The sequence below is a fragment of the Vibrio sp. SCP2 genome (assembly GCF_059295395.1).
Genome location: NZ_JCAFVV010000002.1, coordinates 519,045 through 576,715, shown reverse-complemented (window position 1 = coordinate 576,715; position 57,671 = coordinate 519,045). Strand labels below are relative to the sequence as shown.

The following is a 57,671-nucleotide window of genomic DNA, read 5'->3' as shown; positions in this document are numbered from 1 at the left end:
TTACTTGATTTACTTAATACAGAGAATGAGCTATTCGAAGCGAGAAAGGATTATTTAGATGCTCATTACGCTGAACAATACGCTAAGTACCGCGTAATGAACGCAACCGGCAATCTGCTTGACGCTTTGCTAGTAGACACACCTGAAGAGTGGACTGAGCGAGTGGAGTATTAATATGAAAGTTAAACAGTTTATCCCATTTACCCTTATGGCTTTCATCCCCATTAGCGCAGTGATTGCCGAAGACGAGTACGATTACATCAACACGCCTGTGGCGAACCAAATATCGGATCTTACTGATGACGACAGAGATGGCGTTGTCAATGCGCGTGATATCTGTCCCGGCACACCATCTGGCGCGCAAGTGGATAATGATGGCTGTGGTGCGGCTCTTTTTGAAGAGGAAGAACGCCAGCTTCGAATCTTATTTGCCAACGATTCTTATGAAATAAACCCTATATTTTCAGATCAAATTCAGACCATGGCTGAGTTTTTGGAGCGCTATAAGTCGGCCTCAATTCAAATTCAAGGCTACGCGAGTAAAATCGGTACCCCTGAGTACAACTTAGAGCTGTCAAAGAAACGCGCGCATGCAGTTGAAGACGAACTACTTTCCTATGGAACAGAACCTAGCAGAGTTACCATCGTTGGGTATGGAGAAACAAGACTTGAATCGGAGGGTGAAGATGAAACTTCACATGCATTAAACCGCCGTGTAACTGCAACGGTAGTAGGTTTGAAAGAAGAGGTGATCGAAGAGTGGACTATCTTTACCGTTATCGAAAAATAACTTATCCACTCGTTACAAAAAAGCGCCCATTGAAAGGCGCTTTCTAATTTCTGTTGTTTGGTCTTTAGTGCTGAGATTTGACCTGTGCGTTACTCTCAACACTTACGCTCTTCTTTGGCAGCGAAATATGCAGTAGGAAGTAACCCAACAGAGCAGCTGTCGTCGAGCCCATCAAGATACCCAATCGAGCATAAGTATCAAACTCTGCGTTCACTTGACCGAAAGCCAGTGACGAGATGAAGATAGACATCGTAAAGCCGATACCACACAGGACTGATACTGCAAAGATATGACGGAAAGTAATACCTTCAGGTAGTTTAGCCACACCTGATTTCACAGCAAGCCAACTAAATGAGTAGATACCAAGCGGTTTACCAACCAATAGACCAAGCGCGATACCAAGAGGCAGCATTGAAGTTAAGCCGTCCATCGACACGCCTTCTAACGAAATACCTGCGTTAGCGAATGCGAACAGTGGAAGAATACCAAACGCAACGTACGGGTGAAGTGCGTGCTCCATATGCTTAAGTGGTGAATGCTCGCCTTTATTGCCCTTCAAAGGAATTGCAAAGCCGATCACCACGCCTGCTAGTGTTGCGTGAACACCGGACTTCAATACCGCAAACCACAAGATAGCACCAACTATTATATATGGAGTGAGTTTGGTCACCTTCTTAGCGTTGAGCATAAACAGTGCCGCGGTCATTGCAAAGCCAACAGCCAATGCAGTGGTAGATAAGTCACCTGTGTAGAACAGGGCGATAATCACAACAACACCTAGGTCATCAATAATCGCCAGAGCAAGCAAGAATACTTTCAGGCTCACTGGTACACGTTTACCGAGCAGAGCCATAATACCCAATGCAAAGGCAATGTCAGTTGCCGCAGGAATTGCCCAACCTTGAACCGCTTGTGCATCACCGTAGTTGAACATCAGGTAAACCAACGCTGGCGCAACCATACCGCCTACAGCAGCAATGGCAGGGAAGATAGCGGTTTCCTTTGATTTTAGAGCGCCTTCAAGTAGCTCACGCTTAACTTCAAGACCAATCAATAAGAAGAAGACTGCCATCAAACCATCGTTGATCCAGTGTGAAACCGACATACCTAACACGTATGTGTGAAGAAACCCTTGGTATGCATCGTTAAGAGAAGTGTTTGCGATTGTCATAGCGATTGCAGCAGCAATAACTAGTAGAATGCCTCCGGCAGACTCTAATTTGAAAAAATCGCGAATAATATCACTCATGATATTGTCCTTATATTTATTATGTTAATAAGCGATTAACAATGAATACAGTTGAGTTTATAGAGTTGGTTACATCAGGAAAAATCGATTGTTTAGATTATATCTTTCGGTTTTTCCGATACACACTTTTTAATGTTCACTTCATTTCTCTGTTTCATTATAGGCAAAGTATCGGAAATTCCACATAAAATACAAAAAGCCACTTCTCATCAGATAAGAAGTGGCTTTTATATCACGGGCTTGACTGTATCTTTAATTCAATACCCAGTCAGTTGCATAAAACCTTGAGCATTGTGACTACCTGACGTCGTTATTGGCCCTTCCCAATAAGGAAGTACAAATGGCAACCACAAATTGGTGTTCATCACCTGAGTTTCGAGGCTAACCGAGAGATGAGGAACATTGATCATCCAGCTCGTTGGAATGATTTTTCCATTTGCTAGTACTTCTTCTTTCAGCGGCAACACTTCGATATCTTCATTGTATAAAGTCACGACTTTCCCATCGTTGGTCGCTAGAGTACCAAACACATAAGGCAATTGACTGTCATGGCGGTAACGGTTTATTGAGAGTGTTGTTTCATCATCCAAGTGGAAGACAAACCAGTCCCAACCTTGTTGATCTTCAGCAAGTAGCCCACTGCCCCACTCTTTGCTCATCCAACCCGTACCCTTAACATCAATCACCTTATCAGGTGCGAGCTCTAACTGGCCTTCAACGGCTAGAAACGGGGCTGTTAAGTTATGGGATGCAATTGGCAGTAGATCATGTTTAACCACATAACCACGCTCACGAGGAATAACAAATGGACCACGTGTAGTCGTCTTTAAACGTACTTTAAACGTGTCTGTCTGCGCGTCCAACAATCCTGGAAATGGCGTACGACCTAGAGAGCGCCAGAACCAGTTGTCTATCCAAAGGCGAAATGGCTTAGACGTCATTCCAGCCTGTCCAATTCCACCACGAGCGACACGTTGCTCTCGCCAGACTTTGTCTTTATTAGAGACGACAACATGGGATATAAACAGCTGGGGGCTCAACCAGCCCGACATGTTGCTATCATTAGAGGCTATTCTGAAGTAGCTCCACTGGACACCATATTTTTCGCCGTATTGATCCTCAACATTAGCAAAGAAGTGCCACCAGCCATGTTGGTATTCATTGTGGAAGGCAAAATCTCGAGGAATAACAACAGGGTTATCCGGTAGAACAGGCTCAAACACCTGAGTCGGTTTAGACACTAGAACAGAACTTACCTCATTCGTTCTAACGGCAATATTGTTACTTGCGCTGTGTTCATACAGAGCTACCAAAGCAAACGCACTTAAGATGAGCGTAATAGCGAAAACCCCAAGTATTCTCTTACTTCTACTGCTCATCTATAACGAATCTCTTAGTGATTTCATCGGCGTATTGCGCACCATTCTTAACACTGGAATAGCGCCCGCAACCATCAATGAAAGCATGGCTAAAGCACCAGAATGTAGATACTCCGTCGGAATAAACTGAACCTCTAAAGTCCAACCAAAAGATTGTTTTATGACGATATCAACCACCAGGTTGGCCAGGGCTAATCCCAAAGGCATGGCTATGAGAATCGCTATCGCACCAAATACGAACAGCTGCAAACTGCCCATCAAAATCAACTCTCTTCCAGACATACCTAGGCAGCGCAACAAAGAGATATGCTTTTGACGCGAGACCTCACCCGCAACAGTGGCAAAGAAAATACCAAACACGGCAATCACAAGCGTAATGTTACCTAGGGTGTCCGCAATCGAGAAGGTCCGATCAAAGACTCTCATTGCCTGACTGTGGATATGGCTGTTATCAAAAATCCGTTCGGCATCAAGCCTGAAGATGGTTTCTAGTCGCCGTTTGAGGCCAATCGGATTCACACCATCATTTAAGACAGCCCCGAGAGCAACGGAACCACTCCCGGCAAAGGCATAAAGCCAGTTACGATGTGATAACAAGACTTGATTGTACGGATTGCCATAGTCGTAATAGACGCCGACGACTTGCCAACCAGAACCGAGCTTACCAGTTAAGTCGATATAGTCTCCGGGACGAATTCCAAGCTTAAGAGCCATGGATTCACTGATCATAACCCCTTTTGAATGATGCAAATGATACCAATAATTAGGAATACCCAGTTTAACCGTCAGGGCATCAAGCTCCCCTTCTGATGCACCTGTGCTGACAACTTGCAACGCACCTTTGTCGGTTGAGATATCTTTTTCCCAGCGCCACCATACTGAGTCCACTTCCGGCTGTTTGGTCAGCCAAGTGCTCATGCGTGCCGCTGCACTATTGTTTGGGTAAATGTATAAATCCGCCGCTAGTCGTTGGGTTAACCATTTATCCGTTGTATCTCGGAAACTGCCGACCATGGTTTCTACACCAATATTGGCAGCCATTGCCAACATAAACGCCATCGTAGCTACACCACGGTAACTCATGCTCGCCGCCGCGTCAGCAAAGAACCAACGTACCTTCACCCAACGCAAAGTGTACGACAAGCTTTCAAAGACTTTCCAGATAATATAAGGCGTAAAGAGCGCGACACTTAGCAGCATTAACGCAATAATTGCAAAACCTGTCTCTTGAGTTTGCGGAGCTTGGTAAAGAGCAATCGCTGCAACACAACACGCACAAGCAATAAGCGCTTGAATAGTGAATTCAGCACCAGCAAATCGAACAAGGGATAATCTAGTCGTCAATCGACTTGGTTGAGACCGTAGCAAACGAACCAAAGGCCAAGCACAAGCCACTATTGCTCCGGCTAACGAAAGATAAAAGCTGTATAGGCTAGAACGCCAGTCCCATGCGATCGACAATCCAATATTGGTGTCATACAAATCGCCTAAGCTCGCAGATACCGTTGGAATAAGCTGATTAGCCAGTAACATACCTAAGATGTTGCCACATAGCCAACCGACAAAAACTAAGGCAAAGAGTTCGAGTAGCAACGCCTGAGCTAACTGCCAACCCGACACCCCCATCTGTCTTAAATTCCCAACCAGAGGCTGACGTTGAGTCAAGGTCATCGACATGGCTTGATAGAAGATAAATAGCCCAACTAGAAATGCTAACATCCCCATCGCACTCAAGTTCAAATGGAACGCTTCGGTCAATGACTCAAGCTCAGCGCGAGAGCTTCGAGTGAGCACCATTCCATTAGGCAGAACAGACTTAAGTTTAGCGATCTTCTCTTCTGGCATATCCGCACAAGCGATCACCGAAATTCCTGAACTACGTTCGATCATCCTAAGTAAAGACATATCTGCAACGATACGCGTACCGTTCAATCGCCTTTCGGTATCAATACTAATCGGCCCCAGAGCGCTACCATCGTTTAACCGAATAAAGTCGCCATTATTCCATTTCATATGCAGTGCGAGATCAGCGCTAACAAGCACAGGATATGGCGGCTTCATTAGCGCAAGAGAAGATATATCATCGAGCAAAGAGCCCGATTCAAACTCGATCATCGCAACCGGATCGATTCCAACCAACATTAAGTCGGTTCCATTTGCCGTCCTTATGCGTAGGCTTTCAAATGGCGCGCACTGGTGGAACCCATCACGACGAAGTTGAACATAGAAGCCTTGAGGGATCTTATTTGCTGCGTGCTTAGGACGAATTCGGTAAGGGAGAGGATTAGAGAATAATTTTTCGCCATGTTCATAGCTCTGACGAGCATGGCTATTGATTGAACTAACACCAACAAGAAGAGAAACACCTAAAGTAAGACCAAGCCAAACTAGGATTATTTGAAAAGGATAACGTCTGTAATGACCAAGTAGCGCTTTAACTACGGGCCATAACATGAAGCTGTCCTCCTTGTAGCCTTATCTTCCCTTCCATATGTTCAGCAACACGTTCACTGTGCGTTACTAAAAGCAGGGTACAATCGAGCTGTTTGGTCAATGTGGTCAGAAGACGCATCACCGCTTCGGCGTTGCGTTCATCTAAGCTACCTGTTGGTTCGTCTGCCAATAGGATCTTTGGTTCCATATAAAGCGCACGAGCAATGGCTGCCCTTTGCTGCTGACCACCGGACACCTCCTCTGGATAGCGCCCCAATAGAGGCATCAAATCAAGTGCAGAGAGAATTTGTCGCCAAAGCCCAGAATCTTCAGGTAGACCTTTGAGCTGTCGACAAAAGCGAATGTTGTCGGCAATATTCAGAGTAGGAAGCAGGTTAAACTGCTGAAAGATAAGGCCAATATTGTTTCGACGATAGGCAGTTCGTTTGGTTTCCGCGACTTCATGCATTGAGAACTTAGGGAAAGTAACCTCACCCGAATCTACGGTGTCTAAACCGGCAATCAAGTTAAGTAAAGTACTCTTTCCAGAGCCACTCTCCCCCATTAAAGCTATCTGTTCTCCTTGCTTTAATGACAACTCAGCACCTTGTAAAACGGGGTGAAACTCACCACCATCTACATAGCCCTTACATAGGTCTGTTAGTTGTAACATCTATACTCTCGAAAACCTTAAAAATAGGAATGTGAATCTACACTAAATCGTCGAATCAAGAAAGTATTTTGGATACTAGATCACAAGATATGCATCGAAACACTATTAACTTACGTTCAAAGTCTAATTTTCGATCAAATTCCTAATCCATTTGCGTGTCTGCATGCGATAGAGAGAAGCAAACCATTTGATGACCTCTTCAGTCAAAAACAGCAAATAGATCCATTCCGGTTTCCATCCGAGACCAATCGCAGCGAAAGCGGCTAGAGGAATACCAATCAACCACTGCGCGACAAGGTCTTGATATAAACAGAATTTAACGTCGCCACCCGCTCGAAGCACACCTACAATAGTCATCATAGGAAGGGAGCGGAGAATAATCCCGACGCTCATCACCAGCATGAACTTCTCGGACAGGGCTCGTGTTTCTGGTGTAAGTGCGCTAAACGCATCTAAAACCAAACCTTGAACCAGATAAAGCACAACAGCTACGACAACACCGACAAGGACGCTAAGTATCGTTACCCCAATCGCTTGATAGTAAACTTCATCGTATTTCTTTGCCCCGATTTGGTTACCGACGAGTACTGCTGCGGCGTTTGACATCCCAATCAACAGAGCCAGCGCAATCGACTCCACCGGAGACATCACTGACAATGCAGCCAAACCTTGTACGCCCGACTGTCCCATAATCGCATGGTAAGCGAACAAGCCACCAGCCCAAGCAAGAAAGTTAAATGTGGTTGGCAGCGATAGCTTCAAAAACTTGATGACGCGAGTCCATTCCAACACATTGCGAATATCGTTCAGACTAAAGGCAAGCAGGTGTTTTTTGGCATACAAGTAGCCAAACAAGGTCGCGACTTCTATTGCACCACTTAACACCGTCGCAATCGCTGCCCCTTTAATGCCCATGGCTGGGACACCCAACTTACCGAAAATAAATACCCAGTTAAGAAAGATGTTGGAGAGAATCCCGATACCGCTGAAGAAGGTACTAAGACCCGGTTTGTGCATCGCTCTCAGGCCAACTGCCATACTCGCGACGCACGCTACTGCAAACATGCTGACTGAGGTGATCACTAAGTATTCAGCACCTAACTGAATAACTTCAGGATCGTTGGTGGCTAAGCCCATCACCTGCGTTGGAAACAAGATAAACAGCAAAGCGGTAATCGCGGCAAAAACCATGCATACCAACCAAGTCAACGCGGTACTTTCCCTAACCCCTTTGCGATCACTCGCCCCCCAATACTGAGCGGTAAGCAGAGCCCCGCCTGTTGTGACTCCGACCAACATAATGGTGGTGACAAAAGTGGCACGAGCCGCAACTCCAACCGCCGCAATTTCAGCTTCACCAAGCTGACCCAACATCAAAACATCGACCAAGCTTCGGCTCGAAAACATGATACTTTGTAAAGTGATTGGCAAAGCAATCGCGATCAAGCGTCTAATAAAATCGCCACGGGTATGGGTTAAAACTTGGGAAAGAGTTATCAATCGCGCACCTCAAAATGCAACAGTATGAAAAGAGAGAAAAAATGAGTCGACTATTATATGATCAGTCGGAATATGAAACCATAAAAACCACAGGGGTTCGGGATGAAAAATGTGCTGGTTTTGGGTGCCTCTGGATACGTAGGTTCACAACTCCTATCTCAGCTATGTGATCGCGGCTATCATGTTACTGCGGCCGCTAGGCAAATAGACTACCTTAAAGCCCGTGTTGAGCCTCATCCAAACCTAACGCTACGCTATCTCGACCTTGCTGACGAGGCTGCGACTAAAGAGTTAATCCCTCATTTCGACCTAATCTATTTTCTGGTCCACGGCATGGCGCATGGGCACGATTTCTTGGACTATGAAGTGTCTTTAGCCGAGAATTTTAAAAATGCTCTAACCCAGAGCGCTGTTAAGCATGTAATTTACCTAAGTGCGATTCAGCCGCAAACTGGGGATTCTAACCACCTCAAAGCGCGGCGAATGACAGGAGATATTATTCGCAAGTCAGGCGTACCGATCACTGAACTTCGAGCCGGAGTGATCATCGGCCCGGGTTCGGCTGCGTTTGAGATCATGCGTGACTTTGTGTACAACATGCCGATTCTCATTACACCAAAGTGGGTTGAATCCAAGGCTAACCCCATCGCACTAGAAAACCTCAATTACTATTTATTATCTGTTGCCGAAGAATCACCGACACAGCATCAGCTCTATGAAGTGGGCGGGCCCGATACGCTCAGTTATCGCCAACAGTTTAAAGTCATCGCGAATACAATCAATAAGCCTATCTCCATTTGGCCTACTTCCCTACTCACACCTAAGATGGCTTCTCAATGGCTTGGCGTAGTAACTTCCGTTCCCTCAAGTATTGGAGCGGCGTTACTGTCGGGACTAGAGCATGACTTCATCGCTGATAGCCAAGCAATCAATAGCACATATCCCCAAACCCTTGTCTCATTCAACGAGATGGTTGCAAACAGTATTGAGCAAGAAGGTAAATTTGTTCGAAGTAATGTTTGGGGCTTTGACCCTGCGGCTCTCTCTCGCTGGCAACCGGGTTATGGTTATTACCCAAAGCAGACTGGCGCCGAAATAGAAACAGAGCTTTCGTCTACTCAATTATGGCAACTCGTTAAGCAGATCGGCAGTAGAAAAGAGGGCTACTTCTTCGCCAACACTCTTTGGCGTACCCGAGAGTGGCTCGATATCTTCTTTGGTGGCGGAAAACCAATTAGACGTTCGCCTCCCGGACCTGAATTACAGGTTGGTGACCATATCGATTCGTGGAAAGTAATTCGCTGCGAAGAAAATCACTTCATCTCATTGCTGTTTGGTATGAAGGGCCCCGGTTTAGGTCGATTAGAGTTTTTGATTGAGGATTTGGGAGAGAAAAGAAAACTAACAGTCACCGCGTGGTGGCACCCGCAAGGCTTCAGAGGTCTTTTGTACTGGTTTGCGATGATGCCAGCCCACCTTTTCATCTTTAAAGGTATGGTCAAAGCTATCGTTAAAAAAGCAAAAGAGCTTCCATAATAGAAGCTCTTGTCGATTCATTTTCTTAGCTAATTTACACCGTTAAACTGAGTGGAATCTCAGCTAATCGGTCACCTCGGTTGGCTGGAAAGACTAAGTATTCACCGTGATATTTCACGTTGGATTTATAGTCCGTTACCTTATGAACCATAAAGCCAGCCGCAGACGCTTTCTCTACAAAATCAGCATGGTGACCACGCACAAACCAACTCATCGGTTTGATCATATCTTCACCATCAAAGCTACTTTCACACTGCTCGGTACACATGGCAAGAGAGTTTGGCCCCTCGGTAAAGATTTGTACTTTGCCGCAACCGACCAGCTCTTCAGACGTCGTAACTTCCCAGCCCTGCTCTTCCATCATGTCGATGAAATTATTGATCTCGTGATCTTTAAGAATTCGGTCTTCTTGGCCTTGAGGGAAAAACTGAGCATAGAACTTAGAAATACGCTGAAACGTCTGCATTAAGCCCGCATTGTTGCCCTTTGAGCGACCCGTCTTCTGCCAACGGATTAAATCGTCCGCCACAACACGTGGAAACTGTTGTGACTTGATGGCTTTAGTAATCCAACGAACCAAATAAAGGTTGTTTGCTGTTGGCCCATTAGTGAGTTTGCCAGCTTTGTGCTCATTGGTAATCTCTTCTAGAGCCTTATTCACTAATTTTTGTATTTCTACCGTATATTCAGACATTACGCCTTTCTTCCAAATATCCAATAACAAGCCGCAGAGATGACTGAACATGCACTCATCACTGTAATCATCGGCCATGTTACACCGCCCGGCATCATTGCCACGACAGCACCAATAACTGAACCTGTACCAAAACGCAGAGTTCCTGCCAACGAAGACGCCGTGCCCGCCATCGTTGGGTAGCCACTTAACAACAGTCCCATTGAGTTACTACCAATTGTCGATAATGTACCAATAAACATCACAACAAAAATGACCGTTCCCCATAGGCCCGCATCTAACAGCCAAGTAACAAATAAACCAATACCCGCAATGAGTTGAACAATCAGTCCAAAGCGCAACATGGTATGTGAGCCGAGCTTTTTAACCAGTCGCCCGTTGATGCTTGTCATTATGATCATCGCGACAATGTTCAAACCAAACAGATAACCGAACTGCTCAGGTCTCACACCATAAATATCAATGTAGACGAAGGAACCCGCCGTTAAAAAGGCAAACATCCCGGCAAACGAAAATGCTCCAGAAAAAATCAGCCCCATCGCCACTGGGGTTTTCGCCAATTTGATATAATTACGTAACGTATTACGAATTCGAAATGGCTGCTTGTTCTCAGCACTTAACGTTTCTGGAATCTTCCACAGCACTAAGCAAATAACGACGACAGAGAATGCTGCCAGAATCCAGAAAATCGCACGCCAGCCAAACCACACCGCAACGTATCCACCAATCATTGGTGCAATAAGTGGCGCGATGGTAATGACTAATGTGACGAACGACATCGCACGGGCAAAGTCTTCGCGGTCAAACATGTCACGAACAACGGCTTGAATAATCACCGCAGCGGCAGCGCCTGCAAAGCCTTGCGCCGTTCGGACCCAAGTTAACGCTTCAATACCCGCAGTTGTGGCACTCACTACAGCGGCCAGACCAAAGAAGAGCACGCCCAGAATTAAAACCGGACGACGACCATAACTATCGGCTAATGGCCCATGAATCAACTGACCTAACGCAAATCCAGCGGTATAAGCAGTTAACGTAATTTGCACCGCCCCTTCAGCAACACCAAGATCTCTGGCGATCGTTGGCATCGCAGGCAGGTACATATCAATCGCTAATGGGGTTAATGCACCAATGGCGCCCAAAACAAGGAATAACAGAAAACTGATTTGTGGGGCCTTGGTTTGATCTAAGGTTCTCTCAGACATAAATCTCCTACTCGGTTGCGAATCAGATGCAGCTTCCGTGCTGCAACCAAACAGAATAAATGAACACTAAAGTGTCGTAGACTGCTTACCTTATGCGGTTAACAGACCTGAAGTGAATCGATCTATATTCAATCAATTCTGTCCAAAAGACTAGTTCCTAGATGGAAATAAAGTATTTCCTCAATAAAGAATTAATTCCAAACAGAGTCAATTTCTTCTTGAGTTAGATAGCGGTATTCACCCGGTTCTAAGGTTTCGCATAGCTCGATTTCACCAATGCGTTCACGGTGAAGATGCTCAACTTTATTGCCAAGTGCAGCAAACATACGCTTCACTTGGTGGTACTTACCTTCGGTGATGGTCAGTAACACTTCTTTCTCATCTTCATCTACCACTTCTAACTTCGCAGGCAGGGTCAAACCTTTTTCATTTCTTAATTGAATACCTTCGGCAAACTTCTCTGCATAATCCGCTTGGAGCGGATCAACCAACCACACGCGGTAAGTTTTCTCGCACTTGTGCTTAGGCGAAGTGATTCGGTGAGACCATTGACCATCATCAGTAATCAAGACAAGACCAGTAGTATCAACATCAAGGCGACCAGCAAAATGTAAGTCTTCCATTTTGACTTCATCTAACAACATAAATGCTGTCTGGTTGAAACCATCTTCATGCGAACAAACAAAACCATCTGGCTTAAAAAGCATAATGTAGCGAGGGCCCGGCTTTTGAACCTCTCGGCCTTGCCATTCTACCGTGCACTCTTCAGTCACCTTAGTTGCGCCACTTTTCTGCACCACGTCATTGACGGTGACATCACCACTTTTAATGATTTTTGTTGCTTCTTTACGTGTTGCCCCAAGTGCATCACATAGATATTTATCTAAACGCATGAATACCTCATCTTTGCTAGGTGGGGTATTATAGTGCGACTAGACTAAATAGTTGAGCTATTTCACACATTTTATGTATACACTCCGTCCCTATCAGGCTGACTCCGTCAAAGCGGTCATTCATTATTTTCGAAAACACTCGTCACCCGCTGTATTGGTACTCCCCACAGGCGCAGGTAAAAGCTTAGTTATTGCTGAGCTGGCTCGTTTAGCTAAAGGGCGTGTATTGGTGCTTGCTCATGTAAAGGAACTCGTCGAGCAAAACCATCAAAAATACGAAGGATACGGACTCAAAGGCTCGATTTTTTCAGCGGGCTTAGGTCGTAAAGAAACCGATCAGCAAGTCGTTTTTGCTTCAGTGCAATCTGTCGTGCGCAACCTCGATCAGTTTAAAAACCAATTTTCCCTTCTGGTTATCGATGAATGTCACCGTGTGCCCGACGACAAAAACACTAGCTACCAAAAAGTCATCAACCATTTACGCGAGCAAAATGCGGGCATAAAGGTGCTTGGGCTCACTGCCACCCCTTACCGTTTAGGCATGGGCTGGATTTACCAATACCACACACGGGGATTAGTTCGCAGTGAGGAACCACGCTTCTTCCGCGACTGCATATTTGAGCTGCCTATTCGCTACTTACTGGATGAAAAATTTCTTACTCCAGCACGCATGATGGATGCGCCCGTACTGAGCTATGACTTTTCTCAGCTCAAGCCCGCGAATACTGGTCGCTACAAAGAGTCGGAAATGGATATGGTAATTGATAAGGCGAAACGTGCAACACCGCAAATCGTCGAGCAAATCATTCATATGTCTACCGGTAAGCAAGGTATTATGATTTTTGCTGCGACTGTCCGCCATGCTCAAGAAATTTTCGGACTGCTACCGGAAGGACAAACAGCCATCGTTATCGGCGATACGCCAACACCAGAACGTGATGCCATCATTCAAGACTTTAAAGAGCGTAAAATTAAATACCTCGTCAACGTGTCAGTACTGACGACGGGCTTTGACGCACCACACGTTGATTTAATTGCCATATTACGACCAACCGAGTCGATTAGCCTTTATCAGCAAATTGTTGGGCGTGGATTGCGTCTCTCTCCGGGTAAAGAGGAATGTTTAGTTCTGGATTACGCGGGTAATAGCTACGATCTCTATCAGCCTGAAGTGGGTGATGCCAAACCCGATTCAGACAGCGAAATCATCACCATTCCCTGCCCTGCTTGCGGCTTCAATAACAACTTCTGGGGCAAGCTAGACAGTAACGGCTTTCTAATCGAACATTTTGGCCGCAAGTGCCAAGGGTTCTTTGAAGATGAAGAGACTGGTGAACGTGAACACTGTGACTACCGTTTCAGAGCTAAGTATTGCAGAGAGTGTGGAGCCGACAACGATATCGCCGCTAGAATCTGCCATGAATGCGATGCCACTTTAGTTGACCCAGACAAGAAGCTTAAGGAGGCGTTAAACCTTAAAGATGCTCTTGTCTTTGAGTGCCTAGAAATGGCTTTAAGCGTTCACAAAGATGACAAAGGAAAAAGCAGCTTAAAAGTCTCTTATATTGGAGATAATCAGGCTCAAGTGAGTGAATTCTGGTCATTAACGACGAAGAATCAGAAACAGCGCTTCAAGGATCAGTTTGTTCGCCCTCACCTTGCAGACAAGCATAGGCCTTTTGAAGACGCTTCACCGACTAAAGTGGTGAACAATCAACACAGATTCCGCCCACCTCAATTTGTTATTGCAAGAAAATCCGGGCGATTCTGGAAAATGCGAGATAAGATTTTTGCTGACGAGTTAACTAACTAAGTGCTAATTCATTTGGTGTTCATCTATCAACACGTATACTGACTCACAGTAATTTCAAGAAGGTAAGATTATGTTGAAGCGTCCGTTAGTAAGTCTGACAGCCATATTGGCGTGCGTCTTTGTTTCGTTTCCAACACTGGCTAAGAAGCACCATGACGAGGATGGACACGCGCTAGTACAAGACGTACATAAACCTGGCGCGCGAATTGAATTCGAAGAAGACCAAGATGAGGTCTACGACGCTGTACAAAAGGGCTATGTTCGGCCATTTTCTGAAATGTTTGCAGCGGTCGAACGTGACTTAAACGGTCGAATCATTCATGTCGAGCTCGAAGAAGATGATGATATTTGGATCTATGAACTCAAATTGAACCACAATAACAATATCATCAAAGTTGAATACAACGCCGAAACCCTTGAAATGCTGCAAATTAAAGGCAGAAACATTAAAGAAGCACTAAAAAAATAGAAGACTAAAGCTTATGAAAATTCTTGTAGTGGAAGATGAACCGCGTCTTGGTGAACAAATTGTCGACATTCTAGAGCAAACTGGTTGGGTTCCTGAACTGTCTCAAGACGGTATTGATGCCCTATACCGAGCGACTTCAGAAGAGTGGGATGCGATCGTGCTCGACCTGGGTCTCCCTAAACTTGATGGTCTAACGGTACTCAAAGGCATTCGAGACGAGAACATTAACACACCAGTCGTGATTCTGAGCGCTCGTGACACCTTAACTCAACGAGTAGAAGGCTTAAACGCAGGTGCAGACGACTACCTAACCAAACCATTTGAAATGGTCGAGTTAATTGCCCGTATCCGAGCTCAACTTCGACGCGCTTCTGGTAATGCTTCTCCTGTTATGCAAGTCGGTAATTTAAGTCTTGATACCCGCACTTCAAAAGTGATGTGGCAAGGCCAAGCAATAAGCCTGACAGCGTTGGAGTACAAGGTCGTTGCTTACTTTATGCATAACCCCGAGAAGGTCATTTCGCGTACAGAATTAGTCGAGCATATTTACAAACAGGATTTTGACCGTGATTCAAATACTATCGAAGTGTTTATTGGTCGAATTCGCAAAAAGATTGCACCAAAAGTCATCAAAACCGTGAGAGGCTTGGGGTACCAGCTTAATGCCGAATAATAAACGCTCACTGCTTAAAAGACTGAGTTTAAAAAGCCGCTTAGTTCTAGCGGCTGTAGTTTGGCTAACGGCTATGGTAATAGCGGTTGGCGTGAGTGTTCCTAACCAAGTCTTCAACTATATGGCTGACGACGCAAAGTCTCAGTTATCCATTTATATGGACGAGATTTCCGCAGCGATAGAAGCCGATGAATCAGGCAACATCACTCTCGCCTCCAACCTTTCCGACCCACGCTTTAACCGCCCGTACAGCGGGTTATATTGGTCAGCGAAAACCGAGACAGACTTGCTTCGCTCACGCTCTTTGTGGGATCAACGCATTGAAAGCAAAAAGAACGGTAAAGAATATGTTGGCGCTCGCGACGAGAAGCTCATCTACATAAAAACCAAGCTCTATTACCCAGATTACGATGGACCGATTGAAGTTCTGATTGGTATCGATGAACAACCCATCGAGGACACAGTGCGCGATTTAATGAGTCAGCTATGGATTATTCTCGCCCTACTCTACTTCGGCGTTTTGGCTGTTATCATGTTGCAAGTTCAGTGGTCGCTAAGTCCACTCAACAAGATGCAAAAAGAGCTGAACCAGCTTCGCTCCGGAGATAAAACAAGCCTAGATGAAGAGTATCCAAAAGAGGTGGCTCCGGTCGTTTCCGATCTCAATGCACTGGTTTTCCACTACCAAGAATTACTCGAGCGCGCTCGCCATCATGCAGGCAACCTTTCTCACGCGCTAAAAACCCCCTTGTCAGTGCTAAGAAATGAAATTGGTTCGCTCGACAAAGAGACACGAGATTATCTCTTGCCTCCGGTTCATCAAATCCAAAGCCAAATTGATTACCACTTAGGTCGAGCACGAATGGCTGGCTCTAAGAATATTCTCTCTGTTCGTGCTAATCCCGCAGAGCGCGTTGATGCAATTTCGATGGCGTTTGACAAAGTATATGCCGAGCGAGGTGTTGCTTTGATTAATGAACTCGACTCAGAAATCGAAGTTGCCGTCGATCCAACCGATCTAGACGAGATGGTGGGTAACTTGCTAGAGAATGCCTACAAGTGGTCTTGCAATATTATTCGTGTCCACTCAGCGGAAAATGAACCGGGCACCATTGAGATCATTATCGAAGATGACGGTCCTGGCATTGACGATGAAGATATTCAGCAAGCGCTTAAGCGTGGTGTAAGATTAGACGAAACTACGCCAGGAACTGGCCTTGGACTGAATATCGTTAACGAAATGGCACACAGTTATCGCGGTAAGCTTGCGCTATCAAGAAGCTCGATGGGTGGATTAAAAGCCGTCCTTGCGTTTAATACATCGAACTAAGCCAATCTTAATCAGACGACAATGAAAGCGACGCAATCTGCGTCGCTTTTTAGTTGTTGAGAATGATTTAGAGTGATTCAGTACTGACTAAGCTTATCGAATCCGATAATAGACTGACGAATAAAAACCATGTCAGCTCTGTTAGCAAATGAAAAATGCCCCTTTTACCTTGTCGGCTCTATCATCCATTTTAAGCCTACTGCTGTTGCCTTCCCCCTCTTTTGCACAAGACGAGGAGAGCTCTGCAACTCAAGAGTCGCCTTTCACCGCGCAAACCAAACTTGGCTTTATCTATACAGAAAACACCAGTTCTTCTCTCTCAGTGAATTCTGCTTTGTACCTAAATTATCAGCAAGAGTCTTGGCTACATAAGGCGTCATTTGAAAGCTACTATACTGACGCCGACAATGCCGATGATGGGGCAAATCGCTATACGGTCAATGCGGGATCAACCTATGACTTTGCAGAGAAAACCTTCGTCCGTGGTGCAGGCCGATTTGAAAATGACTTGTACGGTACTTACCGTAAGCAGTGGATATTAATGACCGGTATTGGTGTCTATTTGGTTAACAATGACATCGTAAAAACCTCCATCTCTCTTGGTCCAGGTTATCGAATCACGCAAAGACAGCCTTTCGATTCTGAATACCCAGACCAAATGAATTATGAAGTGATTGCTTCTTCTACTCTCGATAGCGCTATTGTTTTCTCGGAAAGGCTTTCAATGGGTGCAACCTTTGATGTGGCACACGGTGAAGAGAACACCCATTACAACACTAAGGCATACATCAAGAATACCTTAATGGCGAACCTGTCCTTAGTATTCGACGTTGAGTACATCTACAATACAACCGTTGCAGAAGACCAATCACCGGATGAAATCTACAGTACGATGAGCTTAAGCTATGATTTTTAACGCCGACTTAAGCCCTATACAAAAACAGCGCCACTAGGGCGCTGCTCTCTCTTTGCTATGTTTATGACTCCAAATGTAAAGCCACTTTTTTGCCAACCAATATCGAACCTTTATCACCAATATCAATAAGGTTCATTAGGCCATCAAACGCCCCTGGTCTCACGAATAGTTGCTCAATCACCCCACCTTTTGCCCCTTCTAGGTCAAGTGGGGTATGCGTATTGTGCATGAACAGTATCCCGTCTGAATCCATGCTGTATTGCCCTTTCCCTGAAAAGCCCACTTGGCTTTGCGGCAACATCGCAAACACGCCATAAGTGTTATTTTCGTTTAAAGTCAGTTCAAGCCGCATTGGTAAAGAGGTTGAAAAGACAGTAGATGGTTCTTCAATATGGATGTGCGCTACAGTACTACTGGTAAAGTGCCTGTTCGGCTGATCGCCCGTGTTAAAAGCAATACCAGCGCCCCCCCCTAAACCTAGTATCGCTGCGCCAAGAATAATTTCTTTATTCACAATTCACTACCCCACTCTGGTTACTAAAACTGACAGAGCGACCTTGCTCATCAAGCATTAAACTCAATTCGTCAAACTGATACACCGTTGGATTTTGGTAATAGATTCTTTCACCATTGTTTGTTGGTTCATACCAGCACTGGCTATAGTTCTTGGCCGTATACTGGCTAGAGATCAGCAACTCTTTAGCTAGCATCGTCCCAAAGAAGCCAATCACAATCGCAGCAGCAAACACCGAGGCGGCTTTATAGCTGATTGACGAACCCACTTTAGGTGGGGAAAGCTTGCGTTGCCTATCAGTCTGCGGTGTATTCTTCTGTTCGGTTGCCAATGGTTCATTCTGAGAAACCTTAACTTCAGAGAGGCACGTTATCTTTTTAACTGTGCCGATAAATTCATAGCCCACACCACGCTCTGTTCGGATGATTTCACCAGAGCGATCTTCTAAGCCGCGACGACAACTGGATATGGAGTGCAGCAAACTGCTGCTCTCCACGACAATGCCACGTTTATGCCATACCTCTTCCATAAGCTCATGTTTACTCAATACTTTTCCTTTATGAGAGAACATGTAGGTCAACAATGAAATCTCATTGATACCAATTGGATGACGGATCTGGCTCTTAAGGCTTTGAATATAGCCGCCAGTGTCGTCAAGTATGTGAGTTCCGTTGATTAGCAGCATAGTCTTTACCCCTCTGTAGCTAGCTCAAAGCGTTTCGATTTTTCAGTCACTTTAGCGAACGCAACATACGCCATAGGAACGATGAATAACGAGAAGAAAGTCCCCACCGTTAAGCCACCAACCAAGACTAAACCAATGTTGGTGCGTCCTAAAGAACCTGGGCCATCCGCCAGTGCAAGTGGCAATGAACCAATAATCATCGTAAGTGAAGTCATTAGAATTGGGCGTAAGCGAGATTTCGCACTCATCAGAGCCGATGTCATCGCACTGTAGCCCTCTTTGCGCTTAATGTTGGCAAACTCGACAATCAAAATACCGTGCTTAGTGACTAGACCTACCAAGGTCAACAATCCAATCTTTGAATACAGGTTTAAGCTATGATCAAACACACTTAATGTCAGTACTGCACCAACCAAACATAGCGGTACGGTAATTAAGATGATTAGCGGATCGACAAAGCTTTCAAACTGCGCAGCCAGAATCAAGAAGATGAACACCAGTGCCAAGCCAAATAGGATCTGCATTCCTGCTTCAGATTCATTGAGCTCTTTAACCACACCGTTGTATTCGTAGTTTTGGCCCACTTTCAGCAGTTTTGGTAACTCGGCATCTATGTAAGCCTGAATATCACTTGCACTGAAACCTGGCATTAGATCAGCTGTAATTTCTGCTGCATCCTTACCACCATAAGTCTTAATGTTTGACTCAGCAGTCACTGGCTCAATCGAAACAAACTGAGACAATGGCAACCTTTGGCCCGAGTCAGAGCTTACGTACAGCTTATCTAGAACTTTGAAATCACCTAATGCCTGACGGTTTACCTGCACCTGAATTGGGTATGTAAAACCATCTTCTGCTTGCAAATCTGCTGCTTTCACTGAACCAAGGAATGTAGAAATAGCGCTAGTAACATTGCCGTAGTCTACTCCTGACAACACAATTGCATTGCGATCAATGGAGAGGTCAAAACGTAGCTGATCTCGGTGTGTCGAGTTGTCTACATTCGAAAGACCTTCATAGTTTTCTAGCAGCTCTACTACTTTCTCTGCTGTATCAGATAACGCATCTAAATCACGGTTAACTGTGGTCAATTCAAGAACGAGATTGCTTGCTACATCTAGGTTATCCGCAGAGCGCACAGAGAAAGAAGTTGAATAGGCTGAAACCGTTTCACCCGCTTTAGCCATCATCTCTTGAATAATCTCATCAGCACTTTGGTCACGCTCTTCCCAAGATTTAAGTAGAACATGGTTGGTTGGCGCTGACTCGATATAAGCTAGGTTTGCTTCAATCGCATCACTGTCTTTGAACACGTTGTTAATCTGTTGGGCATTTTCCAGATCATAGAGACGACCTGCGCCCGCTGGACCATGAGACGAGACTTCAATAAAGCCTGTATCTTCCGTCGGCAAAAGAACCTTTGGCATAAACCATACTGCAACACCTGATAAAACAATTAGAGCAGCCGTTCCACCCAGCACCATACGCGGACGTTTGAACCAAGCATTGAGATACAGCATGTACTTTTCAGTCATCGCATCTAACTTGGTTTCAACCCACTGGAACCACTTAGGTGACGTTGTCACTGATTTAAGCATGTACGCGCTCATCATCAGAGATAACGTCAGCGCAACAAACCCTGAGATAATCACAGATGCTGCAAGCGTGTAAGCAAACTGCCTGAACAGATCTGCGGTTAAGCCAGACATTAAACCAATTGGAAGATATACAACCGCGAGTGTTAACGTCATTGCGATAACTGGGAATACGATCTCTTTACAGCTCTTCAGCGCTGCTTGAAACGGGGATAATCCCTCTTCAATGTGACGGTAACAGTTTTCTACAACGACAATCGCATCGTCGACAACTAACCCGATCGCAAGGATGATCGCGAGAATGGTTAATACATTAATGCTGAAACCAAGCATTGCCATAACCGCAAATACACCGATCACACATACTGGAATGGTAATCAGGGGAATCGCCGCTACACGCAGCGAGCCAAGGAAGAGCACGACAATTGCTGAAACCAGCACAATGGCCTCAACTAAAGTCATAAAACCTTGATCGATCGCTTCTTCGATAAAGTCGGCCTGATTGTAGACCATCTTCATCTCAATACCTTCCGGTATCTGCATTGTTTCCATTGCCGCTTTAACACGGTTAGCCACCGTCACTGGGTTTTCAGTTTTAAGCGGCAATACTTGCAGAGACATCGCCATATCGCCATCGACGTTAAGCATACTTGGCTCTAGGCTTTCTTCACCCATTTGAATGTCTGCAATGTCGCTAACACGAATGATCTTTCCGTTATCGACGCGCAGTACAAGGTCGCGAACATCTTCAATGGTAGTGACTTGGTTGACTGGGTTAATGGAGAAGTCACGCACTTCGCCTTTAATCGTACCAGCAGTAAAAGTTGCGTTATAGGTGCTTAGCGTTCCAACCACATCGGATGCACTGACATTCAATGCTGCCATGCGCTCAGGCTGCAACCACACTCGAATAGCGCGGCTCGAACCACCATAAGGCCCCCATACTCCACCAACACCTAGAACATTCTTGAACTGTGGCGAGATTTGCTGATTGATGAAGTCAAACATCTCTTGTTTGTCCATCGAGCCATTATTGACGAACGTAATGATGTTACTTGGCATTGAAGTATCAGATGAATCATCTGTTACCGTTGGTTTGCCTGTCATCGCAGGTGGAAAGTCAGAGATACCATCCACTTTGCTACGCAGATTGTTCATCAAACTCGCATATTCAACGTCACTAATGCCGTCTTCAAATTGAATCTTTAACGAACAACTTCCCTCTTGGCAGTCGGTTGTCATGGTTTTGATTTTGTCTAACCCCGTAACGGCAGTAATGAGCTCTTCCGCTACGTTTTGCGACATGAACTCAGCGCTCGCTCCTGTGATTGAAGCGCTCACCGTTGCAGAGGCCGTTTGACGCTCAGGAAAGTACTGAATAGCCAGTTTCTGGTAAGAGACGATACCAAGTAACACAATCGCGATACTTAGCACCGAAGCCAGTACCGGATGCTTGATACATATTTCAGGCAGCTTCATTCGTTACCTCCGTCGACTTGTCCGCTTTAGGCTCGGCAATTTTGCTTGCTTCTTTGTTAGGCTTTTCAGCAACTGGCTTTACCTGCTGTTCTTTCTTCTCAGGCTGAGCCGGTAAGGTTCTCGCTGGCAAGGTCACGGGAGACTTGGTTTGCTGAATAGCTACTTGAACGTCTTGATGTAAGTTTTGACGACCAGTGACAACAACACGCTCTCCAGGATTTAATCCAGAGACGATCACAACGTAGCCGTCATTGGTGTTTTGCCCTAGCTCAACTGAACGCTTGGTTGCTTTGTTGTTTTCGATTACCCAAACAAATCGCTGATCACCTGACGTATCCACTGCAGTTTGAGAGACCACGACATCATCTGACGCATCTCCGACACTTTGTGAAACCTTTGCAAACATTCCCGGTACCAGTTTGTTATCACTGTTATCTAAATGGGCATGGACCTCGACTCGACCTGAGTTCTCGTCAACTAATGGAGCTATATAATCAACCGTACCGGTAAACTCTGTTTCACCATAAGCATCCACTTTTACCGACACTTGCTGACCTAGTTGCGCTTTGCCGACTTCTGCCTGAGAGATTGAGTAGTGCACTTCAACCGGATCAAGCTTGATAAGGCTAACCAAAGCTGTTGCAGCTTCAACGCGGCTGCCTACTGAATGGGTAAAGTTAGTGAGTTGCCCGTCAAATGGTGCAACAAGTTGGTAGTTTTGTAGGTCAGTTTTCTTTTGACTGAAATCCGCTTTTGCCAAACTTGCTTGCTGCTTTAGCTCTTCAACATCTTGAGCTGACATTGAGTCTGGTTGTTTCTTTAATAACGCTAATACACGAGCAAGTTTTGATTCAGCGAGCGCCAACGAGCTTTCTGCTTTGTCTAATTCAGCTTTCGCTTGCGAGTCATCAAGTTGAGCAATGAGCTCCCCTTTCTTAACAACATCGCCGTCATTGAAATTGAGTTGCTTTAATTTTTCGCCAGCACTAAATGTTAATGCGGCGGAGTCTGTCGCTTTCAGCTTACCGACTTCTTCAATAGTTGAAGCGGTCATTTGTTGTTTTGCGATCTCGACGGTAACAGGGACACTTTCCATAGTCTCTGCAAAAGCAGTTGAACCGATAATAGTGGTTCCAATACAGAAAATAGACAGGGATAAAGTCTTAGTATTTTTCATAGTGCGACTCTGATTGATGGAAGTTGTCGCTTGTTATACCTAAGATTTTTCTGACAAAGTTATCGTTTTGTCAGCCAGAGAATGATTAATCCTTAACGAACCTTAATAAATATCAAATTATTGTTTTTAAACGATTTAAATACAAAAAAGCCGCAGTAACTTGCAAAGTACTACGGCGATTTAAAAGTGATTGATAACGTTATTCAGCGCGCTTTGAAAACAAGTATGAGTACCTAGGAGCCACCAAAATCATCTGTTCCTGCGAATAGGGAATCATTTTAAGCTCTTCTAACGAATGCATACCACGCTGTGAAAACATCGTTTCCAATAGAGAGACTTTTTGCGAAGAAGGCAGGACTTGTTCAGATGTAGTTGGCATTAGTGAAAGCCCATAGCGGGTAAAGTGGTATTCTCCCGCCGAGTTAAAGCCGACATCTCCCTCCGTCAAAAAGAACATCTCGTACTGACCAGAACGTTTGAGATTGATTGCCGATTTCATCTTAATGATGTGAGTATTGTCGTCCGATTTAACCAGTAGACTGGTCTCACTTTGCAACGCTTGAGCGATAGTTGGCGAGTTTACTACGCCAGCCAACACGCCAATAATTAACCCCGAAGCAATACTACCCGCTAGAATTTTCTTATTCACAATCCACCTCCACTTCAGAAGGAATAAAGCTGATTGAATTCCCTTCTTGATCGACCAATATGGTTTGGTTTTCAGAAGTAAAAGCGCGAACGTTGTTCATCACTAGTGACTTATCACTACCAGGTTGAGGGATAACGCAGCCAACATATCGGCTCTCTTGATAATCAGCCTCTACCCATGGTGTACTCAACCAACTATAAGCCGTAAAACCGACTGCTGCGCTAAGTGTAAAGGCAATTAGGTAAGCAGTATTATTGCGTTTAAGCTGCTTTGGTTCGCTGGGGCTCAACTCTCGGGTAATAATCGGAGAATCGATTTCTTGCGGTTGGTAGCTTTCTACATGGCCATTAAACTGATAGCCGACACCGCGGACTGTGGTAATGATTTCACCACCGCGGTCTTCTAGTGCTTTACGACAAGTCGATACCGCATGGAGTAAGCTGCTTTCCTCTACCACCACGCCTTTCTTGTACCAGACTTCATCGAGAAGCTGAGCCTTTGAGAGTGGCTTATGAGGGTGCTCAATCATAAACTGCAATAGAGCGACTTCGTTACTGCCAAGCGCGACTTTAATACCACTGTCTCGCTCTTCTAACGTCCCCGTTAAAGCGTTAAGAATGTATTTATTGTTTATCAACAACATAGGTAATAATCTGAATTCTTTATATTATTACCTTAACCATATCTTAAAATTCATAAAATGGAAGAGCCCAGCGTAATGCTGGGCTCTGAGTTCAAAATTCTATACTCACCAAGGCTCATCTGGCTGGTAGGCAATAATTATATTTCTGACCGAGAAGCTAGCTCACTCTTAATAACCAGTACTCGACCATCGGTATAGTAGTCATGTTCCCCGTCTAAAATGGTTGGGGGGTGATACGCGGCCATATCTATGGATACATCGTCTGTCGTACTTATGACTTGTTCAGCAAGCTTGTCTCGCTCAAGGTCGACATTAGGGTCAATGCTGTGCAGAATCGTAACAATACCAGAATATGGTGTTATCTGAAGACCATCATCGTAGCTTAGCGCCCCTACCCATAGGTTTTGGTTTGTGTTTGAATCCACTCCAGCCTGCCACCAGCGGATATGACTGCGTTTTAATAAATTGCCCGGTAGCTGAAATGCTAACTCTTGCGGCACACCATTCCAGAACAGATCAGAAACTGGCGGAGTGTTCAGCTTAAGCAGTTCAACGTAGTCACTTATCTCTAAATCATTTCTAGAGAAGGTTTTGTTCTCAATCCAACCTAACTCGGCCATTAAGGTCCGCGGGTCTTCACCAACATACGCAACGTTAATAACCTGAGCATCAAATACGGCTGATTTCCCCGGATACGCCTTGAGAGGCAGCTCACCTATTGTGACAAACTCATTCCCAGCTTTCTGTTCAGACACACTCACTTTATTCGCAAAATCGTCGGAATAGAAAAAGAAATGGGCGTAGTTAGCGTACAACACCGATGCCAACAAGAACGCAGTGAACTTGGTAAACATTAAACGCCAACGCAGTTTTCTACCGATAAGATAGAAGCCGATACTCGCTCCAACAGCGATTAAGATAGCCTTGTGTTCAACTAAAAAAACTTTAGCTTCGTTGAGTATTGGGAAGTGATCTATTCCATAACCAAGTAAATAGCCCCAAGCAACAAACTGACCGACCCCGAGAAACAAACCAATGGTGGAATACAGGCTAAATCGTGCCCAACTGATTTTTTGCGAGCCTGCAATAAACGGCACAACCCAAGCGATGGGCCCAAGCAAACGCGCAAACGCTAGCACATAGTTACCTTTTTTAGCCATCAAGTGTCGACATCTTGCAATTGGGCGGCGTGTTTTGGATTGCCAGCGAATCAGTTTTCTCTGGGCGGGATTACCTAGCCTTCGACCGATAAAGTAGCTCACTTGATCACCGATAAAACCACCGAGTAAAACCGCAATCACTCCGGTAATAATGCCTTGCTGGAGTTGATACCCTGCAGCGAGCAAGAACGGCTCGCCCGGTACAAACAAGTTGGGGCCAATCAACGCATCTAGCAAGGCCCCGACAAATAAGCTGAATCCTTCAAACATATTGGGTTACTCGGTTATTGCTGCTCTTTGTAGTGACCGAACTTGTATTCCATTTCGTTATTTCGCATTTCGCCAAAAAAGAAACGTCGCACATTTGCTTTCAGATAGGTCGCTCCCATTTTGAAAGCGCCTTCTTCTTCTAAACGTCTAGGGTCAAAACCAAACGTCAACGGCAAGAAACGGAATCGCCATGTTTTGCTCGCGCGTTTCACATAGTCGCAATCTTCACAAAGTACGATTTGTTCATCGAAGCCGTTCAACTGTTGATGTACGCGCTTGGATGAGAAAATGCACGCACCGACTGCGGTAGGAAAGACAAACTGAGTGACGAATAAACCCAAGTTGAACATGCCGTAGCCAAGCTTATGTACCAGTGCGAGATCTTTTGCACCCATGTATACGCCCGCCACTTCAAGTTGCTTTTCTTCTAACTGGCTTAATGCGTTTGCAAGAAAGTTTGGCGATAATTGAACATCGGCATCAAGGAATAGTAGACGCTCGTGCTTCGCTAGGTTTGCTCCGGTATTGCGGCCTAAGCTGACACCTCTTGTTTCCATTTTGTGGATAGTAAGGGCTGGCAGTGATGCCTCATACGCGGCGGCAACATCACGCGTTGCGTCATCACTGTTTGAATCGACAAGGATCACTTCAAACTCTTTGTGAGTCTGCTTACTAAGATCTTCCATTAATCGACCGATGCGCTTCTCTTCGTTTAGCGTAATAACTACAATACTTATTGGTCCCATAGTGTGTTCCTCTCTCAATGAATAACGTTGTTTTGTTAACTTGAGATACAGAATAAGGTCGTAAGGCTTAACCAATAGTGAGGTTTCTATTCAGATTCGGTTCATACGATTTGAGCACAATTTGAACCTTGATTTTGACTTGGCTGAATCAATCTTAACCGGTTGATTATAATTGCTCTTAAAATCGCTGATTTAGATGATTTTGAGTTGCTAGAAAAACGATTGAGTGATAGTATCCGCGCTCGCTTGAAGAGTTACTACCAATTTCTTTTCAGCGTTTAGCACACTTAACAAGGTCGCATTGTTGGTGTGAACATGAATATCTTAATTTTTGAGAGTAATACTATGAAATTTGAAGCAGTAGTACGTACTGAACTAGGTAAAGGTGCGAGCCGCCGCCTACGTCACGCTGGTAAATTCCCTGCAGTTGTATACGGCGGTGAAGAAGCAGCAGTATCTATCGTTCTTAACCACGATGACGTTGTTAACCAAATGGACAAGCCTGAGTTCTACGAAGGTATCGTTCTAGTGATCGACGGCGCTGAAGTTAAAGTTAAGCCACAAGACGTTCAACGTCACGCTTACAAGCCAAAAGTTGAGCACATGGACTTCATCCGCATCTAATTCCCTACCAAGGAATTAATTCGGATTAAATCCAGCCTTTTGCATAAAGATTATCGGCCTTACCATCCGAGACATCTAAAAATTCGAAACCCCGATGCTACCAACATCGGGGTTTCACCGTTTTTGAGCCTTCAAAACCCCGCTTACTCCGACCCTCTGGCTTGTTGTTGCAAATACTCTATAAACGCAGGTATCTTTTTGGCGACATGTTTTCTAGACGCGTAGAATGCATACAACACAAGGTCTTCAGGTTCGTATTCTAGCTCGACTATTTCAAGCGCTCCTGACTCGATCTCGCTCGTGCAAGACTCTTCTGCGAGTATCGCGAAACCCAATCCAGATAACGCCCCTGCTTTAGCGAGATTGCCACTATTTACCTTAAATGATGATTGTACTTTTTGCGTTAACAAGTCACCGTCACCCTTTTTGAAAGTCCATGGTGTTCCGTTAAGTGCCGATAAGCTGCTGATACATGGCACATGTTTTAAGTCCGTGATGTGATAAGGCCTCGTGCAAGTTTGTAACAGCTTGGGCGAAGCAACAACAACACTTGACCAGCGTTCAATCTCTTTTGCTATCCAGTTGCTGTCTGTTAGCTTTCCTCGATTGAAAGTTAACACAACATCAAAACCATCAAGTAAGTCTTCTTTTGGGCTGACGCTCGTGTCGCAGCATAGTGAAATAGCCGAATGCTCTGCACAAAACGATGCCACCACCTGAGATAAAATTGGCGAATCTGGCATTAAGACTCTCAGCTCACCCACAATATCATTGGACGTTTGCATGACCTCGATTAAAGCATCGTTCAACTTCTCCAAGAGTGGTTGAGTTCGTAGGTAGAGAGCTTCTCCCGCTTCGGTAGGAAAAATTCGACGTGTCGTTCTGTCAAACAAACGAGTGGCGAGCTTTTCCTCAAGCAAAGCAATATGGCGGCTGACATTTGATGTTGGTAAGTCCAAAAACTCAGCAGCTTTTTTGAAACTATTGCTCTCATATACACAGTGAAAGCTCTTTAGCCATTTCTGATCAATATCCCCAAACACCATTAATCCCAATTTGTTGGATTTACCATCCCAAATAAGCCACTTTATTACCATATTTGGGCTTATACAATACGAGTTTGATTAATACTTAATAAGATGGGTTATGAACTGGTTAGATAAGCTGCTCGATAAGAAACGCATTATCGGTGCGCAAAAAGCATCGATTCCAGAAGGTGTTTGGAAAAAGTGCCCTGAGTGCGAACAGATTCTCTACCACTTAGCGCTAGAATCTAATTTGGACGTCTGCCCTAAGTGTCATCATCACATGAGGATGAGCGCCCGACGAAGATTAGAAACATTTCTAGATAATGGGAGCAGCACTGAAATTGGAGTTGAACTAGAACCGAAAGACATACTCAGTTTTAAAGATCGTAAACGCTACAAAGAGCGTATCGACCTTGCGCAAAGAGAGACGGGAGAAAACGATTCGTTGATCGCGATGAAAGGCACTCTTGTTGGTTTGCCGGTTGTTGCCTGTGCTTTCGAGTTTAATTTTATGGCTGGCTCAATGGGCTGTGTAACGGGAGCACGCTTTGTTCGCGCTATTGAGGAGGCCATCAATGCTCGTTGTGGGCTCGTATGCTTTTCTGCTTGCGGAGGGGCTAGAATGCAAGAATCTTTGATGGCCTTAATGCAAATGTCCAAAACAAGTGCCGCATTAGATCGCTTAGCTCAAAAGGGGCTACCTTATATTTCTGTGCTCACTGATCAAACTTTCGGTGGTGTTTCAGCAAGCCTAGCGATGCTGGGCGATATTAATATCGGCGAGCCAAATGCACGAATCGGTTTTGCTGGTCGTCGTGTCATTGAACAAACGGTTAGAGAGAAACTGCCTGATGGCTTCCAACGCAGTGAGTTTCTTCTAGAACACGGCGCTCTAGATATGATTGTTGATAGACGAGAAATGCGTGAGCAAATAGCTCGGCTGCTTGCCAAGATGACCAATAGTCCAGCCAGTAAAAAGTCTCATAACTTCTCTAAGTAAAAAGTCATGACAGCGCCAGTGAAGCGATAGCTGGCGCTATGATCGATAACTACGAAGAACAGCTGTAATGAGACACACCACCAGCGGCAAAATACTCCATTGGTCTGAGCTGATAGTATTTTGCTTCAACCTCTTCAGATTGCTCGTCGTAAGGGTTAGCCAAAATGCTTTGCAGCTCATGGATTAGACTAAAGTCCCCTTTCTGCGCTTGTTCATAAGCCGGAACAATCAACCACTCTCGCCAAGTATACTTAGGGTTCACCTGTTTCATTTGGCACGAAACATCCTCAAGACTTTTCTCCCCGGCCGAGCTCAGTAACTCTCGCCAAGATTTAAGCCACTGATTCCACGCCAGTTCTAACTCCTCACTTAATTGCGCATAAAAGCTTGCTGACAAATCAGACACCTCTGTTGGAATCTTAGAAAGTTCGCGGAAGAAAATAGTGTAGTCAACGTGGCTTTTGATCATCAAAGCAAGCAGTTGGTTAAATAGGTCGCTGTTTAGTTCCTCTAAACCAAGCTTAGATGCCCACATCTGACTCGCTTTCGCCTGCATAACTGAAGAAAAACCTTCAACAATCTGTTCCAACTTTTCTAACGCATCCGGTTCAGATTGCAATAGAGGCTTTAAGGCACCACAGAATGTCTCGAAATTCTTCTCGGCGGCCTGAGATTGGTTAAGAAAGGCGAAATGATGACCACCACCAGTCCAAGGTTGGAAAAATGGTTCAAAGTACTCGCAGAATCCGAAAGGCCCATAGTCTAGGGTAAATCCGCCCACTGAGCAGTTATCACTATTAAAATTACCCTGACAGTAACCGACACGTAGCCAGTTAGCGATTAGAGAAGTAAGCCTGTCTCTAAACTCAGTCGCTAGAATCAGTATTTTTTCAGCCAATGGTAAGCTGGAGTCAATTTGCTGTTTGTACTCTCTTTCGATGATATGCAACACCATCATCTCTAGCTCAACCAACGCGTTCGGATGCTCGTTCACACGTGCTCTGCGGCTAAATAGCTCTAGTTGCCCTACCCGCAAAAATGAAGGCGCAACCCGAGTCGAGATAGCAACCGGATTAGCGATCATAATATCTGGATTCTCTGACCGCGAACCTTCACTGTACCAAGGGCGATCAACCGTTTCCGTTTGGGAAGCAAATAGGCTCAAAGAACGTGATGTTGGGATCCCTAAAGCATTCATATACTCTTGCGCTAAAAACTCACGAACGCTTGAACGCAATACCGCTCTACCATCAGCTCCGCGGCAATACGGTGTTGGGCCGCCACCTTTGAGCTGCATTTCCCAACGCTTGCCGTTCAATACCCCTTCGAAAACCGATACAGCGCGACCATCGCCATAACCGTTCCCCGTTTTGAAAGGACACTGATCTATGTATTCATTGCCAAATATAGAAAGCGCATAACCCGTCGCCCACCCTGTCGTTCTCATCGGTGCAGGCACGTTAGTTACGTCTCCAGAGAACAGTTGCTTGAACGCTTCAGTTTTAGCTAAACGATCATCAAGACCTAACTCTCGAAAAAATTGTTGGCTATGAGCAACATAAACAGGCTCTGCAATCGGTGTTGGCATCACTGGAACATAATGCCCAGAAAAGACCTGTCTTGGATAAAAGTCTTGACCATCTTCCGTTGCATCTGGATCTGGTACAAGCGTATCCAACAATGAATAATCTGCGGCTTTCGCAAGGTCATTCAGATCAAAAATGCGTGCCGAGGTCTCTGTAACTGCTTTATTACTCATTGCGCTACTACTCCATGTATTTTAAAGACCAAAAGTGATGATACGTCCGTCACCAGCAAAAAGTATCAACGCTAGTTCAAGATTTTATCGAAAAGCCATCGCCCCTTTACCTACACCTTCATAAGCGATGACTTGTAATGATTGACCCTCTGCAACCGTTGGCTTTACTTCATCAGCAATGTAACCCGCTAATAGCTCAACAGTCGTATCAGTTGGCAAAATTTCAGTTTCACTTTTGGCAATTGCAAGTTCAAACTCACCCTGCGGCGCTGTGTATCGGAAACCATAATGGCTTTCGTCGGAAATTGCCTTAGCACCTTCGCTTAGATTCAGCGTTGAAACAGAAACCTGGTCTTCCTTTGAACCTAAATAGATATCTTCCCAGCGTTTGGCAAAAGCCACTTCTTTGTCGTTGTCTCGTTCCCCATCGACAATAATTTCGATTGGTGAACGGTGTCCGTGTGCGATACGTTGGCAGTTACCATCGTGCTTTTTCAAACCATGCGTGTAATGGTAGAAGGCACCTGCAATATTCTCATGACGCAGGGTAATTTCCAGCCCTGTCACATTGCTAGGCAGGTTGTTTCGCAGAATCTGGTATACGTGTTTAGTAATGCTCTCGATGGCGACGGCTTCAGCATCAATCAAGCAATACGCTTCATTCGGGCAGTTTAGGTGGATACTCTTCTCACCACGCAGAACGTCAAGTGTGGAGTAACCCCTTTTACTTGGTTTGAAAACGATAGCCGCGTTTTGCACTGGGATAAGCAAACGATGATCGACAAACTCATCAACGAGTTGTTTGATTTGCTTCTTCACCCTACCGAAATCCAACACCATACTCATTTCATTAAGCTCACCAGACATGATGACATCAACTATCCAGCTGTCTCCGACGACTCCTCTCTGTTCACAGATATATGAAGAATCGATAACGGTGAGATCTCTTACAAATAGGTTCAAGTTGAACTCCTTACTGCTTTAATGAGATACGGGAGGCTGATTATCATGTCAGCAGGCACTTCGTCTCATTGTTTAGGGTGAATAAAATGGAGTGGCAGAATGTATCAACGACTATATAAAGTCCACCTTTTTCATTGCTACCTATTAAGAAAAGAACAAAGTCTATACAGTTGCCACTGTAACTAGCCCAAGATACGGCAAATAGCCATAAATTGGGCAGGGAGAACAGCGTATAAAAGCAAGAATCGAAACTGAGTTTAGGCCTTAAAAATCCCAATCTTCGTCTTCAGTAGCGACAGCTTTGCCTATTACGTAAGACGAGCCAGAACCGGAGAAGAAGTCATGGTTCTCGTCTGCATTTGGCGACAACGCAGCCATAATGGCAGGATTAACCTGACATAACTCATCAGGGAATAGAGGTTCAAATCCGAGGTTCATCAAAGCCTTATTCGCGTTGTAGTGTAGAAAGTGTTTTACGTCTTCTGTTAAACCAACTTGGTCATACAGTGACTCTGTATACTGGCTTTCAATTTCGTACAAAGAGAACATAAAGGAATAGGTTTCGTCTTTGACCTTAGCTTGCTCTTGTTCCGTCAGTTCGTTAAACGCTAACTCGAATTTATAACCAATGTAGTAGCCGTGAATCGCTTCATCACGAATGATCAGGCGAATCAAATCCGCTGTATTGGTCAACTTCGCTCGGCTCGACCAGTGCATCGGTAGATAAAAACCGGAATAGAACAAAAAGCTCTCAAGAAATACACTCGCCACTTTTTTCTTCAGTGGATCGCCTTCAGCCAGATAGTCTTCAAGCACTAATTGAGCTTTCTTTTGCAGTAACGGATTCTCTTCAGCCCAACGAAAAGCTTCGTCGATCTGTGGCGTAGTACACAAGGTCGAGAAGACAGACGAATAGCTACGCGCATGAACAGCTTCCATAAAGGCAATATTCGTTAACACGGCTTCTTCATGGGGCGTTCTGGCATCTGCCATTAATGCTGGGGCACCCACCGTATTCTGAATCGTATCGAGCAAGGTTAGGCCAGTAAAAACTCGAATTGTTAATGTCTGCTCTTCTTCAGTCAGTTGTTTCCACGTCTGAATATCATTGGATAAAGGCACTTTTTCTGGAAGCCAAAAGTTAACCGTTAATCGGTTCCATATTTCAAGGTCTTTATCATCTTGCATTCGGTTCCAGTTGATAGCGCGAACCGGTTCAGCGTATGTAGTACTCATGGTGATTCCTTGTTTACAGAGAGCAAGAGACGCAACCTTCAACTTGCGTACCTTCGAGCGCTTTTTGGCGCATACGTATGTAGTAAAGCGTTTTGATCTTCTTCGTCCACGCATAAATTTGCGCTTTATTGATATCACGAGTCGTGACTTCATCACTGAAGAAGAGCGTCAAGGACAAGCCCTGATCGACATGCTCTGTTGCTGCAGCGTAAACATCAATAATGGCTTTAGGACCAATCTCATAAGCATCTTTGAAGTACTCAAGGTTTTGGTTATTGAGGTATGGTGCCGGGAAATAAACGCGCCCAATCTTGCCCTCTTTACGAATCTCAACTTTCGCTGTCACCGGGTGAATAGAAGCCGTCGCATCGTTGATGTAACTGATTGACCCTGTTGGTGGAATCGCTTGAAGGTTACGATTGTACAATCCAAACTCAACAACCTTGGATTGCAGTTGCTGCCATTCTTCAACGGTAGGCACGCGCATATCGAGTCGCTCAAGCACCTCTCTGACGGTATCCGTCTTAGGTGAATAGTCTTTCTGCATATACTTGGTGAAAAACTCACCGTTGGCGTATTGAGATTGTTCGAAGCCAACAAATACTTGCTGTTTCTCTTGAGCCAACTTGTTCGAAGCCGTTAAACAATGGAACAGAGTGGCGGCAAAGTAAGCACTGGTAAAGTCGATCGCCTCTTCGCTGTCATAATGAATCTGCTCTCTAGCTAGAAATCCGTGCAGGTTCATCTGACCTAAACCGATAGCATGGCTTTCATCATTCCCTCTGCGTATCGACGGCACACTGTCTATCGCACTCATTTCAGAAACGGCATTGAGTGCCCGAATTGAAACCTCTACCGTATGAGCTAATTGCCCACCATCTAGCGCTTTAGCAATATTAACCGAACCTAAGTTGCAGGAGATGTCTCGCCCTAAATGCTGGTAACTCAAATCATCATTAAAGTGAGAAGCGTCGTTAACTTGCAAAATCTCGGAACAAAGATTCGACATGTTAATACGTCCCTCAATCGGGTTTGCCGCGTTTACCGTATCCTCAAACATGATGTAAGGGTAACCAGATTCGAACTGAATTTCGGCCAGCGTTTGGAATAAGCCTCGCGCAGGAATTTTGCTCTTGCGGATGCGAGGATCGTCGACCATTTCATGGTATTTCTCGCTCACGCTAATTTCAGAGAAAGGCATACCATAGACACGCTCGACATCATGTGGTGAGAACAAATACATATCTTTGTTCTGTTTGGCTAACTCTAGGGTAATATCCGGGATCACAACGCCTAGACTTAGCGTTTTGATACGGATTTTCTCGTCTGCATTTTCTCTTTTGGTGTCCAGAAACTGCATAATGTCGGGATGGTGCACATTCAAATACACAGCCCCAGCACCTTGGCGAGCCCCGAGCTGATTAGCATAAGAGAAGCTATCTTCTAGCAACTTCATAACAGGCACAACACCGGAACTTTGATTAAGAATGCCTTTGATCGGAGCCCCTTGCTCGCGCAGGTTACTCAATAAAAGTGCAACGCCTCCCCCTCGGCGGGACAGTTGTAATGAAGAGTTAATCGCCCTGCCGATGCTCTCCATATTGTCTTCGATGCGCAGTAAAAAGCAGGAAATCAACTCGCCACGACTCTTCTTACCCGAATTGATAAAAGTAGGAGTCGCTGGCTGAAAACGCTGAGAAATGATCTCTTGCATGAGATCGAGAGCGAATTCTTTGTCACCCCGAGCAAGTGTCAGCGCTGTCATCACAACACGATCTTCAAAACGCTCTAAATAACGTTTTCCATCGCGCGTTTTCAGTGCATAAGAAGTAAAGAATTTGTAAGCGCCAAGAAATGTTCTGAAGCGGAATTTAACTTGATAAGCGCTATCCCATATTTGCTGCAAGAAATCTCTATCGTATTGTTGTAAAACTTCTTTTTCGTAATAGCCCTCGTTGACGAGGTAATCCAGTTTCTCACCTAGATTGTGGAAGAAAACGGTGTTCTGGTTGACGTGTTGTAAAAAGAATTGACGGGCGGCCTGTCGGTCAGCATCAAACTGAATACTGCCTTGATCATCAAGTAAATTAAGCATGGCATTGAGCGCGTGGTAATCCAACGGCTCGGTGCTGAATTGGTTATCCATGGTGTTTCCAAAATTGTTCTAATCCCTGCTGCACGGCTTGGACATCGTGCTGGGTTCCCGAAAGTTCGAAGCGATAAAGCACTGGGACATGGCATTTATTCGCAATTATTTTTCCAGCCTGAGCAAACAACTCGCCAAAATTTCGATTACCAGAAGCAATGACACCCTTGAGGTGAGCACGGTTTTCAGCTTGATTGAGTACTTTGATCACGGATTTTGGTACGGCACCACGCCCTTCCCCGTCAGCATATGTCGGGCATATCAAAACAAAAGGCTGACCGATAAGCAGGGTGGGCTCGTCTTCGCTGATAGGAAGTCGAATCGCTTCAACGTCTAACCTCTCAACAAATCTCTGGGTATTACCCGAAGCGCTGGAATAATAAACAATCATTACGCGATCTGGCTGATCATATCTGGGCGAAAACCAGACCAATGACGCTCACCTGCAACGACGACAGGGGCCTGCCTATAGCCCATTGATTGCACCGACTCCATCGCCGAGTCATCTAATGTTAGATCTACAACTCTATGAGCAATACCCTTCGCTTGTAGCGCTCGAACCGTAGCGGTGCACTGAACACACTGGGGCTTAGAGTATACGATGATATCCATATTTGATTACCTTTTGTTAATTTTTGTAATGATAACCATTATCAATTACATCCATATATAGTATTGCTAGATCTTACTTTGTCAATATGTAGTGCAGACTAGCATTCTCCACACTAAATTCATGGTTGATAATGAAATGATAATCAATATCATTCTCGTGAATTTAAGAACAAAAGGAACTTTGTAATGAGTATTCCAAGTTCAAATTCCACTCAAATATCTATTCATGACATGGAGTGGCAAGGTGTCACGCTGACCGAGAACGCAGCCAAAAGAGTTGCGCTTTTGACGCAAGATGGGCATCACTTTTACCTCAGTGTTAGACCGTCTGGATGCACTGGTTTTGCCTATGAAGTGAAGCTGGTAGAAGAGATTTCTAGTGAAGATTTGCGATTTGAGTCACACGGCACGGCTTTTTATGTCTCTCTGTCCGCGATGCCAATGTTAGACGGCACAGAACTCGATTTCGTCCGTCAGGGCTTAAACAGCACTTTTGTTTACAACAACCCCAACGTAAAAAATCTTTGCGGATGTGGTGAAAGCTTTGGAGTTTAATCATGTGTGCAGTTGAGACACAGCCTGAAGTAGAAGAACTCTTCCAAACCAGTCACTATAAGGAGGGTTTCTACACGCAGCTTTCCTCCGACACGCTATCAAAGGGGATAAACGAACAAGTTGTTAAAGCTATTTCAGCCAAACGCAATGAGCCTGCTTGGATGCTTCAGTTTAGGCTAGATGCATTTAGGAAATGGCAACAAATGGAGGAGCCACACTGGCTCAAAGCGGACTACCCTAATCTCGATTATCAAGACTACAGCTATTACTCAGCACCAAGCTGCGCCAGTTGTGATTCTGACTGTGATGATGACGGATCAAATGAATACCTGACCAAAGAAGTTGAAACCGCATTCGAGCAGTTAGGTGTTCCAGTTCGTGAAGGGGCTGAAGTTGCAGTTGATGCCATTTTTGACTCTGTTTCAGTCACAACCACCTACAAGAATGAGCTAAAAGAGCTCGGCATTATTTTCTGTTCGTTCAGTGAAGCGATTCAAGAACACCCAGAACTCGTCCAACAATATTTGGGGACAGTCGTACCACCAGAAGATAACTTTTTTGCTGCGTTAAACGCAGCCGTCGCCTCTGATGGTACCTTTGTTTACATTCCTAAAGGGGTACGTTGTCCGAGAGAACTATCGACTTACTTTCGAATCAACCAAGCCAAAACAGGCCAGTTCGAGCGTACCATTTTAATTGCCGATGAAGATGCCTATGTCAGCTATATAGAAGGCTGCTCTGCACCAATGCGCGACACCTACCAGCTGCACGCCGCAGTAGTAGAAGTGATCATCCATGACCGCGCTGAAGTGAAATATTCAACCGTACAAAACTGGTTCTCTGGAGAAGAAGATAGCCAAGGTGGCATCTTAAACTTTGTCACTAAGCGAGCGGTTTGTGAAGGTCGAAACAGCAAGATGTCATGGACTCAGTCTGAGACTGGCTCCGCTATTACCTGGAAATATCCAAGCGTCATTCTTAAAGGTGACTACTCCGTTGGTGAGTTCTTCTCAGTTGCATTAACAAACGGGAGCCAACAAGCCGATACTGGTACCAAGATGATACATATTGGTAAGCACACCCGTTCGACTATCATCTCTAAAGGGATCTCGGCAGCTAAGAGCGAAAACAGTTACCGAGGCTTGGTAAAAATCTTACCCACAGCAGAAGGCGCAAGAAACTTCACACAATGTGATTCCATGTTGATTGGTACAGATTGTGGTGCTCACACCTTCCCTTACATCGAAGTAAAAAATCCTTCAGCACAAGTTGAACACGAAGCCACGACATCAAGAATTGGTGAAGATCAGCTCTTTTACTGTGTGCAACGCGGCATCAGCGAAGATGACGCTATTTCAATGATCGTAAACGGATTTTGTAAAGACGTATTTTCAGAACTACCCCTTGAGTTTGCTGTAGAAGCACAAAAACTGCTTTCAATCAGCCTCGAACATAGCGTGGGATAATCCAATGTTAGAAATTAAAGATTTGCACGTCAGTGTAGAAGACAACCCTATTCTAAAAGGTATTAGCCTGTCGGTAAAACCAGGCGAAGTACATGCCATTATGGGGCCAAACGGCTCGGGTAAAAGTACCCTATCTTCTACGCTCGCAGGTAAAGATGAATACCAAGTCGATTCCGGAGAAATTGTTTTTAAAGACAAGGATCTGACTGAACTCGATCCGGAAGAACGCGCTGGCGAAGGGGTGTTCCTCGCGTTTCAATACCCAGTTGAAATACCTGGAGTAAGTAACAAGCTATTTCTTAATACTGCCTTAAATGAAATCCGTGAGTATCGAGACCAACCTCCTCTAGACCGCTTCGACTTTGAAGATTTGCTCGAGGAAAAAGCGCAACTGCTGAAAATGCCAACAGACCTCCTTCAACGCTCGGTCAATGAAGGCTTCTCTGGAGGAGAGAAAAAGCGTAATGACATTTTGCAAATGGCAGTACTCTCTCCCGACCTGTGTATTCTAGATGAAACTGATTCTGGCCTAGATATTGACGCTCTAAAGGCAGTCTCATCAGGTGTAAATGCCCTACAAGATGGCAAACGTGCTTTCATTCTAGTGACTCACTATCAGCGCATTCTCAACTACATTAAGCCCGACTATGTGCACGTGCTTTATAAAGGCAAGATTGTTAAATCTGGCGATCATACATTGGCACACCAATTAGAGGAGAAAGGCTATGGGTGGATTACTGGTGAAGAGTAACCAACACGGTTTTGATTCTTTGGCGCATCTAGTACAACCTCAAGAGTGGCAAAAAAAGCAGTTTGGTAAGGCCGTTGAATTAGGAATTCCTACTTCAAAAGACGAGGCGTGGAAATATACTTCCCTCAATGATTTTAATGCCTTGCCACTCCAATTAGCGATGCTTCAATCGGCCGAGAATATCTCTTATGAAGGATTAAGCTTAGGAATAGACGCCTACCGACTCGTCTTCTTCGACGGACATTTCTCAGCAAGGTGCTCTGATTGGATACCTAAAGTTCGCGTCACTCCTCTCAACGTTCTGACTTCAGTGGAAACGTATGAGCTATCACGGTCAGTTCGCTCAGACGCATTCACTAATCTCAACGATGCTACTGCAACTGGCGGAGTCTTGATTGAAGTTGAGCCGAACACGCAGGTCAATAAACCAATCTACCTACTGCATATTAGCTCTGGTCAGAAAGGTGAAGTGTGCAGTTATCGTCATCACATAGAAATGGGACCACTTTCAGAGCTTGAGGTTATTGAGCATCACATATCGCTCGCTCAAGGTGGTGGAGTAACGCTGTCACGTTTAACCAACTACGTTGGAGAAGGTGCTTGTTTTCATCACAGCAAGCTAATCGAAGAGTCACCGCAACAGCATCATTTTGGGCACAACGACATTCGCCTTCAGCGAGATGCAAAAGCTAGCTCAACCTCGCTATTGCTTTCAGGTCTATTGCTAAGAACCCAAACCAGCAGTGAGCTTTGCGGAGACAATGGTGAAATTGCCATGAACAGCATCTCGCTGCCTACCGACAAGCAAACCTTTGATACAAGGACTTATCTCAAGCACAACGCCCCTCACTGTCAAAGTGAACAAATGCACAAGATTATTGGTCGTGACCAATCCAACGCCGTATTTGACGGGATGATTTACGTCGATCCAAATGCATTGAAAACCGATGGTCAAATGGACACACATAGTTTACTGCTCAGCGACAAAGCACAAGTCAACTGCAAACCTCAACTTGAAATTTATGCTGACGATGTGAAATGTAGCCATGGTGCAACGACTGGTCAGTTAGATCCTAACCAAATCGCCTATATGAGAGCGAGAGGCATCAATCGCTTTAACGCCGAGCAAATGTTGATGTCCGCGTTCGTTTGCGAAGTGGCAGAAAAAATTCGCCATCCTAGCTTGCGAAATTACGTTATCTCTCAGTTAAACAGCTCACTACATGGGGAAATCAGTCATGGCTGATTTGCGTTCTCTTGAAAGCCCATGGGCAGGTGACTTTCCTGCTCTAACAACAGAAGTCTATGGAAAACCGCTCGTCTACTTAGATACGGCAGCCACAGCACAAACACCAAACTCTGTTATCAAGCGCATGACTCAATTCTATCAACGCGATTATGCCAGTGTGCACCGTGGAGCCCACTATTTAAGTGCCAAAGCAACGGAAGATATGGAGTTGGTACGCAAGCAAGTCGCAGATTTTGTGAATGCAAAGGAAGCTAGCAATATCGTCTTCACTAAAGGGACGACCGAAGCGATCAACTTGGTGGCCAACAGTTACCTGAGACCTAAAGTAAAAGCCGAAGACGAAATCATCGTCACGGAGATGGAGCATCATGCCAACTTGGTGCCATGGCAGCTTCTTTCTGACATCTTCGGGGTTAAAATTCGAGTCTGGGCAATGAACAGCCAAGGTCAGCTTGATCTATCTGGGCTAAAATCCCTTTTGAATCGCAAAACTCGCTTGGTCGCGATTAGCCATGTATCAAATGTCTTAGGCCAGATTAACCCGATTGACGAGGTGGTCAAACTGGCACACAAAACGAACGTGCCTGTACTGGTTGATGGCGCTCAAGCTGTTATGCACCAACAAGTCGATGTCACTGCCCTTGATTGTGATTTTTATGCTTTCTCTGCTCACAAACTTTACGGGCCTACTGGAACTGGTGTCTTATACGCAAAATCAAAACACCTTGATAGCATGGTTCCTTGGGAAGGCGGTGGTGCAATGATCGATCAAGTCACCTTGCCCATTGGGACATCTTATGGTCAAGCTCCATGGAAGTTTGAGGCAGGAACGCCCAATATCGCAGGTATATTAGGCTTAGGCGCTGCCATTGAATACGTAGACAGTATTGGCTTAGATAACATTGCTGTCTATGAAGCGCAATTGATGCAGTACATGGAACATTCATTATCACAAGTACCCGGCATCGAGATCTACGGCGACCCGAACAATCGCACCGGGTTGCTTTCTTTTAACCTCAATGGGCATCACTCATTTGACGTTGGTACCTTCTTAGACAGGTATGGCATTGCCATTCGCACCGGACACCATTGCGCAATGCCATTAATCAAACGACTTGGGCAAACTTCTGTATGTCGCGCATCGATCGGCATGTACAGTCAACCCAATGATATCGACCAACTCTGCCAAGCACTGCAACGCATCAGCCAACTGTTAAGGTAATAAATATGATGACACCTGAAAAAGTGATCCGAAACTTTAACCGCTGCGTAGATTGGGAAGAGCGGTATTTATACCTCATAGAGCTTGGTGAACGATTAGAGGATTACCCTACTGAAAAGCTAGATGATGACCATTTAGTAGCAGGGTGTCAAAGCCAAGTTTGGGTGTGTAGCAAGTTAGATGAACACGGAAAAATAGCTCTTAAGGCGACCAGTGATTCTTCTATCGTTAAAGGTGTCCTGTCACTGGTCTTGGTGGCTTATAACAACCAAAGCGCTGAGGATGTTCTTTCTTTTGACATTCACACCTGGTTCGAAGAACTTGATCTTAAATCGCACCTGACGCCTGGGCGAACTCAGGGTTTAGAGGCAATCGTAAAATCCGTTCGTAATCTGGCCTACTCATACCAACAAGGCACGGCAACTCTTTGAAGTTAGTCTGAATCTGCAGACATTTATTCAAAGGGACGCACACTTTTTCAATTAACAATCGATGATAATAAGATGTATTTGAGAAAAGGTCGGATGTAAACAAAACATAATATAATGGAGAATCTAAATATGTCTTTTCGTATCCTTACTGCAGCCCTAGCCCTTGCGAGTTTAAGTTTTGGTGCACAAGCTAGCGAATGTGAAGTATCTGTTGATGCTAACGATATGATGCAGTTTTCTGCCACTACACTAAGTGTTCCGGCAACATGTAAAGAGGTTAAGTTGACACTTAACCACACGGGTAAGTTGCCGGCTCAATCAATGGGACACAACGTCGTGATTACCGACACTGCCGCACTTCAAGCAGTAGGTACGGAAGGTATGTCTGCTGGAGCAAGCAACGACTATGTTAAGCCAAACGACGAGCGTGTCTATGCACACACAAAGGTCATCGGAGGTGGCGAGTCAACAACCATTACCTTTAGTACAGAAAGAATGAAAGCTGGTGGAGACTACTCATTCTTCTGTTCTTTCCCTGGCCACTGGGCAATCATGAAAGGTAAATTCGAATTTAAGTAAATATCTACTCAAGCTTTGTTAGAACATTACGCTTAGCTAAGCGTAATATGGATAAAGCTGGGAGTACTTCTCCCAGCTTTATTTTTTTGGCTAACTCAGCTTGAAGTTAGCTACCTGACGCTTAAGATCGTCGTTAGTATCATTGAGTCTTTCTGCTGCCTGTACCGTTTCTTGTCCGCTATCGACAAGCGACTCGACAATATCTCTTATAGACAACATGTTTCTGCTTAGCTCTTCGGCCACGGTACTTTGCTCTTCCGTTGCGGCGGCTATCTGAGTGCTCACATCATCAATTTCTTTGACGGAGTCGCTCATCATGGAGAGGCTTTGAGAAACATCTGAGGTTTTATCTGCCGTTTCTTGGCATTGGTTTTTAGTTGCGTCCATGGCAGTAACGACACTCTCCGTCCCACTTAGTAGTTGGCTGAGCATATCTGAGATTTCCATCGTGCTGTTCTGAGTTCTTGCTGCAAGTGCCCTAACCTCATCCGCAACCACGGCAAATCCTCGTCCTTGCTCCCCTGCTCTAGCGGCCTCAATTGCGGCATTTAAAGCAAGCAAGTTTGTTTGCTCTGAAATTTCCCCAATAACATTGAGCACATTGCTGATTTTATTTGCATCTTGATTCATGCGCATGATGCTGTTGGACATCTCATCAACCTCTGAAACGAGTGCACTTACCGTATCAACTGCATTATTTACTATTTTCAAAGACGATATGGCTTCTTTACTAGCTTCATCAGTAATACGATTTGACTGATTAACGTTCTCTGCCACATTTCGCGCACTCTCACTCATTTCTGTAATCGCGGTAACGACCTGTTCAGTCTCTTTTGAATGAGAGATAAGCTTGGACTCGTTGCTTCTCGCTGTAGAACCAAGTTGTTCGACACTTACTGAGATGTTTTCACTCGCATGAGAAATATGAAGCATCATTTGTTGCAGGTTTTCTACAAACTTATTGAAGCCTGCACTGATTTGCGCCAAGTCATCGTCACCATTAACATCCAACCTTTGAGTCAAATCACCATTACCATGGGAAAGATCGAGAACAGCGGATTTGAGTTTCAGTAACGGACGATATGCATAACGGAGAATCAGGAAAATAGCGCCACAGCTGATAAGGAGTAATAGTCCGCCAGTGGCGAAAGATTCGTACATAGCACTATAAACATCGGTCAGGGCAGACTCCTGATCCACAAACACCATTAACGTCCAGTACATGCCTGAAGCTAGATTCACTCGCTCAAAGTAGCCGTCAAATTGAATACCTAAATATGGAAAGGTTAAATGCCCTGACTGCTCGGCAAAGAACATCTGCTCCATTTCCTGAAAGTTAGGACTAATTTGAGATGGCGTTCGCCCAATATCATTAGGATCATCACTGGCAAAAAAGACTGCATTCCTATCGGTGAGCGTTGCCGCTCCACCAGCAAACCGCATGTTACTTACTGCCGTTACAACATCACCCAACTGGACGTCCCCCAGAAGTACTCCAATAAACTGACCATTCTCAACCACTGGCATGGTTACGCTAACCACTTTTTGCTCAGTGACTTGATCTTGGTATATATCAGTTAGTGAAACGCCAGAGGCATTCTTTGCGGCTCGGTACCAGTCTCGGGTGCGAAAATCAAACTTGGTCCCATCTAATGACATATAAGTGCGTCCATCATCGTAAGTCATTATGACATTTGAAATGGAACTGCTCTCTGCCAGTAAAGTAACTAGATGTTGGTTTTCTGTATCACTGAGCTGGGAATTGAAACTCTTGGCACCTTGAGCAATGGCATTTGTTTTGAATTGCATCATCTGCTCTAGCTCTGATACGTGAAAACTCAGTTTGTCTGATGTTTTAGAAACAAGTCCGCCAATCATCTTGTCTCTCATCGCTAAGATGTTCAGCGTACCCAATACGATCAATGACACAGCAACCAAAGTGCCAACGCCAATGTAAATCCTTGATTTAAAGCCTAAGTTCATCATAAACCTCACTTGCTAAGCGAGCTAACATGGAATTATGAATGACATTCGGTTGTTTTAGTTGTTATGTAGCGGCGCCATATTGTTATTGTATGCGCGCAATCAACCCATCACCCAGCCAACGATAACTTTCCTGCACAGTATGCAACTTGGTTATCAATAGAACATCTAGTTGCAGAATAGTGAATTTTCAATATTTAACTAAAGAAATGTATAAATAATCATTCTTATTTACCACAAACTCATTTATTAACTGAATATATGAGATCTCATAGATACTTTTGAATCTATAAATATAGAGTCACTACTCAGTGTCTATATTCACCTATACACGAGTTTTCGTGTTGGCTAGGTAGCGAAAAACACTCTCGCTGCTTGTTCCTGATACTAAGTACTTAAATCTTGGAGCAAAATTATGAGTAACGATAACAATATAAACTATGGACCGAAGCGAACACCTTGGATTGAGCAAGTTCCAGAGTTCGCTGTAGGTAAAATAACCGCACCTTCTGCTGATCCCATTGAGGTATACGCCGAACGAAACTATGACTTTCACTATACCGAACAGGCAATTAATGGCTTTGACGTCGAATTACCACCGACAGGACAAAACTGCGGTGAGCAAAACAATGTCTATGAACAGATACAAGCCTATGTCGATTCACAGAAAGAGAGGTTTTTAGGCTATCAGACGGAAGAGAATATTAGCTATAAAAACCGCTTAGCGCCTTTTCTTAACGTCAGCTTAAACAATGTTGGAGACCCATTCGTCAATGGCAACTATACGATCAACTCTAAGTGCGTCGAGCGCTCTGTTCTCGATTATTACGCTTCACTTTGGAACGCTCAGTGGCCATCGCAAGGCCCTTACATAGATGAAGATGGCAACTTCCAAAAAGGAGTAGGCGAAAGCTATTGGGGCTATGTACTCACTATGGGGAGTACAGAAGGCAATTTATACGGCATGTTAAATGCGCGAGATTATCTCAGCGGAGTGATGCTGCTAGAAGAGGAAATACGCGCTGAAACTGACGATGGTGAGACAATTTCAAATTGCCAAGTGTATGCGCACCACCCTTCTCCACCAATCCACACTCCTAATGCATACACTCCGGTGGCGTTTTTCTCTGAAGACACTCACTACTCCATCGTCAAAGCTATGGCCGTAGAGAAAATAGAGACCTTTGGCGAACTTGGTAATCGGCTTTATCCTGATGAGAACCCAGTCAGTCCGGGTAAGCCTTGGCCCGCTGAAGTAGAATCAGAAGGACCAACCGCTGCGCTGCCTGCAGGCTCTGGAGCAATAGACGTAGATAAACTAATCCAATACGTCACTTTCTTTGCTGAAAGAGGATACCCAATACTTCTAGTCCTTAATTGCGGAACAACATTTAAAGGCGCATACGATGATGTTTCGACAATTACCGCCAGGCTAAAACCAATCCTTGAAAGAAATGGACTATGGAAACGAGAAGTACCTATCGATCCAGACGACCCAACTCATGGATATGAGACTCGGACTGGCTATTGGCTTCATATTGACGGAGCGCTTGGAGGAAGTTACGTCCCCTTCATAAAAATGGCGAAAGATTGTGATGAGTACCAATCCTTCTTTAAAGAGCATGGTGACTATACTGGTCCTAATTTCGACTTTACTAACCCTATGGTGCATTCAATTGTAACCAGTGGGCATAAATTTCCCGGAGCGCCGTGGCCAACGGGTGTCTATATGACCAAGCAGCAGTATATGGTCTCTCCTCCGGATAACCCAGAATATATTGGTTCACCAGACACGACGTTTGCAGGCTCGCGAAATGGGCTATCGCCATTAGTGTTATGGGAATACTTCGCCCGCAATAGCTACAAAGAGCAAATTAGGTTGACAATGAAAGCTCAAGAAGTCGCCCAATACGCTCAGGAGCAGCTTGCTCTGGTTGCTGACTATTGGGCCGAAAAAGGATCACCTCTTCCTGAAGGGCTATGGTTGCAACGTACTCCACTTTCGTTGTCACTCATATTTTGCCAGCCGAACGAAGAAATTATCTTCCGCTATTCTTTGGCAAAAGAAAGCACCACAGTGACGTCCTACGAGGACGGTAAGGAGATTGATCAAGTTCGACACTATGTTCACTTGTTTACGATGTGGGATGTCGATAAACAACTTATAGACAGTCTATGTGAAGACTTAAAGCAAGAAGGAGCATTTGATACTCGACTGTTTAAAAAGATCAAACATACGACTGTGCATAAACCGAGAGTGAAGAACGCTGTGAGGCAAATTCAGCTGCCACTTAAGGGGCGGTCCTTTCGTTAGAGAGCTCGAAACATTGGAATATTAGTAATATGCTTAGCTCACTTAAAGTGAGCTAAGCAACTGTTAATCTATCCATTTAAAGGTAGATACTGACCTCAATCAGGTTTGAGTCAGGGTCGAGAAAGTAAACAGACTCAATCGCGCCAGTCGCGCCTGACTTCTCAACAGGCCCCTCAACGATAGTTACTTGCTCTGCTTTAAGATGATTAATGATCTCTTCCATCGCCCATGAAGAAATCAAACACAGATCTCCAGAGCCAACTCTTGCCTTATTCCTTGGCTCTTGTCCAAGTAATTGAAAGTTAATTTTCTGGTTACCAAACTGAACGGCTTTACGCCCACCAGCAAAAGTAAGCTCCTTCATTAGCAGTACTCGCTGGTAAAACGCCACTGACGCGTCAATATCTGAAACTGTCAAAACGATATGGTCTATGTGACTAATCATAAGTTCCTTCTCTTATTAGACTCCCGCTTGATCTCGCGCATATTGGAACTTGTTCAAGTAGGAGTCAAACCCGCCGAATGTTATTAATCCTGATTTAAACGCCGTATCAGTTTTGCTGGCGTTCCGCCATATAAACAATCTGCTGGCACATCGCTGTTCACCACTGAATTTGCAGCTATTACCGAACGTGCTCCTATTGTTACTCCCTGATTGATAACACAATTGCCACCAATCCAAACGTCGTCTTCGACGATAATCGGTTTGCAGTACGTTTCCCACTCTCTTCGCTTGTTAAAGTCTAATGAGTGTGACGCAGTGTAAAACTGTGTGCTAGGACCAATCAGTACGTTATCACCAATAGTAATTTTTGCCCCATCTAGCATTACCACATTCATGTTGATAAAGGTGTTATCGCCAATTTCGATTGTTTTACCAAATTCACAATGAAATGGTGGTCGTACAATACTCTGACCTACTGACCCAAATAAAGCGTTCTGCAATACCTCTGTTTCATCTGATTCGATGGATTGATTAAACGCCTTTAAGGTCGTTGCGGCATGATTTCGAAGCGCATCGATTTCTGGATTAGCACCATCAAACTGCTGACCTGACATCATTTTTTCTAGTTCAGACATGACAACTACTCTTTGATTAAGACACTGCGAAACTAACAGCTTTATAGAAGCTTAAAAAGAGTAAAGACAGAGAAACAGCTTTCCTATTTTCTGTCGAAATTTATAGCACAACGCCAATATGAAACTATATTTATAGCTATAACCATAAAAAATACCTTTGGCTTAGAAAGTACGGACTAATAAAAATGACAAAAAATCAAAGGTCAGTTGCCATAATACTTGCCATGGCATTGGTAGGTATCGCTCCGCTATTTTGGCTAATACTGCAAAGTGACGGCGACAATCATAGCCACAATGATGAGCACCAACATCACACGCTTTCTACAAATGTTCAAAAGGAAATGTTGCTAAGCTCTAGTCTAGTTTCTCCTATCCCTTCGGGCGGTGACATTGATAAAGCTCAAGCAAAAATAGGTTGGCTCCTATTCAAAGATCCTCAGCTCTCATCCAATGGGCAAATTAGCTGTGAATCTTGTCACGACTTGAGCAGCAATGGCGCAGAACCAACTGCTGTCTCTACTGGTGTCGAAGGACTCGGAGAAAGAAACTCTCTCACCGTCTTTAATGCCGCACTGAATTACCGTTTTTTTTGGGATGGAAGAGCCAACACTTTGAATGATCAAATTGATGGCCCGATACACAGCAACGTCGAGATGAACTCTAATTGGAAAGATATCACCGAATACGTTACAGACTCTCCTCAATATTCCCAACTTTTTGGTGAGCAACAAGTCGAAATCAATGAAGCGACGATTAAATCTATGCTCGTTGAGTTTATGAACGCCCTTGTCACGCCAGACTCCCCTTTTGACAAATACCTTTCTGGCGATAGAAACGCCCTAACGACTCAGCAAATAGAAGGATGGAAACTTTTCCAGCAGTATGGCTGTATTCGCTGCCATCGTGGCACCAATATCGGTGGTGGTATGGTGATGAAATTTGGCTTGTATGGTCAAGAGTACAACGGGCAAGAACGTTCCGATGATACTGGCCGTCATATGCATACCAATAAACCGGAAGACATGTACATCTTTAGGGTGGCAAGCCTAAGGAACGTTGCGGCGACCCCACCCTACTTTCATGATGGGCAAACACGCAACCTTGAAGACGCTATTGAGATTATGGCGCGCAGTCAGCTCGGACTTTCGTTAACTCCTAAAGAAATTGACGCCATAAGTGCATTTCTAAACACCCTATCGGCCGAAAGACCTGCCATCCTTGAGGAGTTTGAAAATGAATCTTACTAAAATCTTGTTTTCACTCGCTTCAGTGTTGTCTTTGTCAATTGGCACCCTAGTATATTTTCTATATCAGGAGCATAAACAAATTACGGAGTTCTATTCTTCGATTAGTTCCTTAGGTCATGAGATCATTGAAGTTCGCGACGCAGTCACTAATCACGCCCTATCTCCTCAGTTAGATCCCTATTTTTTAAATGCAGAGATCGTCAATCTTGAAAAAGAGAGTAAAGGTTTGCTTTCTCGTTACCAGAAGACGCACAAATTAGGCCTTTACAACAAGCAAACAAACGAAGTCTTGACCCAGTTCCACCAATCCTTGCTGGCTCTGTCAGAAACTTTAGATAAAGTGGTTGGACTAATTATTGTTAAAGATGCCTTACTCACATCAGTGATAGAACACGTGGAACTCGGTACCGAGAGCTCTAATTTAGAGCGAGACATCATAGCCAAGAAGATACATCAAAACGCGAGTTTGGATTACATACCCGCCAAATTGAAATCAACGGTTTCAACTTTTAAGCAGGTAGATTCTCAAAGACGCGCACTCTTTGCTTCACTTCTCTCACCTAAAAATTCCGAGTTTGTCGAACACTCGGAGAAGCAGCTAAGGCAGCAAGCGATAAACGTTCAAAATAAAATATTCCAGTTACTCGCTACCCTAGCTATCGTTGTTTCCGCATTTGTGATTTACACCTATGTACACCGCTTACAAGAGTTAAAACGGAACAACCACGCCTATCAAGAGGCAATCGATAGAACGGAGAAGGCCAATCACGCCAAATCTATTTTCTTAGCCACGATGAGTCACGAACTAAGAACGCCGATGAGTGGTGTCCTCGGTGTTGCACAGATGATTCGTGAAGACACCAACGAATCTAGAACCAAAGAACACGCTGATATAATTATTAACTCTGGTAATCACTTGGTCACACTGCTTAATGACATTCTCGACTTTTCAAAGGTAGAAGAAGGTAAGCTTGAACTCGAACATACCCCATTTTCGTTGAGAGAGCTTGTTCAGCCTTTAGAAAGCACCTTACTACCACTGGCTCAGAAAAAGAATATCACACTGACTATTCCACATTACCCATCCGACGATCTAAAACTGGTTGGGGATGTAGCTCGTACAAGGCAACTGCTATTCAACCTGGTTGGAAACGCCATTAAGTTCACGCAACAAGGCAAAGTCGAGGTCAATATCCAAATAAACGATTCGGGTTCAGTCGGTGTGCTGTTTACCGTTACGGACACAGGTATCGGTATTGAGGATGACAAGCTAAACAGTATTTTTATTCCCTTCGAGCAAGCTGAGCTCTCTACTACCCGAAAATTCGGCGGCACAGGTCTTGGCCTTTCGATTGTGAAGAAGCTAGTCGATTTAATGGAGGGGGAGATTTCTGTCTCTAGCCGAGTTGGCTATGGTTCTAAATTCGATATTTTCCTCCCTCTTGAAGTCCAACAAGACCGCGTGGACTTAAGTAATATCGAAGAAGCCTCTCTGAACAACACTGAACATTTACATAAAAAACGAATACTCTTGGTTGAAGACAACCGGGTCAACGCCGTTGTCGCGAAAGGTTTCCTAAAAGACTACGCACAAGAGATCACGTGGGCAGAAGACGGATTGCAAGCCCTTGAGGTTTTAGAGAACGAACAGTTTGATCTCATCGTTATTGATAACCACATGCCCAACCTCAGTGGTGTTGAAACCATCAAGCGTATAAGAGAGGCACTAAAGCTCGATACCGTGATATTCGCGTATACGGCAGATGTCTTCAAAGAAGCTCACGACTCGCTAATTGACGCGGGCGCTAATTTCGTACTCACGAAACCCCTTCAAAAACCGAGCCTAGAGCTCGCATTAAAACAGTTTTCTCGCGAAATCATGGCAAGCTCGCATCAAGAAATTGAGGGAAACACGGTTGTACCTTTAATTCGTCACCCCGCAAGCCAACTCGCGCTTACAGAGGAAGAATTGTCTGCCAGTTCATCTTTTAATGACCCGTCATTGAGTCGCGTGACTAAGCTAGAACTATTAATCGGTTTAAAAACGAAGCTTAATGCTTTAACAGACCAACTTATTGAAGCCTATTCAAGTTCAAGCTTAGAATTGCTAATTGAAGCTTTAAGCCAAATCGAGACATCTGCGTCAGAGCTCGAGCTTGAAGAAGTGCTTGCTCTTGCTACAGTGGCAAAAGAGAGTTGTGAAAACAGCGAGCTACCCAACGTTGAACACTTACAGCAACTGATCAACCGGGTGTTAGTTAACCTCCATCAGGCACAGCGGCTTACTTTGGAATTAAGTCACTCAACAAAACATGCATAATCTCTTGAACAAAACGTATATAGACGCTTGAACGAAAAACGGAGCCCTCAGGCTCCGTTTAGAAATTACTAGTGAAATCAGGCAGCGGCTTCTCTTAGCCGAGCAAAGAAAACAGGATACTTGCTACGGATCTTTCTTTGTTCATCAACCATGATTTTAAAAGTTGGGCCTTTACGTAATTGAACAATCACTTCATCACGCTCAAAACGCAAGACTGCGCCTTCAATTTCCACGCGACTTTCGTCGTTAAGGTTAAGCATTCCTTTAATCTCAAGCCCTTTGTACATGGTATTAGAGTTGGCTACCACCATTCTAATGCCACCTTCAGAAACCTCCGCAACCTGAAACAGCTCATCTCCGAGCCTAACAAAAGGCCTCGCGCGTTTCGGGTATCTTAAACGGTAATACTGTCGTTTCTGTATATAGCTACTCATGGTCCTGATCCTGCTCCGTGCTACTCATAGCTAGGTATAATCCCTAAGTATACCCTTTCTACGCAATAAATGATGTAAATAACCACTCGTTATTCTACTTTCACTTTACTATATCGGCAATGAATTGGTTTTTTGAAGGTTTGAGCTAGGTTGAGGTTGTAAGAGTGTGATTGTTATCCACCAAACACTTACAGTCTGGTATGGTGTAACCTAGGTTGTGCTTAGACTAGATGGAACTGATGGATATTCTTAACCAATTGCAATTTTCTCTCTCAATAACCGGGCCTATTTGTTTGATGCTTATATTGGGAATCGTGTTTAAGCGCATTGGTTTGATTAACGAAAACTTTATTGATGTCGGCTCAAAGTTGGTCTTCAAAGTGACTCTCCCAACGATGTTGTTTTTAAGCATCGTGGTTTCTGAACACGACTTTTATGCAGCCAGTAGCTTTATTGCTTTTGGAGTTGTCTCAAGTGTGTTGTTTTTTATCTTCTCCTCCATTGCCGTCAAAGGTCTTTTTTCCCAATCGCCAGATCAAGGCGTTATTGTTCAAGGTAGTTTTAGAGCCAATACGGGCATCATTGGCATAGCTTATGTGGCTAACGCATTCGGCGAACAAGGCGTCGCATTGGGCGCGATCTACGTTGCCGCCATCACTCTCACCTACAACATTCTGGCGGTGATCTGTTTGACGCCCAAAGGGGCTGAGTCTGGTGAGAGCGTTGGAAAAATGATGATCTCGACCCTGACAAAGAACCCGTTAATCATATCTATCCTTCTTGGACTGGTAGTTTACCTATTCTCCATTCCTGTTCCTGATATTGCTGTGGATGCAGGTAATTACCTCGCTAAAATGACTCTCCCCCTCGCATTACTATGTACTGGCGGCTCACTTAACTTAGGTTCATTAAAAAAGGAGTCTGGCCCCACTTGGTTTGCCAGCAGCAATAAGTTGGTGATAGCCCCTGTTCTCATCACAGCTTCTGCTTATTGGCTTGGATTTCGCGGCCTTGAGCTTGGTGTTTTGTTCTTTATGAATGCTGCCCCCGTTGCCGCAGCAAGCTACGTGATGGCTCGCTCAATGGGAGGAAATTCCACTCTAGCCGCCAACATCATTGCTTTATCCACGGTGCTATCCACTATAACGTGCACAGTGGGTGTCCTGTTGCTTCTTGGCTTAGAGCTAATGCATACATAAAATCAATATAAGACACTGTTATATAAGCATTTTAATAACTAAATAAAGTAACAAAATCTTTGCTTTACTTTTAGAAAGTTTAGGCTTAGATTTCGCTCAATTATTACCCTTTTTGAGACTACTATGCCTGAGCAGCGTTTAGGCAATGGAATGGCCGCTTTTTCATTTTTACTATGGGGCCTGTTGCCACTTTATTATCAATTTTTGCCCAACGCGGCGACTGATGAATTGCTCGCGATGCGTTTGATTGCCTCGGTACCGCTCGGAGCGTTGATTGTACTAGGCGTGACAAAGCGTCTGCCTGACATACGTGCGATCTGGGCAGACAAGCGCTCCCTCGCCTATACCACTGCGGCCACAATCATGATGTCGATTTCGTGGTGTGCCTTTACGTGGGCGCTGACCAATGATCGAGTCATTGATGCTAGTCTAGGTTTTTTTATTAGCCCGATTACTATGATGGCACTTGGTGTATTTTTCTTGAAGGAGTCGCTATCCATTGGCAAGAAAGTCGCTCTAGTCCTCGCTTGTATCGGTCTCACCTATCAAATCATCCACTATGGCGAGATCCCTTATATTGCGCTAACAATGGCAATTTTCTTTACCTTTTATGGCTGGTGTAAAAAGAAAATCAACTATAACTGGAGTACAGGATTGTATGTTGAAGCCTTGGTGTTATTGCCTATCGCGCTTTTCTATATGGGCTACAAAGAATTGACGGTGGGTACCGAGTCTTTGCATCAAGGAGCAACCACGCTAGCACTATATTTGGGTGCAGCCCCTGCCACTCTACTTCCTTTGGTGTTTTACTCAATTGCGATTCGACTGACCACAATGTCGACCATTGGACTAATGCAATACATCGAGCCGACTATTCAGTTCTTCATCGCGATTTACTTGTTTGGAGAGGCCTTTGATGAGGTGAAGTTAGTCAGCTTTAGCTTTATATGGGCGGGGCTAATCTTTACCATTTTTGACAGTTTACGCTTTAAATATACCGCCAAGTACAGATAGAAAAATCCCCTGCCATAATGGGCAGGGGATTTCTAAGTTTATTAGTTTAGAAAGCTAAACTCAGGCTACCTTGCCAGATCATCCCAAAGGCCAACATGGCTATCGCACCTAGTATCCCAGCACCTAGCTTCTCACGGCCTTCAAATGGATTTATCCCCTGCTCTTTCTTTGCCTGGATGTAAAAGTAGAGCCCTGGTAGATAAAGAATTGCCGACAGCAGTAAGTAGTTTAGGCCCGACGCATAAAGTAGCCAAATACCATAGAGGGTTGCTCCTGCACCAATGAGCAATAGGCTTCCTCTGTTTTTTTCCTCGATCGCTATCTTTAATACGAAAGCGCCAACGAGAAAATACGGCACTAAGATCATTTCTGAAGCGATGATCAATAAAGTGTCATAAGTACTGCCAGCAAACATAACGAACACGAGAGAGATTTGAATCCAAACATTGGTCAACGTAAGTGGCTTAACAGGGCTGCCCGCTTTGTTTAACTCAGCATAGCGTTTAGGGAACATCTTCTCTTTCGCACACAAATAAGGCGCTTCGGATGCTAAAACCGTCCAACTAAGAAATGCACCACAGACCGAAATCAGTAGCCCGACACTGATAATGTACTGACCCCAAGGCCCTAAGATTTCGGTTAACACTTTCGCCATAGATGGATTTTGATAGCCTGCCAGCTCAACAGGTTTTATCACCCCCATAGATAGCAAAGTTACAAATACATAAATCGCTAACGCAGTTAGGAGACCAAGAATCGTCGCTCTGCCAATATCTTTACGATTTCTTGCACGACCAGAGACAACGACAGCGCCTTCAATACCAATGAACACCCAAACCGTTACCAACATGGTACTTTTTACTTGAGACATCAAATCATGCCCTTCACCAAAGTGAAGCCCGGTGAAATCCAAAGTAAAAGTGCTCCACTGAAAAGCAAAAGCAGCGCAGACAATAAAGATAAACAAAGGCACTAACTTAGCATAGGTCGTCACCATGTTAATCAGTGCCGCGGTTTGAACACCTCGTAGCACCAAGGCATGAACCATCCAAAGTAAACATGAAGCCCCGACAATTGAAACAATTGTATTCCCTTGGCCGAAAATGATGTTGTCTGGTGTATCAAACAACATTCCAAGCGTGCTAAAAACAATCACTAGATAAGAAACGTTAGCCAGCATGGCACTTAGCCAGTACCCCCAAGCAGAGCAAAAACCGACAAAATCACCAAAACCTTCTTTTGCGTAGCCAAAAACGCCACTATCGACATTCGGCCTATGTGACGCGAGCTTTTGAAAAGAAAGGGCGAGAAAGATCATGCCTACACCCGTTATCGTCCAACCGATCATTACTGCTGCTGGGCTAGCAACCGATGCCATATTTTGAGGCAAGCTAAAAACACCTGCGCCAATCATCGAACCGATGACGATCGCAGTTAGTGAACTCAAGCCGAGTTTATTATCCATTATAGTTTCCGGTACAACCGTTTAGGAGGTGCAATACTACGCTGAAACAGATTCATAAGGCAGAGCTGATGTGAGCTAAGTCGCACATATGATTGGCAAATCGTAGATTTCATTGTCACCGATCAATTCAGAGTGCGCATTATAATATCTTTACAATTAATAGAGAAAACAAATTAGCATTAAAAACCAATATACACATACATAACCAGTGTAAAATACTTATTCTAAAACAAAATAAAACACATAATACACATATCAATTAACAACAGTAACGACTAATTATCCCTGAATTCATGCAAGTTATGCATAAACCTAAGCATTCCTAGCAAACTCAACTAAGCTATTAAGAGGTGACGGTAATTGTTCCGCACATCACCTCTCTATGATATCCATTACTTCCTGTTTGTGGGGTCGCTGAAAGGCGACCATTTTTTTGTGCCTGCCTTATGTTGCAAACAACAAAAAAGCAGCCGAAGCTGCTTTTAGAATTCTACGATTTAATGTTTAGAGCTTTCAGACCTGTGCCCGAACTCAGCTTGTTGATAAATATCTGCCAGACTGCGATCTTTTCTCTGCTTCGCACTCTTTGCTTTGGCGGCATAATGGTAACTTTGATCTTTGAGCGCCTTTTCATGGGCTTTTGCCGATTGAATAAACTCTGGATCGGACAACGCTTGTTGGCGTAGGCGGTTAACGCGTTCGATGGTTTCCAACAACATAATACACCTCCCATTCACCTGTATTTATAACCAGTATAGTTCTTTGATATTTCAGGTCAAGAAAATACTGTATATAAAAACATGAGCTAACTTTAATCTCTTGTTATCAATAACAATACTCTTAGGCAGTCCATAGGTAAAAGCGCCAATCTCTATATGTTCAATAGCCCATACCTATTGATAACTAAGAGCTATTCATAGTTAAGAGCTATTACAGTGATTCGTAACATCCATTTCTCACCACTTATCTAGCTCGATAAGATGCCTAGCAAATCGAGAAATTGGATAAAGTTATGAAAGCGCTCGTCGTAGAAGGTGGAGCAATGCGGGGTATTTTCGCTGCAGGTGTTTTGGATTCATTTATTGAAAATGGCTATCAACCGTTTGATTTTGCCATTGGTGTTTCTGCTGGTGCGTCTAACCTTGTAGGTTACTTGGCACAGCAGCACAAACGTAGTTATCAGGTCATTACCCAGCTAGCGACCAATAGCGAATTCTTTAACCCCAAACGCTTTATCAAGGGGGGAAACTTAGTGGATGTGAAATGGCTTGTTTCAGAATCAGACAAGCTGTTTCCATTGAATAGAGAACAACTTTTTTCGAGTACACCTTTAGTTGCAACAACGACTAACATTGAGACCGGAAAAGCGGATTATTACCAAGTCACCCCCAGCAACCTCAACTTGGCACTTGAAGCAACCAGTGCGTTACCCATCGCCTATAAGCAAACACCTTGCTTTTCGGGCGGATGCTATACCGACGGAGGCGTAGCGGACTCTATTCCCGTAATGGAAGCATATCGACGCGGAGCAAAAGAAATTACGGTGGTTTTGTCGCATCCTTTAAGCTATGAAATGCCTCAAACAAGAGCATCTTGGTTACTCAAAAGGCTGCTTGCGAAATACCCCATGATTGGTAAAGCGATGGCGAATCGAGCAACAAGCTACAACAAATCACTAGAGTTTATTCGTCACCCACCGAAAGATGTCACGGTTCGCGTGATTGCTCCACCAGAAGATTTTGCCGTTAAGCGCTTAACCATGAAAAAAGAGTTGCTCGACAAAGGCTACCAAATGGGAGTTTTTGAAGGAGATAAACACCTCGCAAGTCGCGATGGGGTCTATGGGTTAACAGAAGAAAACTGTCATTTCTGTTTGTAAAGCTTAGGAAAAACGAATTATGTTAGACTCTACGAGCTACATCCTATTATTTCCATCTGTATGAAACTAATTAAAGCTTTAAAACCATTAGGTTGGTTACTGCTCCACTTTTTTGTTGGCGTCGAGCTCGCCTACATTTCTATCATCTTAATTGCTATTTTTGGCGCAGGTTATGATGGAACCATGGAGGAGATTCAACGAGACGAGCTAATGATAAACGTGGTGTACGCGGTTTTCATCCTCTATCAATGTTGGTCTGTCTATCGGTTTGGCTATAAAGGCCTTGTTCCCATATTAGTAAAGTCTCGAAATTAACAAAGGTCGCACTAGGCGACCTTCTTAATGCGCAATATCTAATGAATTGTCTTTGACGCCATTGACTCGAAACCAACCTGCGATGCTGTAACGCTCAGTATTGGTTGGCAACACTTCATGTGGGAACTGCTCGGATAAAAATACAAATAGTCGTCCCGATTTTGGCGGAATCGTCGCAACATGCTTGTCGGCCAGATCATAAACCACCAGCTCGCCGGCATCTTGCTCCGACCAAGCTTCATTCATATAGAAAACCGTGGTGAGGCGACGGTTTTCGTTGCCTCTAAAGCAATCCAAATGCTTCTGATAGAAGTCGCCTTTTTCATACT

General features: G+C 44.5%; 53 protein-coding genes (2 of these 53 cut by a window edge). 23 read left to right on the top strand and 30 right to left on the bottom strand.

What is annotated here, in order from left to right; translation table 11 throughout:
• A protein-coding gene (locus AC5O63_RS10510) for a TolC family outer membrane protein (protein WP_494504912.1) crosses the window boundary here: on the top strand, nt 1–174 show its 3' portion. Its footprint begins 1,140 nt before the window's first position; 174 of the gene's 1,314 nt are visible here — the last part of the coding sequence; its start codon lies off the left edge, out of view; the stop codon is at nt 172–174.
• 34 nt (nt 175–208) lie between these two features.
• The gene (locus AC5O63_RS10505; protein WP_494505012.1) at nt 209–790 is read left to right on the top strand and encodes an OmpA family protein; all 582 of its coding nucleotides are present in this window, start codon (nt 209–211) and stop codon (nt 788–790) included.
• A gap of 64 nt (nt 791–854) precedes the next feature.
• Here AC5O63_RS10505 and nhaA read toward each other — a convergent pair whose 3' ends face one another.
• From nhaA to AC5O63_RS10480, 5 genes are all read right to left on the bottom strand, one after another.
• Nucleotides 855–2,039: a Na+/H+ antiporter NhaA gene (nhaA, locus tag AC5O63_RS10500; RefSeq protein WP_239855396.1), complete on the bottom strand. Its 1,185-nt coding sequence runs from the start codon at nt 2,037–2,039 to the stop codon at nt 855–857.
• 257 nt (nt 2,040–2,296) lie between these two features.
• A complete protein-coding gene (locus AC5O63_RS10495; RefSeq protein ID WP_494504911.1) occupies nt 2,297–3,418 on the bottom strand; it encodes a lipocalin-like domain-containing protein in 1,122 nt (373 codons plus the stop codon).
• On the bottom strand, nt 3,419–5,872 hold the full coding sequence (locus AC5O63_RS10490) for an ABC transporter permease (RefSeq protein WP_171321606.1): 2,454 nt from the start codon (nt 5,870–5,872) through the stop codon (nt 3,419–3,421).
• Nucleotides 5,853–6,524 (bottom strand): ABC transporter ATP-binding protein, encoded by a 672-nt coding sequence (locus AC5O63_RS10485; RefSeq protein ID WP_272785114.1) that lies wholly within the window; start codon nt 6,522–6,524, stop codon nt 5,853–5,855. The genes AC5O63_RS10490 and AC5O63_RS10485 overlap by 20 nt, the downstream gene beginning before the upstream one ends.
• Before the next feature lie 123 nt (nt 6,525–6,647).
• Complete coding sequence (locus AC5O63_RS10480; protein ID WP_494504910.1) at nt 6,648–8,024, bottom strand: MATE family efflux transporter; 1,377 nt, start codon at nt 8,022–8,024, stop codon at nt 6,648–6,650.
• Between the two features lie 102 nt (nt 8,025–8,126).
• Here AC5O63_RS10480 and AC5O63_RS10475 point away from each other — a divergent pair, with 102 nt between their 5' ends.
• Complete coding sequence (locus AC5O63_RS10475) at nt 8,127–9,560, top strand: DUF2867 domain-containing protein (protein ID WP_494504909.1); 1,434 nt, start codon at nt 8,127–8,129, stop codon at nt 9,558–9,560.
• Nucleotides 9,561–9,594: 34 nt separating this feature from the next.
• Here AC5O63_RS10475 and AC5O63_RS10470 read toward each other — a convergent pair whose 3' ends face one another.
• The 3 genes from AC5O63_RS10470 to rsuA all read right to left on the bottom strand — a co-directional run bounded on the left by AC5O63_RS10470 (nt 9,595) and on the right by rsuA (nt 12,352).
• Nucleotides 9,595–10,254, bottom strand: a complete 660-nt coding sequence (locus AC5O63_RS10470; protein ID WP_494504908.1) for a DUF2913 family protein — start codon at nt 10,252–10,254, stop codon at nt 9,595–9,597.
• Nucleotides 10,254–11,459, bottom strand: a complete 1,206-nt coding sequence (locus tag AC5O63_RS10465; RefSeq protein ID WP_494504907.1) for a Bcr/CflA family multidrug efflux MFS transporter — start codon at nt 11,457–11,459, stop codon at nt 10,254–10,256. Before AC5O63_RS10465 ends, AC5O63_RS10470 begins: the two co-directional genes overlap by 1 nt.
• A gap of 191 nt (nt 11,460–11,650) precedes the next feature.
• Complete coding sequence (rsuA, locus tag AC5O63_RS10460; protein WP_272785117.1) at nt 11,651–12,352, bottom strand: 16S rRNA pseudouridine(516) synthase RsuA; 702 nt, start codon at nt 12,350–12,352, stop codon at nt 11,651–11,653.
• Between the two features lie 73 nt (nt 12,353–12,425).
• Here rsuA and radD point away from each other — a divergent pair, with 73 nt between their 5' ends.
• From radD to AC5O63_RS10435, 5 genes are all read left to right on the top strand, one after another.
• Nucleotides 12,426–14,165 carry a DNA repair helicase RadD gene (radD, locus tag AC5O63_RS10455; protein WP_494504906.1) on the top strand — a complete coding sequence of 580 codons (1,740 nt, stop codon included), beginning with the start codon at nt 12,426–12,428 and terminating at the stop codon, nt 14,163–14,165.
• Nucleotides 14,166–14,235: 70 nt separating this feature from the next.
• Nucleotides 14,236–14,634 carry a PepSY domain-containing protein gene (locus AC5O63_RS10450; RefSeq protein ID WP_004748767.1) on the top strand — a complete coding sequence of 133 codons (399 nt, stop codon included), beginning with the start codon at nt 14,236–14,238 and terminating at the stop codon, nt 14,632–14,634.
• Between the two features lie 13 nt (nt 14,635–14,647).
• Nucleotides 14,648–15,307 (top strand): response regulator transcription factor, encoded by a 660-nt coding sequence (locus AC5O63_RS10445; protein WP_004748768.1) that lies wholly within the window; start codon nt 14,648–14,650, stop codon nt 15,305–15,307.
• Complete coding sequence (locus AC5O63_RS10440) at nt 15,297–16,637, top strand: ATP-binding protein (protein WP_494504905.1); 1,341 nt, start codon at nt 15,297–15,299, stop codon at nt 16,635–16,637. The genes AC5O63_RS10445 and AC5O63_RS10440 overlap by 11 nt, the downstream gene beginning before the upstream one ends.
• 148 nt (nt 16,638–16,785) lie before the next feature.
• Nucleotides 16,786–17,553: a DUF481 domain-containing protein gene (locus tag AC5O63_RS10435; protein WP_494504904.1), complete on the top strand. Its 768-nt coding sequence runs from the start codon at nt 16,786–16,788 to the stop codon at nt 17,551–17,553.
• A gap of 61 nt (nt 17,554–17,614) precedes the next feature.
• Here the strand turns inward: AC5O63_RS10435 and AC5O63_RS10430 are convergent, their stop codons facing one another.
• The 8 genes from AC5O63_RS10430 to AC5O63_RS10395 all read right to left on the bottom strand — a co-directional run bounded on the left by AC5O63_RS10430 (nt 17,615) and on the right by AC5O63_RS10395 (nt 26,471).
• On the bottom strand, nt 17,615–18,067 hold the full coding sequence (locus AC5O63_RS10430; RefSeq protein ID WP_494504903.1) for a hypothetical protein: 453 nt from the start codon (nt 18,065–18,067) through the stop codon (nt 17,615–17,617).
• Nucleotides 18,060–18,752 (bottom strand): winged helix-turn-helix domain-containing protein, encoded by a 693-nt coding sequence (locus tag AC5O63_RS10425; protein WP_494504902.1) that lies wholly within the window; start codon nt 18,750–18,752, stop codon nt 18,060–18,062. Before AC5O63_RS10425 ends, AC5O63_RS10430 begins: the two co-directional genes overlap by 8 nt.
• 5 nt (nt 18,753–18,757) lie before the next feature.
• The gene (locus AC5O63_RS10420; protein WP_494504901.1) at nt 18,758–21,826 is read right to left on the bottom strand and encodes an efflux RND transporter permease subunit; all 3,069 of its coding nucleotides are present in this window, start codon (nt 21,824–21,826) and stop codon (nt 18,758–18,760) included.
• Nucleotides 21,813–23,003: an efflux RND transporter periplasmic adaptor subunit gene (locus tag AC5O63_RS10415; RefSeq protein ID WP_486793958.1), complete on the bottom strand. Its 1,191-nt coding sequence runs from the start codon at nt 23,001–23,003 to the stop codon at nt 21,813–21,815. Before AC5O63_RS10415 ends, AC5O63_RS10420 begins: the two co-directional genes overlap by 14 nt.
• A gap of 199 nt (nt 23,004–23,202) precedes the next feature.
• The gene (locus AC5O63_RS10410) at nt 23,203–23,652 is read right to left on the bottom strand and encodes a hypothetical protein (RefSeq protein ID WP_494504900.1); all 450 of its coding nucleotides are present in this window, start codon (nt 23,650–23,652) and stop codon (nt 23,203–23,205) included.
• Nucleotides 23,645–24,295 carry a winged helix-turn-helix domain-containing protein gene (locus AC5O63_RS10405; protein WP_494504899.1) on the bottom strand — a complete coding sequence of 217 codons (651 nt, stop codon included), beginning with the start codon at nt 24,293–24,295 and terminating at the stop codon, nt 23,645–23,647. Before AC5O63_RS10405 ends, AC5O63_RS10410 begins: the two co-directional genes overlap by 8 nt.
• Nucleotides 24,296–24,432: 137 nt before the next feature.
• Entirely contained in the window at nt 24,433–25,725 is a 1,293-nt protein-coding gene (locus tag AC5O63_RS10400; RefSeq protein ID WP_494504898.1) for an LssY C-terminal domain-containing protein, read from the bottom strand.
• A 14-nt stretch (nt 25,726–25,739) separates the two neighbouring features.
• Nucleotides 25,740–26,471, bottom strand: a complete 732-nt coding sequence (locus AC5O63_RS10395; RefSeq protein WP_494504897.1) for a glycosyltransferase family 2 protein — start codon at nt 26,469–26,471, stop codon at nt 25,740–25,742.
• Nucleotides 26,472–26,816: 345 nt separating this feature from the next.
• Between AC5O63_RS10395 and rplY the strand changes: the two genes are divergently transcribed.
• Nucleotides 26,817–27,095 carry a 50S ribosomal protein L25 gene (gene rplY / locus AC5O63_RS10390; RefSeq protein WP_004746191.1) on the top strand — a complete coding sequence of 93 codons (279 nt, stop codon included), beginning with the start codon at nt 26,817–26,819 and terminating at the stop codon, nt 27,093–27,095.
• Nucleotides 27,096–27,238: 143 nt separating this feature from the next.
• Here the strand turns inward: rplY and AC5O63_RS10385 are convergent, their stop codons facing one another.
• Nucleotides 27,239–28,138, bottom strand: a complete 900-nt coding sequence (locus AC5O63_RS10385; RefSeq protein WP_494505011.1) for a LysR family transcriptional regulator — start codon at nt 28,136–28,138, stop codon at nt 27,239–27,241.
• A gap of 103 nt (nt 28,139–28,241) precedes the next feature.
• Between AC5O63_RS10385 and accD the strand changes: the two genes are divergently transcribed.
• A complete protein-coding gene (gene accD / locus AC5O63_RS10380; RefSeq protein ID WP_494504896.1) occupies nt 28,242–29,123 on the top strand; it encodes an acetyl-CoA carboxylase, carboxyltransferase subunit beta in 882 nt (293 codons plus the stop codon).
• 49 nt (nt 29,124–29,172) lie between these two features.
• Here the strand turns inward: accD and AC5O63_RS10375 are convergent, their stop codons facing one another.
• The 6 genes from AC5O63_RS10375 to nrdH form a co-directional block, all read right to left on the bottom strand.
• Nucleotides 29,173–30,882 (bottom strand): protein adenylyltransferase SelO, encoded by a 1,710-nt coding sequence (locus tag AC5O63_RS10375; RefSeq protein ID WP_494504895.1) that lies wholly within the window; start codon nt 30,880–30,882, stop codon nt 29,173–29,175.
• 84 nt (nt 30,883–30,966) lie between these two features.
• Entirely contained in the window at nt 30,967–31,845 is an 879-nt protein-coding gene (locus AC5O63_RS10370) for a 6-pyruvoyl trahydropterin synthase family protein (protein WP_494504894.1), read from the bottom strand.
• 264 nt (nt 31,846–32,109) lie between these two features.
• Nucleotides 32,110–33,081, bottom strand: coding sequence for a class 1b ribonucleoside-diphosphate reductase subunit beta (gene nrdF / locus AC5O63_RS10365; RefSeq protein ID WP_494504893.1), 972 nt, complete (start codon nt 33,079–33,081; stop codon nt 32,110–32,112).
• A gap of 13 nt (nt 33,082–33,094) precedes the next feature.
• Nucleotides 33,095–35,227 (bottom strand): class 1b ribonucleoside-diphosphate reductase subunit alpha, encoded by a 2,133-nt coding sequence (gene nrdE / locus AC5O63_RS10360; RefSeq protein ID WP_494504892.1) that lies wholly within the window; start codon nt 35,225–35,227, stop codon nt 33,095–33,097.
• Nucleotides 35,220–35,618, bottom strand: a complete 399-nt coding sequence (gene nrdI / locus AC5O63_RS10355) for a class Ib ribonucleoside-diphosphate reductase assembly flavoprotein NrdI (protein ID WP_239825661.1) — start codon at nt 35,616–35,618, stop codon at nt 35,220–35,222. The genes nrdE and nrdI overlap by 8 nt, the downstream gene beginning before the upstream one ends.
• The gene (gene nrdH, locus AC5O63_RS10350) at nt 35,618–35,839 is read right to left on the bottom strand and encodes a glutaredoxin-like protein NrdH (RefSeq protein ID WP_004746201.1); all 222 of its coding nucleotides are present in this window, start codon (nt 35,837–35,839) and stop codon (nt 35,618–35,620) included. The genes nrdI and nrdH overlap by 1 nt, the downstream gene beginning before the upstream one ends.
• 186 nt (nt 35,840–36,025) lie before the next feature.
• Between nrdH and AC5O63_RS10345 the strand changes: the two genes are divergently transcribed.
• From AC5O63_RS10345 to azu, 7 genes are all read left to right on the top strand, one after another.
• Nucleotides 36,026–36,394, top strand: coding sequence for an iron-sulfur cluster assembly accessory protein (locus AC5O63_RS10345; RefSeq protein ID WP_494504891.1), 369 nt, complete (start codon nt 36,026–36,028; stop codon nt 36,392–36,394).
• Between the two features lie 2 nt (nt 36,395–36,396).
• Complete coding sequence (sufB, locus tag AC5O63_RS10340) at nt 36,397–37,860, top strand: Fe-S cluster assembly protein SufB (protein WP_494504890.1); 1,464 nt, start codon at nt 36,397–36,399, stop codon at nt 37,858–37,860.
• A gap of 4 nt (nt 37,861–37,864) precedes the next feature.
• Nucleotides 37,865–38,611: a Fe-S cluster assembly ATPase SufC gene (gene sufC / locus AC5O63_RS10335; protein WP_494504889.1), complete on the top strand. Its 747-nt coding sequence runs from the start codon at nt 37,865–37,867 to the stop codon at nt 38,609–38,611.
• Entirely contained in the window at nt 38,586–39,857 is a 1,272-nt protein-coding gene (gene sufD, locus AC5O63_RS10330; protein WP_494504888.1) for a Fe-S cluster assembly protein SufD, read from the top strand. The genes sufC and sufD overlap by 26 nt, the downstream gene beginning before the upstream one ends.
• Nucleotides 39,850–41,082, top strand: a complete 1,233-nt coding sequence (locus tag AC5O63_RS10325; protein ID WP_494504887.1) for an aminotransferase class V-fold PLP-dependent enzyme — start codon at nt 39,850–39,852, stop codon at nt 41,080–41,082. Before sufD ends, AC5O63_RS10325 begins: the two co-directional genes overlap by 8 nt.
• A 5-nt stretch (nt 41,083–41,087) precedes the next feature.
• A complete protein-coding gene (gene sufE / locus AC5O63_RS10320) occupies nt 41,088–41,513 on the top strand; it encodes a cysteine desulfuration protein SufE (RefSeq protein ID WP_069666504.1) in 426 nt (141 codons plus the stop codon).
• 129 nt (nt 41,514–41,642) lie between these two features.
• The gene (gene azu / locus AC5O63_RS10315) at nt 41,643–42,092 is read left to right on the top strand and encodes an azurin (protein WP_239825655.1); all 450 of its coding nucleotides are present in this window, start codon (nt 41,643–41,645) and stop codon (nt 42,090–42,092) included.
• 90 nt (nt 42,093–42,182) lie between these two features.
• On the opposite strand, the gene AC5O63_RS10310 is transcribed toward azu, so the two are convergent.
• Complete coding sequence (locus tag AC5O63_RS10310; RefSeq protein ID WP_494505010.1) at nt 42,183–44,075, bottom strand: methyl-accepting chemotaxis protein; 1,893 nt, start codon at nt 44,073–44,075, stop codon at nt 42,183–42,185.
• Nucleotides 44,076–44,490: 415 nt separating this feature from the next.
• Here AC5O63_RS10310 and AC5O63_RS10305 point away from each other — a divergent pair, with 415 nt between their 5' ends.
• The gene (locus tag AC5O63_RS10305) at nt 44,491–46,389 is read left to right on the top strand and encodes a PLP-dependent aminotransferase family protein (RefSeq protein ID WP_494504886.1); all 1,899 of its coding nucleotides are present in this window, start codon (nt 44,491–44,493) and stop codon (nt 46,387–46,389) included.
• A 76-nt stretch (nt 46,390–46,465) separates the two neighbouring features.
• On the opposite strand, the gene AC5O63_RS10300 is transcribed toward AC5O63_RS10305, so the two are convergent.
• Together AC5O63_RS10300 and AC5O63_RS10295 are read right to left on the bottom strand one after the other, a co-directional pair.
• The gene (locus AC5O63_RS10300; protein WP_494504885.1) at nt 46,466–46,834 is read right to left on the bottom strand and encodes a VOC family protein; all 369 of its coding nucleotides are present in this window, start codon (nt 46,832–46,834) and stop codon (nt 46,466–46,468) included.
• A gap of 83 nt (nt 46,835–46,917) precedes the next feature.
• Complete coding sequence (locus AC5O63_RS10295) at nt 46,918–47,469, bottom strand: sugar O-acetyltransferase (RefSeq protein ID WP_494504884.1); 552 nt, start codon at nt 47,467–47,469, stop codon at nt 46,918–46,920.
• Between the two features lie 185 nt (nt 47,470–47,654).
• On the opposite strand from AC5O63_RS10295, the gene AC5O63_RS10290 reads away from it, so the two are divergent.
• Together AC5O63_RS10290 and AC5O63_RS10285 are read left to right on the top strand one after the other, a co-directional pair.
• Nucleotides 47,655–48,716 (top strand): cytochrome-c peroxidase, encoded by a 1,062-nt coding sequence (locus tag AC5O63_RS10290; RefSeq protein WP_494504883.1) that lies wholly within the window; start codon nt 47,655–47,657, stop codon nt 48,714–48,716.
• Entirely contained in the window at nt 48,703–51,036 is a 2,334-nt protein-coding gene (locus AC5O63_RS10285) for an ATP-binding protein (protein ID WP_494504882.1), read from the top strand. The genes AC5O63_RS10290 and AC5O63_RS10285 overlap by 14 nt, the downstream gene beginning before the upstream one ends.
• Nucleotides 51,037–51,113: 77 nt before the next feature.
• Here AC5O63_RS10285 and AC5O63_RS10280 read toward each other — a convergent pair whose 3' ends face one another.
• Nucleotides 51,114–51,470 carry a PilZ domain-containing protein gene (locus tag AC5O63_RS10280; protein ID WP_272785161.1) on the bottom strand — a complete coding sequence of 119 codons (357 nt, stop codon included), beginning with the start codon at nt 51,468–51,470 and terminating at the stop codon, nt 51,114–51,116.
• A 239-nt stretch (nt 51,471–51,709) separates the two neighbouring features.
• Between AC5O63_RS10280 and AC5O63_RS10275 the strand changes: the two genes are divergently transcribed.
• Complete coding sequence (locus AC5O63_RS10275) at nt 51,710–52,669, top strand: AEC family transporter (RefSeq protein ID WP_494504881.1); 960 nt, start codon at nt 51,710–51,712, stop codon at nt 52,667–52,669.
• Nucleotides 52,670–52,792: 123 nt separating this feature from the next.
• Complete coding sequence (gene rarD, locus AC5O63_RS10270) at nt 52,793–53,683, top strand: EamA family transporter RarD (protein ID WP_239825638.1); 891 nt, start codon at nt 52,793–52,795, stop codon at nt 53,681–53,683.
• A gap of 46 nt (nt 53,684–53,729) precedes the next feature.
• On the opposite strand, the gene AC5O63_RS10265 is transcribed toward rarD, so the two are convergent.
• Nucleotides 53,730–55,148, bottom strand: a complete 1,419-nt coding sequence (locus tag AC5O63_RS10265; RefSeq protein WP_494504880.1) for a basic amino acid/polyamine antiporter — start codon at nt 55,146–55,148, stop codon at nt 53,730–53,732.
• A 497-nt stretch (nt 55,149–55,645) separates the two neighbouring features.
• The gene (locus tag AC5O63_RS10260; protein WP_367939476.1) at nt 55,646–55,867 is read right to left on the bottom strand and encodes a hypothetical protein; all 222 of its coding nucleotides are present in this window, start codon (nt 55,865–55,867) and stop codon (nt 55,646–55,648) included.
• A gap of 293 nt (nt 55,868–56,160) precedes the next feature.
• Between AC5O63_RS10260 and AC5O63_RS10255 the strand changes: the two genes are divergently transcribed.
• A complete protein-coding gene (locus AC5O63_RS10255) occupies nt 56,161–57,027 on the top strand; it encodes a patatin-like phospholipase family protein (protein ID WP_494504879.1) in 867 nt (288 codons plus the stop codon).
• Nucleotides 57,028–57,366: 339 nt separating this feature from the next.
• Here the strand turns inward: AC5O63_RS10255 and AC5O63_RS10250 are convergent, their stop codons facing one another.
• Nucleotides 57,367–57,671, bottom strand: partial view of a 2OG-Fe(II) oxygenase gene (locus tag AC5O63_RS10250; protein ID WP_494504878.1) — the 3' portion only. 298 nt of this gene lie beyond the right edge of the window; the window shows 305 of its 603 coding nt (coding positions 299–603); its start codon lies beyond the right edge, outside the window — the gene reads right to left on this strand; it ends in the stop codon at nt 57,367–57,369.

Bases quoted from the DNA above. Each gene is read 5' to 3' on its own strand.
- AC5O63_RS10420 (WP_494504901.1), bottom strand. From the start codon at position 21,826: ATGAAGCTGCCTGAAATATGTATCAAGCATCCGGTACTGGCTTCGGTG.
- AC5O63_RS10295 (WP_494504884.1), bottom strand. From the start codon at position 47,469: ATGTCTGAACTAGAAAAAATGATGTCAGGTCAGCAGTTTGATGGTGCT.
- nrdE (WP_494504892.1), bottom strand. From the start codon at position 35,227: ATGGATAACCAATTCAGCACCGAGCCGTTGGATTACCACGCGCTCAAT.
- AC5O63_RS10475 (WP_494504909.1), top strand. From the start codon at position 8,127: ATGAAAAATGTGCTGGTTTTGGGTGCCTCTGGATACGTAGGTTCACAA.
- accD (WP_494504896.1), top strand. From the start codon at position 28,242: ATGAACTGGTTAGATAAGCTGCTCGATAAGAAACGCATTATCGGTGCG.
- nhaA (WP_239855396.1), bottom strand. From the start codon at position 2,039: ATGAGTGATATTATTCGCGATTTTTTCAAATTAGAGTCTGCCGGAGGC.
- AC5O63_RS10325 (WP_494504887.1), top strand. From the start codon at position 39,850: ATGGCTGATTTGCGTTCTCTTGAAAGCCCATGGGCAGGTGACTTTCCT.
- AC5O63_RS10275 (WP_494504881.1), top strand. From the start codon at position 51,710: ATGGATATTCTTAACCAATTGCAATTTTCTCTCTCAATAACCGGGCCT.
- azu (WP_239825655.1), top strand. From the start codon at position 41,643: ATGTCTTTTCGTATCCTTACTGCAGCCCTAGCCCTTGCGAGTTTAAGT.
- AC5O63_RS10290 (WP_494504883.1), top strand. From the start codon at position 47,655: ATGACAAAAAATCAAAGGTCAGTTGCCATAATACTTGCCATGGCATTG.
- AC5O63_RS10300 (WP_494504885.1), bottom strand. From the start codon at position 46,834: ATGATTAGTCACATAGACCATATCGTTTTGACAGTTTCAGATATTGAC.
- AC5O63_RS10415 (WP_486793958.1), bottom strand. From the start codon at position 23,003: ATGAAAAATACTAAGACTTTATCCCTGTCTATTTTCTGTATTGGAACC.
- AC5O63_RS10445 (WP_004748768.1), top strand. From the start codon at position 14,648: ATGAAAATTCTTGTAGTGGAAGATGAACCGCGTCTTGGTGAACAAATT.
- rsuA (WP_272785117.1), bottom strand. From the start codon at position 12,352: ATGCGTTTAGATAAATATCTATGTGATGCACTTGGGGCAACACGTAAA.
- sufD (WP_494504888.1), top strand. From the start codon at position 38,586: ATGGGTGGATTACTGGTGAAGAGTAACCAACACGGTTTTGATTCTTTG.
- sufC (WP_494504889.1), top strand. From the start codon at position 37,865: ATGTTAGAAATTAAAGATTTGCACGTCAGTGTAGAAGACAACCCTATT.
- AC5O63_RS10435 (WP_494504904.1), top strand. From the start codon at position 16,786: ATGAAAAATGCCCCTTTTACCTTGTCGGCTCTATCATCCATTTTAAGC.
- AC5O63_RS10465 (WP_494504907.1), bottom strand. From the start codon at position 11,459: ATGTCTGAGAGAACCTTAGATCAAACCAAGGCCCCACAAATCAGTTTT.
- AC5O63_RS10305 (WP_494504886.1), top strand. From the start codon at position 44,491: ATGAGTAACGATAACAATATAAACTATGGACCGAAGCGAACACCTTGG.
- AC5O63_RS10490 (WP_171321606.1), bottom strand. From the start codon at position 5,872: ATGTTATGGCCCGTAGTTAAAGCGCTACTTGGTCATTACAGACGTTAT.
- AC5O63_RS10400 (WP_494504898.1), bottom strand. From the start codon at position 25,725: ATGTTTGAAGGATTCAGCTTATTTGTCGGGGCCTTGCTAGATGCGTTG.
- AC5O63_RS10345 (WP_494504891.1), top strand. From the start codon at position 36,026: ATGAGTATTCCAAGTTCAAATTCCACTCAAATATCTATTCATGACATG.
- radD (WP_494504906.1), top strand. From the start codon at position 12,426: ATGTATACACTCCGTCCCTATCAGGCTGACTCCGTCAAAGCGGTCATT.
- rarD (WP_239825638.1), top strand. From the start codon at position 52,793: ATGCCTGAGCAGCGTTTAGGCAATGGAATGGCCGCTTTTTCATTTTTA.
- nrdH (WP_004746201.1), bottom strand. From the start codon at position 35,839: ATGGATATCATCGTATACTCTAAGCCCCAGTGTGTTCAGTGCACCGCT.
- AC5O63_RS10310 (WP_494505010.1), bottom strand. From the start codon at position 44,075: ATGAACTTAGGCTTTAAATCAAGGATTTACATTGGCGTTGGCACTTTG.
- sufB (WP_494504890.1), top strand. From the start codon at position 36,397: ATGTGTGCAGTTGAGACACAGCCTGAAGTAGAAGAACTCTTCCAAACC.
- AC5O63_RS10425 (WP_494504902.1), bottom strand. From the start codon at position 18,752: ATGCTGCTAATCAACGGAACTCACATACTTGACGACACTGGCGGCTAT.
- AC5O63_RS10440 (WP_494504905.1), top strand. From the start codon at position 15,297: ATGCCGAATAATAAACGCTCACTGCTTAAAAGACTGAGTTTAAAAAGC.
- nrdI (WP_239825661.1), bottom strand. From the start codon at position 35,618: ATGATTGTTTATTATTCCAGCGCTTCGGGTAATACCCAGAGATTTGTT.
- AC5O63_RS10405 (WP_494504899.1), bottom strand. From the start codon at position 24,295: ATGTTGTTGATAAACAATAAATACATTCTTAACGCTTTAACGGGGACG.
- sufE (WP_069666504.1), top strand. From the start codon at position 41,088: ATGATGACACCTGAAAAAGTGATCCGAAACTTTAACCGCTGCGTAGAT.
- AC5O63_RS10470 (WP_494504908.1), bottom strand. From the start codon at position 10,254: ATGTCTGAATATACGGTAGAAATACAAAAATTAGTGAATAAGGCTCTA.
- AC5O63_RS10255 (WP_494504879.1), top strand. From the start codon at position 56,161: ATGAAAGCGCTCGTCGTAGAAGGTGGAGCAATGCGGGGTATTTTCGCT.
- AC5O63_RS10505 (WP_494505012.1), top strand. From the start codon at position 209: ATGGCTTTCATCCCCATTAGCGCAGTGATTGCCGAAGACGAGTACGAT.
- AC5O63_RS10285 (WP_494504882.1), top strand. From the start codon at position 48,703: ATGAATCTTACTAAAATCTTGTTTTCACTCGCTTCAGTGTTGTCTTTG.
- rplY (WP_004746191.1), top strand. From the start codon at position 26,817: ATGAAATTTGAAGCAGTAGTACGTACTGAACTAGGTAAAGGTGCGAGC.
- AC5O63_RS10395 (WP_494504897.1), bottom strand. From the start codon at position 26,471: ATGGGACCAATAAGTATTGTAGTTATTACGCTAAACGAAGAGAAGCGC.
- AC5O63_RS10260 (WP_367939476.1), bottom strand. From the start codon at position 55,867: ATGTTGTTGGAAACCATCGAACGCGTTAACCGCCTACGCCAACAAGCG.
- AC5O63_RS10375 (WP_494504895.1), bottom strand. From the start codon at position 30,882: ATGAGTAATAAAGCAGTTACAGAGACCTCGGCACGCATTTTTGATCTG.
- AC5O63_RS10450 (WP_004748767.1), top strand. From the start codon at position 14,236: ATGTTGAAGCGTCCGTTAGTAAGTCTGACAGCCATATTGGCGTGCGTC.
- AC5O63_RS10265 (WP_494504880.1), bottom strand. From the start codon at position 55,148: ATGGATAATAAACTCGGCTTGAGTTCACTAACTGCGATCGTCATCGGT.
- AC5O63_RS10495 (WP_494504911.1), bottom strand. From the start codon at position 3,418: ATGAGCAGTAGAAGTAAGAGAATACTTGGGGTTTTCGCTATTACGCTC.
- nrdF (WP_494504893.1), bottom strand. From the start codon at position 33,081: ATGAGTACTACATACGCTGAACCGGTTCGCGCTATCAACTGGAACCGA.
- AC5O63_RS10280 (WP_272785161.1), bottom strand. From the start codon at position 51,470: ATGAGTAGCTATATACAGAAACGACAGTATTACCGTTTAAGATACCCG.
- AC5O63_RS10485 (WP_272785114.1), bottom strand. From the start codon at position 6,524: ATGTTACAACTAACAGACCTATGTAAGGGCTATGTAGATGGTGGTGAG.